This is a genomic window from Luteibacter sp. UNC138MFCol5.1 (genome assembly GCF_900110505.1).
Classification (GTDB): Bacteria; Pseudomonadota; Gammaproteobacteria; order Xanthomonadales; family Rhodanobacteraceae; genus Luteibacter.
In genome coordinates, this window is sequence record NZ_FODZ01000005.1 from 171,997 (window position 1) to 229,667 (window position 57,671).

Sequence of the window (57,671 nt, forward strand, 5' to 3'; positions counted from 1 at the left end):
CCACCAACGCCGTGGCGGTGGGTGCGGACACGCAGGTCACGGCCGCCGGCGGCGTCGCCGTCGGGCAAGGTGCCAGCGCCACCGCGCAGAACGCCGTCGCGCTCGGCCAGGGCGCGCGCGCAGACGAAGCGAACACGGTGTCGGTCGGCTCGGCGGGCAACGAGCGCCGCGTGACCAACGTGGCGGCCGGCACGCGTCCGACCGACGCGGCGAACACCGCGCAGGTCGACCAGGCGATCGTGACGGCCCAGCAGTACGCGGACCGCGGCGACCAGGCCACGCTGTCGAAAGCCAACGCCTATGCGGATGCGAAGCTCAGCGGCGTGGTCTCGTCCGAACGCTTCGACGCGTTCCGCGCGGACACCGACCGCCGCTTCCACGCGGTCGACCAGCGCCTCGACCGCGTCGGCGCGATGGGCTCCGCGATGGCCGGCATGGCCGGCGCGATCGCCGCCGCGGCGGGCACCGATCACCGCGTGAGCGCGGCGGTCGGCGGCTACCACGGCGAAGGCGCCGTGGCCGTGGGCTTCGCGCAGCGCATTCCGGGCAACGGTGCCGTGCTGCTCGGCGGCGCCCTCTCGCGCGGCGGCGAATCCACCGGCAGCGTCGGCGTCAGCTTCGGCTGGTGACCCCCTCCTCCTCGACACGCGGACCCAACCCATGACACTTCCCGCCGTCTTCCCGCGTCGCGCGCTCGTCGCGGCGTGCCTCCTCCTCGCCGCCCCCGCCTTCGCGGGCACCGCGGCCACCGCGCCCCTGCGTCCCGGCTCCCTCACGGACCGTTTCATCGTCACCTATAAGTCGCCCGTGCCTGCCGGTGCCGCGGCGAACACGGTCGATGCCGCCGTCGCGAAGACGGTGGCGGGGAACGCGCGTGTCGCGGCGCCAGTGCCGCGTTTCGTCCGCCGCCTCGCCGCGGGTGGCGAGCTCGTGAAGCTCTCGCGCAAGCTGGGTGCCGCCGACGCGGCGACGCTGATGCGCCAGATCGCCGCCGATCCGAACGTGCTGTCCGTGCGTCCGGACGTCCGGCGCCACGCGACCGGCGGCACGCCCGTGCGCCGGGCTGCCGTGGCAGCCCCGAACGATCCCAGCTACGCCGCGTACCAGTGGGATTATTTCGATCCGACGGGCGGCGTGCGCGCGCCCGAGGCATGGCAGGTATCGACGGGTCTTGGCGTCGTGGTGGCCGTGCTCGATACCGGCATCGTCGCCCATCCCGACATCGACCTGTCGCTGGCTGGCGACGGCTACGACTTCATCAGCGACGCCTTCGTGTCGGGCCGCGCATCCGACGGCCGCGTGCCGGGCGGCTGGGACACCGGCGACTGGACGTCGACCGAGCCCTATACCAGCGAGTGCGGCACGTCGGAAGACTCGAGCTGGCACGGCACGCATGTCGCCGGCACCATCGCCGAGAGCACCGACAACGGCGTCGGCCTCGCCGGCCTGGCGCACGACGCCACCGTGTTGCCGGTCCGCGTGCTCGGCCACTGCGGTGGCTACGATTCGGACATCGCCGATGCGGTCGTCTGGGCAGCGGGCGGCCATGTCGATGGCGTACCCGACAACGCGCACCCGGCGCAGGTCATCAACATGAGCCTCGGCGGCTACGGCGCCTGCTCGGACAGTCCGCTGGGCGACGCCATCGCTATCGCCCTCGCGCGCGGCGTGTCGGTCGTGGTGGCCGCGGGCAACGACACCGACGATGCGCTGAACTACGCGCCGGCCTCGTGTCCGGGCGTGATCACGGTCGGGGCCACCGGCATCACCGGCAAGGCGTCGTACTACTCCAACTTCGGCAAGGTGGTCACCGTCGCCGCGCCCGGCGGTGGTGTGTTCCAGGACGACGATCCGGCCTCGGGCCAGCTCGTCGACCAGGGCTTCGTCTGGTCGCTGAGCAACTTCGGCGCGACGACACCGACGACGCCCGCCTATGGCGGCCTGGCGGGTACCTCGCAGGCGACACCGCATGTCGCGGCGGCGGTCGCGATGGTGCAGTCGGGTCTCGTCGCGAGCGGACTCGATCCGCTCACGCCCGCGTCGCTGAAGAAACTCGTCGCCGCGTCGGCACGACCCTTCCCCGTCACGCAGCCCCATCCGCTGGGTACCGGCATCCTCGACATCGATGCCGCGCTGCGTCTCGCCGGCGCGGGACAGGCGCCCGATCCGTCGACGACGCCGCTGGTGAACGGCAGGACCGCTAGCGGCATCGCCGCGACGGCGGGCAGCGCGCCCGTGTTCCGCCTGACGATCCCCTACGGTTCGACCAACGCCAGCCTGCGCACGCTCGGCGGGAGCGGCACGGTGCGTCTCTACGTGAAGCGTGGCGCCGTGCCCGCGGCGGATGGCAGCGACGCGGATATCGTCGCCACGCGCGCCGGCACCGCCCAGGTGGCCGTGCTCCCGGCCGAAGCCGCCGGGATCTACTACGCGCGCCTCGTCGGCGCGCCTTCCTTCACCAACGTCTCGCTGCTCGGCGCGTTCGTCGCCGCGAAGCCCTGACCTCGATCACGGGAATTCCTCATGGCTCGCCACACGCTTGCTCCCCTCGTTCTCGGGCTATGCCTTGCCGCGTCGTCGCTCGCGGCAGCGGCGGCGACGACGGACACGAAGATCAACACCAGCACGCTCGATCCCGCACGACCGGTCGACCGCTTCATCGTCACGTACCGCGACGGCAGCGTCGAACGCCGAGGGGGCGCCGACGCGACCCGATCGGCACGCGCGGCGGCCGCGCGCTTCACGATGCAAGGCGCGAGGAGCACACTCTCCGCGGATTGGGTGCGCAAGGCGGGCGCCGGCAGCGACGTGTTGCGCACCTCGCGCAAGCTCGGCGTCGCCGACGCGACGGCCTTCATGCAGCAACTCGCGACCGATCCCGCGGTGGCGCACGTGGAACCCGATGCGATCCTGCACGCCGTGCGGGACACGCGCGCGCAGGGCGTACCCACCGACCCGTCATACGCGGCGCGCCAGTGGCATTACGCGGATGCACCCGGTGGCGTGAGCCTCCCGGACGCACTCGACTTCGCCGACGGCAGCGGCGTCGTGGTCGCGGTGATCGACACGGGCATCACCGCGCATCCCGACCTGGACACGTCGCTCGCCGATGCCGGATACGACTTCATCACCGACGCGCTGTTGTCGGGACGTGCGCAGAACGGTCGCGTCCCCGGCGGCTGGGATCCCGGCGACTGGACGAACGAGCCGATCTACAACTTCGCCTGCGGCGAAGACGCGCCGAGCAGCTGGCACGGCACGCACGTGGCCGGCACCGTCGCGGAGCTCACGGACAACGGCGTCGGCCTGGCCGGTATGGCCGGTCGCAGCCGCGTGCTGCCCATTCGCGTGCTCGGCCATTGCGGCGGCTCGACCTCCGACATCGCCGATGCCGTCGTCTGGGCGTCGGGCGGTCACGTCGACGGCGTGCCCGATAACGCGCATCCCGCGAGCGTCATCAACATGAGCCTGGGCGGCGGTGGCGTCTGCGGCCCGTCCGACGTGCTCGGCGCGGCGATCGCCGATGCGCTGACGCGCGGAACGACCGTGGTGGTGGCCGCCGGAAACAGCGGTGCCGATGCTTCGAAGTTCAGTCCGGCGAGCTGCCCCGGTGCGATCGTCGTCGGTGCCACCGGCATCACGGGCAAGCGCGCGTTCTACAGCAACTACGGCGGCACGGTATCGATGGCGGCGCCCGGTGGCGGCATCTACGTCAACGACGATCCGGCCACCGATACCGAGGCGTCGCCCGAAGGTTTCGTCTGGCAGGCGATCAACGGAGGAACGACCGTACCGGGCGACGCCATCTATGGCGGATACGCGGGCACGTCGCAGGCGACGCCGCACGTCGCCGGCGCGCTCGCGCTGATGCTTTCGGCATCGCGCCAGATGGGTCGCGCCGATCCGGCACCGGGCACGCTGCGCAGCATGCTGCTCGCGACGGTGAAGCCGTTCCCCGCGACGCCGGATCGCGCGGTCGGCGCCGGTATCCTCGACGCCGGCGCCGCCGTGCAGGCGGCCGTAATCGGTGGCGTACCGCTGCGCAGCGGCGGACTGCTCGCCGCGCAGGACGGCGTGTCGGGCGCCGGCGGCGTGTACTACATCGACGTGCCGGCCAATGCGCGCGCGCTCACCATCCGGACCTCGGGCGGCAGCGGCGAAGCCGACATCGCCGTCGCACGCGCGGCCGCACCCGCCGCGGACGGCACGGGCAGCCAATGGCGCGCCAGTCGCGCCGGCACCACGGATGCCGTCGTCATCGCCGCGCCGGCGGCGGGACGCTACTTCATCCGGCTGACCTCGCCATCGGCGTACCGCGGCGTGAGCGTCCTCGCCGCGTACACCGGCTCGTGAACGCCGGCCACGAGGACGCACGGATGCATGTGATCGAAGTGGTACTGGGATCGACCGCGAAGGAACTGAGCGAGGTCCGGTGCGATGGCACCGGCCTCCATTGGTTCGACGACCACGACGAGGCGCTCGCGTTCGCCGAGCGCTACGCGGCGACGCTCGAAGCCGACAGTGGCGTGCGGAGCTTCATCAGCGTCTGCGCCGCCGACGGCGTGTGGATATCGCTCGCGGCGCTACGCGCGCGCGAGCGGCTGCGCGCCACGTAGCGCCGCCTCGATCCGCCGGCGGCGTCACGCGACGGCTTCGTCGCCGGGGCGTAGCCACGGCGATGCGACGAACAGGGCGATGCCAGCCAGGATGATGGCCATGCCGGCCCACACCTGCGGCGCGAAGTGCTCATCGAGCACGATCCACGACGTGACGATGCCCGATACCGGAACCAGCAGCGACAGCGGTGCGACCGAGGTGGCGGGATAGGTCTTCATCAGGTTGTTCCACACCAGGTATCCGAACACCGTCGTGACGTACGCCTGGAAGGCGATCGAACCCGCCGCGCGCCAGGTCAACCCATCCGTCAGTGCGACGAAGGGCTGAACGCCGCCATGGACCCATGCCAACACGAAAAGGGCCGGCGCCGAGAACACGCTCGACCAGACGACGAAGGCGAGCATGTCCTCGGGGCGATGCATCTTCACGATGACGTTGCAGGCACTCCAGCTGATCGCCGCGAGCATCACCAGCGCGACACCCACGAGCGTCGACGACGATGGCGCGTGACCGATCACCAGCGCCATCCCGCAAAGCGCGAGCGACATGCCCCATACCTGCGGCATGCGGACGCGCTCCCGCAGGAGGAGCGCGCTCAGCAACACGGTGAAGAAGGCGCTGGATTGCAGCAACAGCGACGACAGGCCGGGCGACATGCCCCGCGACATCGCGAGATTGACGACCCACCACAGGCCCACGCCGAAGAGGACGCCGTACCCCGCCAGGGCGGCGAGCGGGACCTGTCGGGGACGCCGGACGAACAGCACGAGCGGAAACGCCGTGAACGTGAATCGCAGCGCGGTGAGGAGGAATGGATCGAGGTCGCGCAGTCCGGCTTCGATGACCGAGAAGTTGCTTCCCCAGATCACCGTGACGAGAACGCCGAGTGCGAGATGGCCGGGCTTCACGTCGATTGTCCGGAAACGCAGGAACGGTCACGCATGGAGAATCTCCGCTGAGGTCGAAGCGGACCCTAGCGGGACGCGATGCCGGCGGCTATGGAAGAAATCGTAAAAGCGCTCCGGGAATGCCGAAGCGCGTCCTGTGTCGCGTTTCGCGAGGAGCCGTCGCGGCCGGGTCCGCTCCCACAGTGCGGCCCGGCCGGGCCCCTCCCGCGAAGGCTTCCCGCATGGAGCCCCCGCGGGTGCGGCGCCTTATTCCGCGTCGTCCTCGAAGCGCAGGTGCTTCACGCTGCGGCCGTGGCGGCGGACCAGCTTGAGGGCTTCCACGCCGACCTTGATGTGGCGTTCGACGAAGTTCGCGGTGACCGAGGCATCGCTGGATTCGGTCTTCACGCCTTCGGGAATCATCGGCTGGTCGGAGACGAGCAGCAGCGCGCCGCACGGAATGTGGTTGGCGAAGCCGGCGGCGAAGATCGTCGCGGTCTCCATGTCGATCGCCATGCTGCGCGTGCGGCGCAGGTAGTCCTTGAAGCCGTCGTCGTGTTCCCACACGCGGCGGTTCGTCGTGTAGACGGTGCCGGTCCAGTAGTCGTGGCCGAGGTCGCGGATCATCGTCGAGACCGCGCGCTGGAGCTGGAAGGCCGGCAGTGCGGGCACCTCGGGGAGGAGATAGTCGTTGGACGTGCCCTCGCCGCGGATGGCGGCGATCGGCAGCACGAGGTCGCCGATGGCGTTCTTGCGCTTCAGGCCGCCGCACTTGCCCAGGAACAGCACGGCCTGCGGCTCGATGACGCTCAGCAGGTCCATGATCGTGGCGGCATTGGGACTGCCCATGCCGAAGTTGATCAGGGTGATGCCGTCGGCGGTGGCGTTCGGCATCGGCCGGTCCCGGCCCCTGACCTCCACGCCGTGCTCCTGGGCGAAGCGGTCGACGTAATGGCCGAAGTTGGTCAGCAGGATGTGCCGGCCGAAGTCCTCCAGCGGCGTGCCCGTGTACCGGGGCAGCCAGTTGGAGACGATCTCGTTCTTGGTTTTCATGTCGAATCCGGTTGCGCGTGCGCCGGCGGCTTTCGCCCTTCAGGTGCCGACGGCGCGGTTACCGGCGACGCCACGCCGGCGGAGTGCCAAATTCATTCGTGCAAGTGTAGCATCCGCCCAGCGGGGGCGAGCTGGAACGCGCAGGGCGGGCCGGGCACCCCGGGGTCCTTGCGACCTTCGACGGGGGGTGACCGATGCGAATCGGTGTGGCGATCGATGCGGCCTGCGACGTGCCGCATGAATTCATCGAGAAGCATGGCATCGCGGTCATGCCGATCACGGTCAAGGTGGACCAGCAGCGCTTCAAGGACGACCGCGATCCGGCGGAGATCCAGCGCTTCCGCGATCAGAAGCTCGGCAGCCGGAGTCATTCCGCGGAGACCGAGGCCAGTTCGGTCGAGGACGTGCAGAACCTGTTCCTGGGCCGCATGGTCAAGGAGTACGACTGCGTCATCTGCCTGACGATCATGGCCACGCGCAGCCCCATCCACGACAATGTGATCAAGGCGAGCTTCGCCATCCTGAAGAACTATCGCCCGGTGCGCGAGGCCGCCGGCATCGGCGGGCCGTTCCTGATGCGCGTCGTCGACACGCGGAACATCTTCGCCGGTGCCGCGTCGGCCGTCGTGGAAACCGTGCGCATGATCCAGGAGGGCCGGTCCCCGGCGGAGGTTCGCGAGCGTGCCGCGCACATCGCCGACTGCTCCTACGGGTACATGCTGCCGCGCGACCTGAATTACCTGCGCTCGCGCGCCCGCAGCAAGGGCGACCGCAGCGTGAGCTTCCTCAGTTCCATGCTCGGCACCGCGCTCGACATCAAGCCCATCCTGCGCGGCCATCGCGGCGAGACCGGCCCGGTGGGCAAGGTCCGCGGCTTCGAGCACGGCGCGCAGGTGTTGTTCGACTACGTGACCAAGCGCGTGCAGGCCGGCCTGCTCGTGCCGTCGCTCTCGCTCAGCTACGGCGGCGATCTCGACGAGATGCGCAACCTGCCTGGCTACACCTCCATGGTGCGGACGTGCGGCGAATCCGGCGTCGAGATCCTCGAAAGTCCGATGGGTATCACGGGCATGGTCAACGTCGGCGAAGGCGCGATGACGATCGGCTTCGCGTCCGAAGACCACGTGGCCGACTTCTAGGCCATGCACGGCGCACGCGTCCTGCTGGCGTTCGCTGCGCTCGCCGCCATCGGCCCGGTGGCAGCGCAGACGGTCTACAAGTGCCAGGCGGGCGGACAGACGATCTACCAGCAGGCGCCGTGCACGAAGGGGCAGCATCAGCAGACGATCGAGCTGCAACCGCCGTCGCCGTCCGGTGCGGTCGCACCGATGCCCGCGGCGCCCGTTCGTTCCGTGGTCGACGACGACGCGGCGCCGCCACCGGTGCCCGCGGCACCGCCACCGATTCTTTACGGGTGCGTCCGCGCCACCGATGGCAAGGCGTACACCTCGGCGAACGGACATCCCGAGCCGTACCTCGCCCCATTGGGCGTGCTCGGCGCGATCAGCCAGCCGCTCGCCGACACCTACGGAAGCCGCGATGCCGCCATCGCGTCGGCCCCGGAACTCAATCGCGGCAAGGGGAACGCAGCCGCCGTCGCGACGAGCAACTACGTCTGGGTGCAGGACCAGTGCAGACAGCTGAGTCCTGCGGAAGCGTGCCGCGCGCTGCGCGACGACGCCGATTCCAATCAGCGGGCCATCCGCAACGCCTTCAAGAGCGAGCGCGGCCCGCTCGAGGCGAAGGATGCGGCGCTGCGCGGCCAGCTGGCCGGTTGCGGCTAGTTCAGTTCGCCGACATCGCCGCGACCGCGAGCCCCGACACCACGCCCAGCGACGGATCGCCTTCGACCATCGGGATGCCCTCGAACGCCTCGCGCACCGCCGCCTTCACGATCGGCGATCGCGAGGTACCGCCGGTGAGGAAGACGCTGTCCGGCACGCTCGGCCATTCCTGGCGGACCTCGTCGAACAGCCGCTGCATGCGCTCGACGAAAGGCTCGACCGCTTCATGCATGTCGGCGCGCGCGATGACCACGCCGAGACCTTCCTCGAGGAAACCGAGGTCGGCATGCGTGTCGTCGGCGGAACTCAACGCGATCTTGCCGCGCTCGGCCGTCTGGTTCAGGCGCGTGGTCGCGCCCGGCTGCTGCAGCGCGCGCAGGCGCGACTGCCAGGGCTCGTCCACGAAACGGTAATCCTGGCGGCGGAACTCGCGCTGCTTCGGCAGGTTGTGCACGCTCGCGGCCTCGACGAAATGATGCACCGGCACGCGCGTGACGTTGTTGCCCAGCTGCGGCATGAAGCTGTGCATGCTGAGGTTTATGTCCAGGTCGGTACCGCCCTTGGCCAGGCCCCACGTGCGCACGATGCGCGGCAGGGCGTCGCCGCCCAGCTCGGCGAACGCGACGTCGGTGGTACCGCCGCCGATGTCCACGATCAGCGCTGTCTGCCGCGTCGACAGGCGCTTGTGGTAATGCATCGCCGCGGCGGCGGGCTCTTCTAGGAAGGTCACGCCGTCGAATCCCGCGACGGCCGCGGCCTCGCGGATGATGTCCACCGCCTGCTCCGATCCCTTCTCGCCCATCGAACTGCGGAAGTGCACCGGGCGTCCGATCACCGCCGTGCGCACCGGCTCGCCGAGCTGGCGACTGGCGGCGAGGCGGATGTGCTCGAGGATGTGCGTGGCGATGTGCACGATGACCTTGCGCACCTGCGGATCGAGACGGTAGCCGAGCATCGACTTGGGCGATTCAATGAGGTTGCCGTCGCCGTATTCCAGGTATGCCTCGACGGCCTCCTCGCCGAACAGCGCGTGCTGGAAGCTCTCGACGGTCGCGGTGGGCGATTCCGCGGCGCGGCGTTCCATCCACTGGCGGCGCACGGTGCGCAGCGCGTCGCGGCGAAGGTCGGCGTCGGAACGTTCGACGAAGGCGCGTCCCTGCTGCTGCGCCTCGGTCGCGAACTGCCGCTGCTGGGCACGCGCCGAGCGGATCTGTCCTTCGACCTGCGCTTCGAGTTCGGGCGTCAGCTGGAAGTCGTTCGGGTCGGGCACCACCTCGGGGAAGAACACCGCGGTGCGGAACTGCTTCGCCTCGCCGAAGTGGATGTGGGTCAGCGTCTCGCCGACGAAGGTCGCGGCGGCCGAGTAACTGGTGCCGAAATCGATGCCGATGGTCATGGGGTTCTCGGGGGTCGTGACGGGCGGGCGGCAGGCGCGGTGGCGCGCCGCGGGCTCCGGGGGACCGCGAAGTCTAACCCGTCAGAAGCCGTACCGCAGGAACCCGCCGTCCACGGCGACCACCTCGCCCGTCACGTAGCTCGAGGCGGGCAGGCACAGGAAGGCCACCGCGCCGGCGACCTCCTCCGGCTCGCCGATCCGGCCCATGGGCGTCCGGGAGAGCACTTCCTCGAGGTACTCGGCGTCGGCGAGCGCCGGCTCGCTGCGCTGGGTGCGGATGTACCAGGGCGCGACGGCGTTCACGCGGATGCCGTCCTCGGCCCATTCGCAGGCGAGATTGCGCGTCATCTGGTGCAGTGCCGCCTTCGTCATGCCGTAAGGCGACCCCGTGCGCACGTGCGTGATGCCGGAGACCGAGCCGACGTTCACGATCGCGGCGTTCGCGTGCTGGACGAGGTGCGGATACGCGGCGCGACTCATCTCGAAGGCGGAGAACACGTTGAGCTCGAACAGGTCGCGGTACTCGTCCCCGTCGTAGTCGAGCGTCGCCTTCGGCGTGTTGCCGCCGACGTTGTTGACGAGGATCGACAGGTTCATGCCGAGGTCGGCGACCCAGTCGAACACCGCGAGCCGGTCCTCGTGGTCGGACAGATCGGCCGCCATGCCGAGCACCTCGACATCGGGGCACTCGTCGGCGATCTCGTCGCGGACCTCCTGCAGCACGAGCTCGTCGCGGGCCACCAGCAGCACGTCGGCGCCGAGCGCGGCGAGTTCGCGCGCGCAGGCGAAGCCGATGCCCTTGCTGGCACCGGTGACGAGCGCCGTGCGGCCGTCGAGGCGCCAGCTGGCGAGGCGTGGATGCATGTCGGTTCTCCGGATGTGGCGACAGGGCGTAGCTTGCCACGACACTTCGGGTGGGAGCGCACCTGGGCGCGACAGTTTTTCGCGAAGAGCAACAGGCCCTGATGCTTTGTCGCAAAAACCCATCGCGCCCAGGTGCGCTCCCACAGGGCGCGCCGAGGGCTTGGTATGCTCGGGCGATGGACACGACCACGCCCCTGCTCTCCATCGATCGCGCCACGGTGCTGCGCGACGGCCGCGCGCTGCTCGATGCGCTCTCGCTCGACATCGCGCAGGGCCAGCACACCGCGATCCTCGGCCCGAACGGGTCGGGCAAGTCGACGCTCGTGAAACTCCTCGAACGCCGGGTCTACCCCGTCGTGCACGACGACCGCTCGCCCGTCGTGCGTGTCTTCGGGCGCGACCGCTGGAACGTCGCGGAGCTTCGCTCACTGCTCGGCGTGGTTTCGTCGGACCTGCGCCGTGAGTTCGAAGCCAGCAACGAGACGGCCGGGAACGCCGTGCTTTCCGGGTTCTTCGCATCGATGACGCTCGGCCTCGATCACCATGTCGACGACGCCATGCGCACGCGCGCGCGCGAGGCGCTCGAACGTGTCGGCGCCGCGCATCTGACGCAGCGCGACGTGTCGACCTTGTCGACCGGGGAGGCGCGCCGCGTGCTGATCGCGCGTGCGCTCGTGCACCGCCCCAGGGCGCTGTTGCTCGACGAGCCCTGCGCGGGACTCGATCCCGGCACGCGCCGCCGCTTCCTCGACCTGCTCGGGGAACTGGCGCGCGAGGGAACGACGTTGCTGCTCGTCACGCATCACGTCGAGGAGATCGTTCCCGCGATCGAACACGTGGTGATGCTCCGGGACGGGAAGCTTCTCCGGCAGGGCCCGAAACAGGAGCTGCTCGCCGACGAACACCTTTCCGGCCTGTTCGACTGGCACATGGAGGTGGAGCGCTCCGGCGACTTCTACGGCGCGCGGTTGCGCTGAGGCGAAGCCGGCGCGAGACTCGGAGCACTCCGGAGGAACACGCGATGATCCGATACGCCCCGCTGCTGGCTCTTCCGCTCGCCTGCGCGGCGTGCTCGAAGCCCCCGCAACCGCACGAGCCGCCGGCGCCGCAGGCGCGTCTCGAAACGCCGTGGGATTCGCTGGAAGCCCAGAAGAAGAAGGCGCAGGACGTCCAGAAGACCGTCGACGCGCAGGCGAAAGCGCAGGCCGCCGCGGCCGACGCGCAGGCGCAGTAGGGTCAATTGAACGAAAGCAGTTTCTTCCGGGAGGTGGGAGGCGGGAGATGGGAGGCGCGGGCGTGGCCGTCGACGTACGCCCGAGGGGACGGCAAGCTCGACACTACGACACGGCAACCACGACGCTGCCGGCACCCTGTGGCAACCGCCGGGAACGCGCCCCCAACTCCCATCTCCCGCCCCTGCCCTGCTCTTAGCGCGGCGAGCAGAAACAGTAGGCGTAGACGTGCGGCTTGCCTGCCTCGGCCGTGCGGAACAGCGCCCATTCCGGCGCGAGTTTCGGCAGGTCGGCGACCCACGACGGCAGGCGCAGGCCCCAGGACATCGCGACGCGCGCCTCTGGGCTGTCGCCGATGTTCGTCAGGAAACGCTCGAAGGCGCCCATCGGCTTTTCGGCGTAACGGACGCTGTAATCCTTGCCGAGACCCGCCTGCTCCGCCGCGTCGCGGATCGCGTCGTCGAGGCTGCCCATGCGGTCGACCAGTCCACGATCGAGCGCCTGCTGCCCGGTCCACACACGGCCCTGCGCCACGGCGTCGATCGCGGCGAAATCCTTGCCACGCGCCTTGGCGACGTTACCGACGAAGTCGCGGTAACCCTTGTCGATGATGCTCTGGATCAGCACGCCGACGTTGGGATCGAGCGGGCGCGTGATGTCGAACGCGCCGGCCAGCGGGCCGGTGCCGACACCGTCGCTCTTCACGCCGATCTTCGCCAGCGTGTCCGGCACGGTGAAGAACATGCCGAAGATGCCGATCGATCCCGTGATGGTGTTGGGCTCGGCATAGATGCGATTGGCGTTCATCGAGATCCAGTAACCGCCGCTCGCGGCCACGTCGCCCATCGAGACGACGACCGGAATGCCCGCCTCGCGCGTGCGCTCCACTTCGCGACGGATCTGCTCGGCCGCGTAGACCTCGCCGCCCGGCGAATTCACGCGCAGGACGAGCGCGCGCGTGCGGCGATCGTTGCGCACCGTGCGGATGAGCGCCGCCGTGGAGTCGCCGCCGATGGTGCCCTGCGACTGCTTGCCGCCCGTGATCTCGCCCTCGGCGACCACCACGGCGACGCCGTTGCCGGTCTGCAGCAGATCGATGTTCGAGAGGCCGCGGTCGGCGAGGTAGGCGGAGAGATCGACCTGGCGGAAGCCCTGGTCCTTCTTGCCCGCGGGGACGCCTTCCTTGCGCAGCATCTGCACGAACTGCTGCTCGGTGGCGATGCCGTCGACCAGTTTTTCTTCCTGCGCCAGCTCCGCGAGGCTGCCCTTCGCATCGCGCACGCGCGCAGCGAGCCCGTCGATGTCGGCGCGCAGTTGCGCGGCGTCGATCCGGCGCAGCTTCGAGACCTCGTCGATCCACGTCGTCCACAGGCCGCCGAGCCAGAACGCGTCGGCTTCCTTCGATTCGGGCGACGCATGGTCGAGGATGAAGGGTTCGGCCGCACTCTTGAACTTACCGACGCGGAACAGGTGCACCTGCACGCCAAGGCGCTCGAGCATGTCCTTGTAGAACAGGCGGTAGTTCGCGAGACCCGTGGCGAGGATGCCGCCCTGCGGGTCGATGTAGATCTTGTCCGCGTGCGCGGCAAGGTAGTACTGGCCCTGCTCCATGCTCGCGCCCCAGACGAGCACCGGCTTGCCGGCCTTGCGGAAGCGGTCGAGCGCCGCGCCGACCTCGCGCAGCGCAGCGAACCCGCCCGCCTGCAGCTTGTCCGGATTGAGCACGATGCGGCTGATGCGGTCGTCCTTCGCCGCGCTGTCGATCGCGCGGACGAGGTCGCGCACCTGCACCTGCTTCACGCCGTCGCCGGAAAGCCGGCCGGCGGCGCGCGAGAACGCGTCGGCGCTGTACTGCTCCACCAGCGCGCCTTCGGGCGCCAGCACGAGCACGGTGCGCTCGTCGACGGCGTTGCCACGGCCGCCGAGGAACAGCAGCAGGAGGAACACGCCGAGGATGCCGAAGAAGATCACGTTGATGATGACCAGCCGCGTGATGTTGATGCCCCGGCCCAGGCCACGCATGAAGCGTCCGAAGCCGTCGCGCCGCCGGGGTGGCGGCACGGGCTGGGGGCGACCCGGCAGGGGCGGCGGCACGGCGTCGTAATGGTCCGTCATCTAAGCGGTTTCCTCGAAGGTTGTGCGCAGCGTAACGCGTAACACCGTGCGTATCACGTGTGGAAAGGCACGGGCTCCGCCGTCTCGGGATCGCTGCGCCAGCGCCCGCGGACGCTGCTCCGCCAGAACCTTGCGAACAGCAGGATGGCGGCCATGCTGAGGCCGGCGATGAGGCCCATCCACATGCCCCGCGCACCCAGGTCGTGGACGAACGCGAGGTACCAGCCGATCGGCATGCCGACGCCCCAATAGGCGAACAGGGTGATGCCCATGGGCACCCGCGTGTCCTTCAGCCCGCGAAGGGCCCCGTTCGACGCCACCTGGATGCCGTCGGAGAACTGGAAGAAGCCCGCGAGGAGCAGCAGCTGCGATGCCGTGGCGATCACCGCGGCGTCGCTCGTGTAGAGCCGGGCGATGGCCGCCGGGAACAGCAGCATGACGCCCGACGACACGCACTGCGTGACCAGGACCAGGGCGATGCCGGACAGGCCGGCGTAGCGGACGCCCGCCACGTCGCGGCGGCCGGCCGCGTTGCCGACGCGGACCGTGATGGCCATCGACAGGCCCAGCGGAATCATGAAGGCGACCGACGCCACGTTCAGCGCCACGTGGTGGCTCGCCGTGACGGTCTCGCCGAGCCGGCCGATCAGCAACGCGACGGCCACGAACAGCCCCGCCTCCATCAGGAGCGTCACGGCCATGGGCAGACCGATGTGCAGGAGCTGGCCGATCTGGCGGCGATCGGGCGCGGCCATGCGCGAACGCAGGTTGAGGTCGCGGTAATTGCGGTGCTTCAGGACGTACGTGGCGAAGCCGATCATCTCCAGCCAGAGCACGAGCGCCGTGGCGATGCCGCTGCCGCGCGCGCCCATGACCGGGAAGCCCAGCTTGCCGTACATCAGCACGTAGCCCAGCGGCGCCAGCACCAGCAGTCCGCCGAAGCTGAAGTACATCGAGGGTCGTGGCATCGACAGGCCGTCGGAGAGGCCGCGCAGCGCGAAATACGTCGTCAGCGCCGGGGCCGCGAACGCGATCGCGTGGAGGAAGGCGGTCACGTCGGCGCGCATCGATTCGACGACGCCGAACAGGGCCATCAGCGGCGAAGCGTGCCAGACGCCGATGCCGAGCAGGATGCCCAGGCCCCAGGCGATGTAGAGGGCCTGGTGGAACACCGGCCCGACCTCGCCACGACGACCCGCGCCGTCCAGCTGCGCGACCGTGGGCGGCACCGCCATCATCGTGCCGATGCCGGTCACGATGGCGAGCACCCAGATGTTCGCGCCCGTGACCACGGCGGCCTGCGTGTGCGCACCCTGGTGGCCGGCGAGCACGGCGTCGACCACGTTGGTGCCGATGGCGGAGAGCTGGGCGACGATCATCGGCAGGGCCAGCCGTACGGTGGCGCCGATCTCACGCCGCGCGCGGGCGCGGTCGAGGGACATGGGAAGGATGACCAATGGGGCCCGCCATTGTAGCGGCTGCCGTGCCATCATCCGAACCCGAGAGGGGTCAATCGGGGACAACCAGGGGATGAACGAGCTCACGCCTTCGCCGGCTCTGCTCTGCGCGAACTGCGGCACGGCCCTGCAGGGCGAGTTCTGCCACGCATGCGGGCAGTCGATCCACAGTGTGCTCCGGCCTGTCTCGCACATGCTGGAAGACGCCGGGGACCTGTTCCTGCACATGGACGAGCGCATCGTCCATACGCTGCCGCCGCTGTACACGAAACCCGGGTTCCTCACCCTGGAGTACTTCTCGGGGCGGCGCATCCGCTATGTCGCGCCGTTCCGCCTGATGTTCGTGTTCTGCCTGCTCGCGTTCTTCTTCGTGCACCTCGCCTTCAGCGATGTCCGTTTCGGGGACGACGACGAGGCCGCCCCGCCGGACAGCGTCGGCGCGATCCACGCCGCGAAGACGCCGGAGGACGTGCGCCGTCTTTACGACGCGCAGATCGGCGAGCTGGACGCCGCCATCGCGAACCCCGACCTCCCCGCGGCGGCGAAGAAAGGCCTCGAACTCGGGCAGGACGTCGTCCGCGACGCCGCCAACCGCCGTCTCGCCGAGCTCAAGGCGGACCCGATTCCGGCACCCGTCGGACACGCCGCCCCGGCAAGGGCTGGCGACGAACGCAAATGGACCCACGAACCGACCGTCGTCGACATCGCCTGGCTACCCGACGTAGTGACCCGGCGGATCGCCGTGGGCATCGGTCATTTCAAGGCCAACATCGCCCGGCTCGGAGAGGGCGGCGAGGCGAAGGCCGAAGCCCTGAAGCGCATGGGCGAGGGGTTCTTCTCGGTGCTGCCGCAGACCATGCTGGTGATGATCCCGGTCTTCGCGCTGATCCTGAAGCTCTTCTACGCCTTCCGGCGCCGGCTCTACATGGAGCACATCATCGTGGCGCTGCACAGCCACGCGTTCCTGTTCCTCTCGCTGCTCCTCCTGATGGTGCTCGGCTTCGCCAAGGACGCGATCCGGCCGCATGCATGGCCCGCGGCCAGCCTCATCGGGCTGGTCCAGGGGATCATGTGGGTGTGGATGCCGGTGTATCTCCTGATCATGCAGAAACGGGTCTACCGTCAGGCATGGCCTATGACCATCCTTAAGTATTGGTTGATAGGCAGCGTCTATTTCTGGCTGCTCCTCTTCGCGGTGACGGTGGCCTTCTTCATCGGTGCGTCGCACTAGGATTTATTCCTACCGGCCGGACGGTTGTGCACAGGGCCGGCGCACCCTTCGCGTTTGTCAAGATCGGATGGACGTTTGATGAACGCTGGGCGGCACCGAAAGTCCAAGCGATTGATTTAGAAGTACATTTCAGCTTGGTTAAAATGTACCCAAGCTGACCCGAACGGCCCAACCATGCGGTCTGGAAGGGTCCCATCCGAGGCTCATCCACAGAGTTATCCACAGAGGTTGTGGATAACACGGAAAGCGTCCCGGGGGCGGGCACTTAGCTTTCATTCCTCTTTCGGGGGATGCCATTGAGAGGCAAACCCATGTGCCGCTGGTCAATCATTGACCAGCGAAATCGGCATATGCCATTAAACTAGGCCTCGCATGCTCACCCTCCGCGTCGCCCTTCCCGTACCCCTCCCCACGCTCTTCGACTACCTGCCCCCGGCGGTCGGCGAAGCGCGCGCGGGGTCGCGCGTGCGGGTTCCGTTCGGCAAGGGGGAGATGGTCGGCGTCGTGGTCGATCCAGCGGCCGAGGCGGCGGTCGGATCGAAGCGCCTGAAACAGGCCATCGAGGTCCTGGACCCCTATCCGCTGCTGGACGCAGAGCTGCTCGCCACGCTCGCCTGGGCCGCCGACTACTGGGCGGGCGCCCCGGGCGAGGCGGTGGCCAACGCGTTGCCCCGCGCGCTGCGCGAGCCGCGTGCGCTGCCGCCCACGGGCATCGAGGTGTGGGCACTCACGCAGCAGGGCCGCGCTGCCCTGGCGGCGGGCAGCCGGAAGGGCGGCTCGGCCGCCTTGCTGGCGGCGCTCCAGGACGGGCCACGCGCCGCCGACGATCTCGGCGTCGCCCTGCCCGACTGGCGCGCGGCCGCGCGCCGGCTGCTGGAAGCCGGTCTCGTCGAAAAACGGGAGGTCGAGGACGCGCCGCCGCCCGGCGGTGCCGCCCCGGGTCCGGCGCTGAGCGACGAGCAGACGGCGGCCGTGGCGGCCATCGGCGAGGTCTTCGACGGCTTCCAGCCCTGGCTGCTGGATGGCGTGACCGGCAGCGGCAAGACCGAGGTGTACCTCGCGCTGATCGAGCGGGCCCTGGCGGAGGGCAGGCAAACCCTGCTGCTGGTGCCCGAGATCGGCCTCGCCCCGCAGACCGTGCGTCGCCTGCGCGACCGTCTGGGCGTCGCGGTCGAGGTGCTGCATTCCAATCTCGCCGAGGGCGAGCGCGCCCGCGCGTGGCTGCGCGCGCGCAACGGCAGCGCCCGCGTCGTGCTCGGCACGCGGTCGGCGGTGTTCACGCCCTTGCCCCACGCGGGTCTCATCATCGTCGACGAGGAACACGACCCTTCCTACAAGCAACAGGAAGGCTTCCGTTACCACGCCCGCGATCTCGCGGTGGTCCGGGCCAGGTCGCTCGGCGTGCCCGTCGTGCTCGGCTCCGCGACGCCGTCGCTCGAGACGCTGGGCAACGTCGAGGCGGGCCGCTACCGGCGTGTGGTGCTGAAGGCGCGCCCCGGTGCGTCGCAGCCCACGCGCGTGCAGATCGTGGACATGCGCGCCCAACGCCTCGACCACGGCCTCTCGCCCACGCTGGTGCACGCCGTGGCCGCCTGCATCGAACGGGGCGAGCAGGCGCTGGTCTTCCGCAACCGGCGCGGCTACGCGCCGGTGCTGCTCTGCCACGACTGCGGATGGCACGCCGACTGCCCGCGCTGCGAACGTCCCATGACGCTGCACGCCGGCCGCCGACGGCTGGTCTGCCACCACTGCGACAACACGATGCACGTGCCGGCGGCCTGCCCGGCCTGCGGCTCGGCCAACCTCAGTCCGCAGGGACAGGGCACCGAGCGGCTCGAAGAGGCCCTGACGGAACGTTTCCCCGGTGTCGCCGTCGTCCGCATCGACCGCGAGACGACACGGCGCCGCGACGCCTTCGGCGAGATTCTCGACGGCCTGCGCGAGGACAAGCCGGCGATCCTGGTCGGGACTCAGATGCTCGCCAAGGGCCATGACCTGCCCAACCTGACCCTCGTGGCCATCGTCGGCGTGGATGAGGGCCTGCACAGCGTCGACTTCCGCGCCGGCGAACGCCTGGCCCAGCTCGTCGTCCAGGTCGCTGGACGCGCGGGGCGCTCGGCCAAGCCGGGCAGCGTGCTGCTGCAGACGCATCACCCCGACCACCCGATGCTGCACGCCCTGCTCCGTGGCGGTTATCCCGCGGTGGCCGCCGGCCTGCTCGAAGAGCGCCGGCTGCTCGAACTGCCGCCGTACGCCCATCAGGTGCTGCTGCGCGCCGACGCGCTGGGCCGGGCGGAGGTGGACGCGTTCCTGGCCGAAGCCCATGTCGCCATCGGCGCCCCGGGACCGCTGCGGATCGCCGGGCCCATGCCCGCGCCCATGCCCCTGCGCGCGGGTCGGCATCGCGGCCAGCTGCTCGTGGAGGCCGGCACGCGCGCGCAGCTCCACGGCTTCCTGCGGACGTGGCAGCAGGCGTTGGCCAGCCTGCCCTCGGCGCGGAAGGTCCGCTGGTCGCTCGACGTGGATCCGATCGATCTCTACTGAGCGGCGCGGTTGATTCCCGGGCGCCGTGCTCTCACGTTGTCATGATCGGCCGACCGATACCTTCGGATGCCTGTATCTGGCCCGCGATCGGCGCGACAATAGCCCCCTTATCAGGTAACGGAACAAGAACGTGACCAGCCAACTCGAACAGCTCAAAGAGATCACCACCGTCGTGGCCGACACCGGCGACTTCTCCGCCATGAAGAAGTACCAGCCGCAGGACGCGACGACCAATCCGTCGCTGCTGCTCAAGGCCGCCGGCATCGCCGAGTACGCGCATCTCGTCGACGAGGCTGTGGCATGGGCCGCCGAACAGAGCGACAGCCGCGAGCAGCAGCTGATCGACGCCGGCGACCGCCTCGCCGTCCTGTTCGGCCGCGAGATCCTGAAGATCGTGCCGGGCTACGTTTCGACCGAGGTCGACGCCCGCCTGTCGTTCGACACCGAGGCGTCCATCGCCAAGGCCAAGCGCCTGCTCGGCCTGTACAAGGACGTCGGTGTCGATCCGAAGCGCATCCTGATCAAGCTCGCGTCCACGTGGGAAGGCATCAAGGCCGCCGAGACGCTGCAGAAGGACGGCATCAACTGCAACATGACGCTGCTCTTCAGCTTCGAGCAGGCGGTGGCGTGCGCCGAGGCCGGCGCGTTCCTGATCTCGCCGTTCGTCGGCCGCATCTTCGACTGGTATGTCGCCAACACCGACAAGAAGACCTACGCGCCGGCGGAAGACCCGGGCGTGAAGTCGGTGCGTCGCATCTACGACTACTACAAGATGCACGGCTACAAGACGATCGTGATGGGCGCGAGCTTCCGCAACATCGGCCAGATCCAGGCCCTCGCCGGGTGCGATCGCCTGACGATCGCGCCGGAACTGCTCGAGCAGCTGAGCGAGACCAACGACAAGCTCGACGTCGCGCTGAAGGACACCGGGAAGAAGGAAGAGCCGCCGAAGGACAAGCTCACCGAAGCCAAGTTCCGCTGGGGCCACAACGAAGACGCCATGGCCACCGACAAGCTGGCCGAAGGCATCCGCAAGTTCGCCGTCGACCAGCGCAAGCTCGAAGCGCTGCTGGGCGAGAAGCTGAGCGCGGCGAAGGCCAGCGCGTAAGCGCTTCGCCATCGCTCGACGAGGAAGGGGCCGAAAGGCCCCTTCTTCGTGCCTGCCTACCGCCGGAGCTTGAACGCCAGCAACCGCTGGATCGTCTTGCCGTACGGCGGCCTCAGCATCGCGGTGACGTCGAGGCGCGACTGTCGGTAGACCGGGCGCGCGTGGCTGAACGTGCGGAAGCCATCGACACCGTGATACGCACCCATGCCCGACGGCCCCACGCCGCCGAACGGAAGATCGTCCATCGTCAGATGCATGATCGTGTCGTTGACGGTGACGCCACCCGCGACGATGTCGCCTAGCACGCGTGCCTGCTCCCGTGCGTCGTCGCCGAAGTAGTAGAGGCTCAGTGGGCGCGGGCGCGCGTTGACGTATGCCACGGCCTCGTCGATGCCGTCGTAGGGCAGCACCGGAAGGATCGGGCCGAATATCTCGTCGCGCATCACGTCCATCGTGTCGTTCGCACCCAGCACCGCGACGGGCGCCATGCGTCCGTCCGACGGTTCCGGCACGTCGTCGTGCAACGGCAGCACCTTGGCGCCCTTCGCGCGTGCGTCGTCGAGGTAACCGCGCAAGCGCGCACGGTGACGGTCGTTGACGATCGCCGTGTAATCGGGATTGCCGGACACTCGCGGGAACATCGCGCGCGTCGCATCCCGGCAGGCATCGACGAACGCGTCCACGCGATCGCTCGGCAGCAGCGCGTAATCCGGTGCCACGCACACCTGGCCCGCGTTGAGCGTCTTGCCGAACATGAGCCGCTTCGCCGCGAGCGTGAGGTCGGCGTCGCGCCCGACGATGGCCGGCGACTTGCCACCCAGTTCGAGGGTGACGGGCACGAGGTTCGCCGCCGCGGCGCGCATGACGTGCCTGGCGACCGATGTCGCGCCGGTGAACAGGAGATGGTCGAAAGGAAGCGCCGAGAACGCGGCGCCGACCTCGGCGTCGCCAGTGACCACCGCGAGCTCGGTCTCGTCGAACGCGGTGGCGATCATGCGCTGCATCAGCGCGGACGAGCGTGGTGTGAACTCCGATGGCTTGATCATCGCGCGGTTGCCCGCCGCGAGCACGCCGGCGAGCGGCGCGAACGTCAGGTTGAACGGGAAGTTCCACGGGGACATGATGCCGACCACACCCTTGGGCTGGTAGTCGATCCAGGCGCGGGCTCCGAGCAGTGCCAGCGCGGCCGGCGACACCTTGCGCGGCTCGCGGCGCATCCACCTCCGCACGTGGCGTTTCGCATGCTTGAGCGGTTCGATCGACGCCGCGACATCGGTGACGAGCGAGCCCTGCACGGAGCGGTGCCCGAAGTCGTCCCTCAGCGCGTCGGCGATGTCGTCCGCGTGATCGACGAGCAGTCCGATGGCGCGGTCGAGGCGATCGATCCGCACCTGTGCGGACGGCGACCCGTCGGCGAGCTGGGCGAGCTTCTGGCGGTCGAGGAGGGTGCGCATGCGCGCACGATAGCCGAAATGGCTATTCGACGGACAAGGCGCCCAGGGTCTGCAGGTGCCGCCGCAACACGGCGATGTCGGCGTCCGACCGCCAGCCGGTGTGCGTCGCGACGACTCTACCACCGCGCAGGAAGTAGAACGTCGGGGTGTCCCAGGAGCCGATGAACGGCCACTGGCTCTCCTTATATGCGTAGACCATCGGCATGCGCGGGTGCGTCGCGTTCCAGTCCCGAACGCTCTCGATATGCAGATTCCCTTCGACCGGCATCAGCCAGCGGCCGTGCCGTGACATCACATCCCGCAGACCGGGGTCGGCCTCGATGGATGCCATCGCATGCCGGGAGAAACTGCACAGCGGCGACGACACCACGACGACCTCGATGTCCCGAGCGCCTACCACGGCCGGCACTAGCGACGTTCCATCCGCATCGAGGACGAGCGCGCCACGCGCACTCATGGCACGCGCCACCTGCTCGTCAAGGGACGGAATCCGCGGACGTCGACTTGTCTTATGGTCGTTTTCGTAACGGCGAGCATCTTCCAGACGTCGCGCGGCGACAAGAAATTCAATGTATCGCATGCGATCTTCATCGCGCGTCGCTCCGCGTCGATCCAGATCGCCGAGTATCCGCGTCATGTCGTCGGCGATGTCGACCTCCGGATCATAGAACGCGATCATCGCCAGCACTCGAAGAAGCAGCCGGACGTCATCGGTCGCCAGCGATTCGACTTCCAGGCCGATCGACGGCGAAACCATCCGCCGATAGCGTTGCTCCATCCGGCGAGCACGCTCCTTCGAAGGGACGCCATATGAGTTCCGCCCGATGTCAAGGAGCTCCGCCACGTCCCGGCTCCCGAGCACGCCGTTTCCAGCCGGGCAGATCACGGGCAGCGCGAGAAGAATGCTCAGGATGGTCGGACGGATGCATCGCATCCGTCGACCAGGCTTGGTTCTACTCAAAGCAATTGCTTGTGCATATGTGATCGAATTCACGACGGCAGCTAGCACGGCTTGCGCACTTGTAGTTGCGATAATCCATCGGAAGGCGAACCGAACCTTGCTGGATAGCCCGATCCCTCGAAGTCGTCGATCGTGCCTCCGGGATGAGGCCAATATCATCCTGGACCCCGAACAAGGCAAGCACGTCGTATATCTGTTCAACGCTAAGCTCGGAACGAAGGTCGGAAATCGAAAACCCCGTGATGCCGCTGTCGTTGAACGTCAGGCTTTCGATAAACCGCTGCCTGCCGGAAGCGGATAATTTCGTAAGCGGATTTGCCTCGCTGGGATTAGAAGATTCGTAGGCGTAGAGATCAGCGAGGCTTTTAATCTTCGCACCCGAAAGCGATGCGCGTGCGTGCTCGAGCTGATACTCGACGACCTCGGGTCCCGGAAGGTCGGAGGGCAATGCTTTCCGTTCGTCCGAAGACGATGCCGCAGAAGCGGCTGTAGCACTTAATGCAAAACAGAACAGAATACGGTTGACTTTCATACGACCATCCATGTATCGAATCGAGCGGAACCTGCCCGCATGGCACATCCACGTCACGGGCTCCGATGCGCGTGACCGACCAAGATTACCGGGCGGATCACGTGGCACAAAGAAAGCTGCCGAAAAGGCATACCGGTTGATCAGACAGTCCGATCTATCGCTGACGGAATCGTCGCGCGATCAGGTGTTGTTCCAGCCGCCACCCAGCGCGCGGATCAGCTGGACGCTCGCGCGGAGCTGGCGCGTTTCGAGGTCGATCACGCTGCGTCGCGCGTCGAGCGCGGCCGTCTGCGCCTGCACCACGTCGAGATAACCCACGGCGCCCTGGCGATAGCGGTCGAGCGACAGATCGACGGAGCGCTGCGCCGCGTCGGCGGCGGCGCGCTGGTCGGTGAGCGCCGTGCCGAGATCGCGCAGCAGCGTGAGGTTGTCTTCCACCTGCGCGAACGCGTTGAGCACCACGGCACGATACTGCGCGCCGGCTTCGTCGGTCGCCGCCTTCGCGGCTTCGACGCCCGCCTTGCGACGGCCACCGTCGAAGACGTTGAGCAACAGACTCGGGCCGATCGCCCAGAAGCGGTTCGGCGCCGTCGCGATGTTGCCCCACTGCGAGCTCTGCCAGCCGCCCTGCCCGTCGAGCGTGAGCTGCGGGAAGAACGCGGAGCGGGCGATGCCGATGCGCGCGTTCGCCGCGGCGGTGCGGCGCTCGGCGGCGGCGATGTCCGGACGGCGCTGCAGGAGGGTCGACGGCACGTCGACCGGAAGGGTCGGCACCTCGACCTTCGCATCGTTCGTCGCGAGCTCGAAGCGTGACGCGGAATCGCCGACCAGCACCGCGATGGCGTGCAGCACGAGCGCGCGCTGCGCCTGCGCCTGCGTGAGCTGCGACTTCGCGTTGGACAGCTGCGTCTGCGCACGCGCGACGTCGAGGCCGGAAGCGATGCCGCCCTCGTGCCGCGACTGCGTCAGCTGCAACGCGCGCGTGAACGCGTCGATGCTTTCGTTGAGGACCTTGATCTGCCGATCGAAGCCGTTGAGCTGCAGGTAGCTGTCGGCCAGCTGCGCCTGCAGGCTGAGGCGGGCGGAGGCGAGGTCCGCCGCGGATGCCGCCTGTTCGGCGGTGCCGGCGGCGACGGTGTCGCGCACCCTGCCCCACAGGTCGACCTCGTAATCCAGCTGCGCACCGATGGTGTACGAGTCGTAGTACGTCGGCGACGTCGCGCCGCGCAGCGGTCGCGTGTCGGATTCCCTGTTGCGCGTCGCGTTCGCGTTCAGCCCGACCTGCGGATACAACCCGGCGCGGACCTGCTTCGTGAACGCTTCGGACTGCTGGTAATGGGCCAGCGCCGCGGCCAGCGTCGCGTTGTTCGCGACGAGACGCGTCTGCAGGTCGTCGAGGCGCGCGTCGCCGTAGAGCTTCCACCAGCCGTCGCGGTCGAGGTGATCGGCAGGCCTGGCCTCTGTCCACGGCGTCGTCGCGTTCGCGTACTGGTCCGTCACCGGCACCTCGGGCGCCTTGTACGTCGGCGCGAGCGAGCAGGCCGAGAGCCCGACGGAGATCAGGAGGGCGGCGATGCCGGAATCAAGCCTTGGCATGGTCGCCTTCCGCCTTCGGTGCGGCGATGCGCACGGTGTCGCCGTCGGCCAAGCCGTCCGGCGGGCTCTCGATCAGGCGGTCCCCGGCGGCGATGCCCGAGCCCAGCTGCACCGTCTTCCCGAAGTCGCGCGTGATCGTGACGTCCTTGAACTTCACCTTGTTCTGCGCGTCGACCACGGCGACGCGCAGGCCCTTTTCGTCGAAGACGAGCGCGCTGGCCGGGACGCGCAGCAGTGCGCCGTCGCTGGGCAGATCGAACGTCACGCTCGCGTAGCCACCCGGCAGGAGCTTGCCGTCGGCGTTATCCACCGAGACCTGCACGAGCGTCGTGCCGGACGCCGCGTTGATCGCGGACGACGTCGACTCGACGGTGCCGGTGAAGCTCTTACCCGGATACTCCGGAACGGCGAGCTTGACCGTGGCGCCCTGTCGGATCGACGGCGCGTAGTTCTGCGGCACGTTGACGTACATGCGCAGCTTGCGCACGTCGGAGACCACGAAGAGCTCCTGGCCGCCGCCGCCGGCGTTGATCAGCGCGCCGACGTCCGTCTCGCGCGCCGTGACCACGCCGTCGAACGGTGCGACGAGCTTCGCGAAGCCCTTGAGCGCCTGGATGCGCTCGAGGTTGGCCTGCGCGGCCTGGGCCAGCGCGTGCTTGGCGTCGTAGTCGCCGGTCTTCTCGTCGACTTCCTGCTTGGATACCGAATCGGAGTCGCGCATCGCCTGCCAGCGTTTCGCGGTGGTCGATGCGAGCGCTTCGTTGGCGCGCGCGCTGGCGAGATCGGCTTTCGCCTGCAGCAGCTGCTGGTCGAGGTCGGGCGTTTCGATTTCGGCGAGCAGATCGCCGGCCTTCACCTTCTGGCCTATGTCGGCCTTCCAGTACTTCAGGTAACCGCTCGTGCGCGCGAAGATGGGCGCGCGAGCGTAGGCCTGGAGACGACCCGGCAACTGGAGGTCGCCGTCGCCCTGCCCGCCATCCGGCTTGACGACGCTGACCGTCGGCACCGCCTGGTCGTTCGTCCATTCGCGCAGGCGACGCGAGTCGTTGGCGCGCGTGGCGACACCCGCGACCACGATGGCGAGCACGACGATCGCGGCGATGATGCCGGCCAGGCGCAGGCGGCGCGGCGGCGGGGTGTGCAGGGTTTCAGGCGACATGGACAGGCTCTCCGGAAGCGTTCGCCGGGGTGGGGGACGGGTGGCCGCGGCGGCCGTGGATGATGCTGAAGACGATGGGGACGAAGAACAGCGTCGCCGTCGTCGCGAAGATGAGGCCGCCGATCACCGCGCGGCCGAGGGGCGCGTTCTGCTCGCCACCTTCGCCCAGGCCGAGGGCCATCGGCGCCATGCCGATGATCATGGCCAGCGCGGTCATCAGGACCGGGCGGAAGCGGACGAAACCGCCCTCGAGGGCCGCCTGCACGGCGTCGCCGTGCTCGGCGAGCTTCTCGCGGCAGAAGCTGACCACGAGGATCGAGTTCGCCGTCGCGACGCCCATGCACATGATCGCGCCGGTGAGCGCCGGCACCGACAGCGTCGTGTGCGTGGCGAACAGGATCCACACGATGCCGGCGATCGCGGCGGGCAGCGCGGTAACGATCACGAACGGATCGCTCCACGACTGGAAGTTCACGACGATCAGCAGGTAGATCAGCACGATCGCGCCGAGCAGGCCGAAGATCAGGCCCGAGAACGCATTGTTCATCGTCTGCACCTGACCGAGCAGCGCGATGCTCGACGCCTTGGGCAGTTCCTTCTTGTGCGCGTCGAGGATCTTCTGGATGTCCGCGGCCACGGCGCCGAGATCGCGATCCTGCGTGGTCGCGAAGATCTCGACCATCGAGTTGATGTTGTACTGGCTGACCACGGCGTTGGTCGTCGTGCGGCTCACCGTCGCCAGGCCACCGAGGATCTGCGAGCCGGCCGTGCCGGAGCTCGGCGAGATGGGCACGTTTTCCAGATCGGGCAGGCTGTCGAGGCTGTACTGCGGGGTCTGCATCACGATCGGGTACGACACGCCGTTCTGCGGGTTGAGCCAGAACGTCGGCGCCACCTGGCTCGAACCGGCGAGATTGACGCCGAGGCTCGTGGTGACGTCGCGCTCGGTGATGCCCACCTGCTGCGCACGGCTGCGGTCGACGTCCACGTTGAAGCCGGGATTCGCCTGCGACTGCTGGATGCGCGCGTCGGCGACGCCCGGCACGCGGCGAATGTCGCGCAGGAGCGTGTTCGCGTAGGCGAAATTGGCGCCGATGTTCGGACCGCGGATCTGCAGGTCGATCGGCGCGGGCGAGCCGAAGTTCAGGATCTGGCTGATGATGTCCGCGGGCGGGAAGGAGAAGGTGGCGCCTGGGAACTGGCGCGGCAGCTTCTCGCGCAGCTCGCGCACGTAGTCGGCGGTCGGCGCATGGTCTTCGTTGAGCGCGATCTGGATGTCGCCGTCCCACGAGCCGATGGTGCCGGTGTTGTTGTACGTGGTGTTGATGCCCGAGGTCGACAGGCCGATGTTGTCCACGACGGTGCCGAGCTCGTCCTTCGGAATGATCTTGCGGACGGCGTCGGTGACTTCGGCGAACAGGCGGGCGCTCTCCTCCACGCGGGTGCCGATCGGCGCGCGGACGTGCATCAGGATCTGGCCCGAGTCCACCGACGGGAAGAAGTTGCGGCCGAGCATCGGCACCAGCAGGAACGAGAGCAGCACGAAGGCCATGAAGCCGATGGTGAACACCTTGCGGTGGTTCAGCGCCGTCTCGAGCAGCACGTGATAGCCGGCGCGCATCTTCTCGAAGCGCTTCTCGAACCCGCGCTGGAAGCGGACCAGCGGATTGCGCGACGGCGCGCCGTGCTCGCCATGCGGATCGTTGTGCGTGTGCGGCTTGAGCAGGTACTTGGACATCGTCGGCACGAGCGTGCGCGAGAGGATGAAGGACGCGATCATCGCGAACATCACGGCCTCGGCCATCGGCACGAAGAGGAAGCGCGCGACGCCTTCGAGGAAGAACATCGGCACGAACACGATGCAGATGCACAGCAGCGACACGAAGGCCGGCGTCACGATCTGCGCGGCGCCGTCCAGGATCGCCGTCTCGACGTCCTTGCCCTGCTCCAGGTGCCAGTTAATGTTCTCGATGGTCACCGTGGCGTCGTCGACGAGGATGCCCACCGCGAGCGCGAGGCCGCCGAGCGTCATGATGTTCATCGTCTCGCCGATCGCGGACAGCGCGGCGATGGAGCCGAGGATCGCCAGCGGAATCGACGTCGCGATGATGATCGTGGAGCGCCAGCTGCCGAGGAACAGCAGGATCATCAGGCTCGTCAGCGCGGCGGCGATCACGCCCTCGCGTGCCACGCCTTCGATGGCGCCGCTGACGAACAGCGACTGGTCGCCGATCGGGGCGATCTTGAGGTTCGGCGGCAGCGCGTCCTTCATGGCGGCCGCGCGGTCCTTGATGCCCTTGATGATCGCCAGCGTCGACGCCGAGCCGTTCTTCAGCACCGTCATCAGCACCGAGCGGTCGCCGTCGACGTGCACGATGTTGGTCTGCGGCGGCGAGCCGTCGCGAACGTGGGCGACGTCGCGGATGTACACGGTCGCGCCGTTGACCACCTTGATCGGCAGGTTGCCGAGCTCGTCGATGTCCGAGGGCGAGTTGTTCAGCTGCAGCGTGTATTCGTAGCGCCCGATCTTCTGCGTGCCGACGGGCGTGATGAGGTTCTGCGCCGCGAGCGCGTTGGCGACGTCCTGCGCGGAAAGACCGCGCGCCTGCAGGGCCGGCGGATCGATGTCGATCTGCACCTGGCGGGTCTTGCCGCCATACGGATAAGGGATCGCCGCGCCCGGCACGGAGACCAGCTGCGGGCGGATGATGTTCTGGCCGAGGTCGGCGAGGTTCTGCTCGGTAAGGCCCTGGCCCGACAGCGCCAGCTGGATGATCGGCACCGTCGACGCGCTGTAGTTGAGGATCAGCGGCGGCGTCGTTCCCTGCGGCAACTGGCGCAGCAGCGTCTGCGCCACCGCCGTCACCTGCGCGTTCGCCGTGCGGATGTCCACCGTGGGCTGGAAGAAGATCTTGACGATGCCGAAGCCCTGGATCGAGTTCGCCTCGATGTGCTCGACGTCGTTCACCGTGGTCGTGAGCACGCGCTCGAACGGCGACGACACACGACCGGCCATCTGGTCGGCCGGGAGGCCCGTGTACTGCCAGACCACCGCGATCACGGGAATCTTGATGTCGGGGAAGATGTCCGTCGGCGTGCGCAGCGCCGCCAGCGGTCCCACGATCAGGATCAGCAGGGCGAGAACGACGAAGGTATACGGCCGCGTGAGAGCGATCCGGACGATGCCAATCATGGGGGACGGATTCCGAGCGCGATGTTGCGTCGCGGCGAATTCTGCGCCCCTGCGCTTTTCCGGCGTAGTTAAGATTTATTTAGAAGGCCGCGATCAGGCGGCCGGGCAGCTCACCGAGAACACCGCGCCGCGCTCGTCGCCGCCGACCGACATGGAGTAGCCGTGCAGGCGCACGATGGCGCTGACGATCGCGAGTCCCAGGCCGCAGCCGGGCTTGGCGCGGGTCTCGTCGGCCCGGTAGAACCGGCGGAACACCGCTTCGCGTTCGTCGGGCGGGATGCCGGGGCCGGTGTCGGCTATGTCGACGCGCGCGCCGCCATTCGCATCGGTGGACGCGACGAGCCGCACCGCGCCGCCGTTCGGCGTGAACTTGATCGCGTTGCCGACCAGGTTGGCGAAGGCCTCGAACATCAGCTGCGGATCGCCGCGCAGCGGCGGAAGCTTGCCCACCGTCAGTTCGAAGGACTGCCCGCGATCCTCCGCGAGCGGGGCGTAGAACTCATGCACGTTCTGCAGCACGGCGCCAAGGTCCATCGAAGCGAAGCAGGCGCTGCGCTGGCGGTCTTCGAGCTCGGAAACGCGCAGCAGCGCGCGGAAGCGGCCGAGCACCGTGTCGATCTCGGCCACGCACGCTTCGAGCTGTTCGCCCTCGGGCCTGCCCTCGAACTGCTGCTGCAGGCGGTAGAGTCGCGTCCGCATGCGTGTCAGCGGCGTGCGCAGGTCGTGGGCGATGTTGTCCGTCACGCCTTTGACCTCGCCGAGCAGGCGCTCGATCTCCGTCAGCGTCGTGTTGACCGTGGCAGCGAGCAGATCCACCTCGTCGCCACTGCGACTGACCGGCAGGCGCACGCTGAGGTCGCCCTCGCGGATCGGCTCCATCGCCTGCTGGATCGCGCGGATGCGACGCGCCGGGCCACGTGCGATGAGCACGCCGCCGAGGAGGCCGGGAATCAGCGTGAGCGTCAGGCCCCAGAGCGCGCCACGACGGATGATGGCGCCGAGGCTGTCGATCGTGGTGCTCTCCTTCGCGACGACGAGGCGCTCGCCGCCGGGAAGCACGCGGGTGATGGCACGTGCGCGCGCGCCGTCGAGCTTGCGCCCGGGGCTGTCGAGCGTCGCGTTGACCGACTGCACGACGCCGTCTTCCGTGAGCTGCTTCGGCACCGACGCGATGTTGCCGGCCACGCGCCTGCCTTGCGCGTCGAACAGGCCGACCCACATGTAACCCTGGATGTCGATCTCGCTCGCCGCTTCCACCGTGGCCGGCAGCCGGTGCGTATCGGTGTTCTCCAGATAATGGATGCGGGCGACGAGCATCTGGTCGACGACGTTGCTCAGGTAGCGCGACGCCTCCCACTGCACGACACCCAGCAGCATCACGCACCAGATGGCGAACAGCGCGCCATAGATGATGATCAGGCGCGAGGTGGCGGAACGCCAGGCGTCAGTCAGCGGGCGCAAGGACATACCCCGAGCCGCGCACCGTGCGGATGAGCGGCGACTGGCCGGCCCCGTCGATCTTGCGACGGAGGCGGCCGATGTGGACGTCGATCACGTTGGTACCCGGATCGAAATGAAAACCCCAGACGTGCTCGAAGATCATCTGCCGCGTCACCACCTGGCCCGCGTTGCGCATCAGGAATTCGAGCAGGCGGAACTCGGTGGGCAGCAGCGTCAGGGGCTGGCCGTTGCGCACGGCGTCGTGGCGCACGAGGTCGAGCTCGAGGTCGGCGACGCGCAGGCGTGTTTCGTTCGCGGCCGGACGACGACGGCGCAGCAGCACCTCGGCGCGCGCGGCCAGTTCGTCGGGCGCGAACGGCTTGGTGAGGTAGTCGTCGCCGCCGGCGCGCAGGCCGCGCACGCGCTCGTCCACGTCGGACAGCGCGCTGATCATCAGCACCGGCGTGTCCACCGCGCGCTCGCGCAGCTCGGACACGACATCGATGCCGTCCATGCCGGGCAGCATGCGGTCGAGTGTGATGATGTCGAAGCCGTCCGCGAGCGCGCGCTGGAGGCCGTCGCGGCCGTTCGCGACCCACTCGGCGGTGAGACCATGCGCACCGAGCTCCGCGACGATGTCGCGGGCGGTCACTTCGTCGTCTTCGATGACCAGCGCCCTGGGCATCCGGCTGCACTCCACCTTCGGAACCAACGGAAAACGGCCCCGCGCGAAGCACGGGGCCGTCCGGATGTTACGCCAATCGCTCCGGTCAGGCGGCGATGGCGACGCGCATCTTCTTCATGGCGTTCGCCTCGATCTGGCGGATACGCTCGGCCGACACGCCGTATTCGTCCGCGAGATCCTGCAGCGTGGCCTTGTTCTCCTCGGCCAGCCAGCGACGCTGGATGATGTCGCGCGAGCGCTCGTCCAGGTTGCTCAGGGCCGACGACAGCGCGCCCATCTGGTTGTTGCTGGCGTCTTCCTCGGCGAGGTTGTCGTACGGATCGGCGCCTTCGTCGACCAGGAAGGCGGCCGGGGCCGGCTTCTCGCCGTCGTCCGCGTCCGTCGGCGCCTCGAAGCCGATGTCACGGCCCGAAAGACGCGATTCCATCTCGCGCACGGTGGCTTCCGGCACGCCCAGGTCGTTGGCGACCACGCGAACCTCTTCGGCGTTCATCCAGCCCAGGCGCTTCTTACTCTTGCGCAGGTTGAAGAACAGCTTGCGCTGCGCCTTGGTGGTGGCGACCTTCACGATGCGCCAGTTGCGCAGGATGAACTCGTGCATTTCGGCACGGATCCAGTGGACCGCGAAGCTGACCAGGCGCACGCCCTGGTCCGGATCGAAACGCTTCACCGCCTTCATGAGGCCGATGTTGCCTTCCTGGATCAGGTCCGAGAGCTGCAGGCCGTAGCCGTTGTAGCCGCGCGCGACGTGGACCACGAAACGCAGGTGGGACATCACGAGCTGCTTGGCGGCGTCGAGATCGGCGTCGTCGTGGAAGCGGCGCGCCAGCGACTGCTCCTCGTCAAGGCTGAGCACCGGGATGCGATGGACGGCCGAGATATAGGAATCCAGACTGCCAACGACGCTCGGTAGCCCGTAGTTACGGGTGGCGAGGGCTTGGGACATGTGTGGAACCTCCTGAAAGTCTGTATGCAGATTAGCAGTCCCGGAATGAGAGTGCTAAGCCAGCCCGAAGTTCATCGGTTAACTGTACGCCATAGTACAGAAATACCGGGCAGGTGTCCAGAGGGAGGTTCGGGGCATTCAGGGGAGAGACGGCAAGCCCAGCCCGGGAACCGGAGAGGCTCCCAGCCAGGTGGCTGTTCCACATAGGAATATGGGTCTCCGCCGGACCAATTAAAGGGCGGCGATTTCCGGGCGCGGCGGCAGCGACCAGTCGATCGGCTGCTCGCCGCGGGCTTCCAGCCAGGCGTTGGCCTGCGCGAAGTGACCGCAGCCGAGGAAACCGCGGTGGGCCGAGAGAGGCGACGGATGCACGCTGCGGAGGATCAGGTGGCGCTTGCCGTCGATCAGCTGGCCCTTCTTCTGGGCGTGGCTGCCCCAGAGCATGAAGACCAGGCCGTCCCGCCCGCGGTTGAGCGCGTCGACGGCGGCGTCGGTGAAACCTTCCCAGCCCCTGCCCTGATGCGAACCCGCCTGCCCGGCCTCGACGGTCAGCACCGCGTTGAGCAGGAGCACGCCACGGTCGGCCCATGGCGTCAGGCAGCCATGGTCCGGACGCGGGATGCCGAGGCAGGCCTCGATCTCCTTGAACATGTTCTGCAGCGAGGGCGGCACGCGCACGCCGGGCCGCACCGAGAAGCTCAGCCCATGCGCCTGTCCCGGGCCGTGGTACGGGTCCTGGCCGAGGATGACCACGCGGACCGCCTCGAACGGCGTGTGCGCGAAGGCATTGAAGATCTCGGGGCCAGGCGGATAGATCTCCTTGCCGCGGGCCTTTTCCTCACGAAGGAACGCCGACAGCGCCAGCATGTCGGGACGGTCGAGGTAATCGCCGATCCGCGCCTTCCAGCTCGGCTCGAGCTTCACGCGGTCGTTCAATGTTCGACCCGGTCGCGGAGATGCAGGGCGACGCGCAGCTGGAAGAGCAGCTTGGTGATGAGCAGCTTTTCTTCCACCGGCTTCTCGACGAGGTCGTTGGCGCCGGCGCGCAGCAGCGCCGCCTGGTTCGCCGGGTTCTCGTCGCCGGTCATGATCAGCGTGGGCAGCTGGCCCTTGCCGTAGCCGAAGTCGTTGCGGATACGCTCGACGAGATCACCGCCGGTGAGCTCGCCCTTGAGGCTGACGTCGGTGAGCACGACGTCGGCGCCGACGTCACCCCGATCCCTGGCGGCGCGCAGGTGTTCGAGCGCGTCTTCGGCGCTGATGACGTGGTGCACGGTCAGGCCGTACTTCTCCATCATGCGCCGGGTGGCCAGCGCGACGACGCGGCTGTCTTCCACGTAAAGCACTTCACCTTCGGCGCCGCCCTCGGGGCGCACGTAGCCGCGGATGAACTCCGCGAGCGCGCCGAAGCCGAGCGACTTGTCGAAGTAGTCGGTGACGAACTCGCCGAGTTCGCGCCGGTGCAGGCGCGCCTCGACGTCGCCGGACACCACAACGATGGGCATGTAGATCTGCGGCGTGGCCTCGCGTACGAAACGGGCGAGTTCCAGACCGTCCATGTCGGGCAGGCGCAGGGCGACGGTCACGAAATCGAAGACGCCCCGCTGCAGTTCGGTCTGCGCTTCCGCGCCGGTGGCCGCACCGACGATTTCCACGCCGGGCACCTCGGCCGCGACGACGCGCGCGATCAGCTGCCGGACGACCTTGGAGCCGTCGACGAGCAGGATGCGTGGCGTGGCGCCGGCGACACCCGAACCGATGTGAGATCCCACCCTAAGTTCCCCTTCCCTCTCAGCCCGCCGCGGCGCGGCGGATCTGCCTCGCACTGACGAGACGCGCGCCGAGCCACCCCAGCACGGCAGACGCGAAGGGTACCGAAAGCAGCAGCCACGCGGGGAGTGCGCCGAAGCTCACGCTCCCGTCGTACGCCGCGGCGAGCCGCCCGACCGGTCCGGCCATCGCCAGTTCGAGCACGACGGCCAGGGCGACGGCGAGCACGCCGGCGAGGAAGCCGAGCCAGATGCCGGCATACAGGTAAGGCCTGCGCACGAACGGCCGGCTCGCGCCGATGAGCAGCAGCACGCCGATCTCGGCGCTGCGGCTCTGGATGTCCACGCGGATGGTGTTCCCGACGACCAGCAACGCGGCCACGCCCAGCAGCAACGCGAGCAATCCGACGGCGCGTCCACCGACGCCGACGAGGGCGTCGAGGCGCTGCCGCCACGCGCCGGTCTCCTGGACCATGTCGACGCCTGGCGTCGCCTTCATCGCCTCGACCAGCCGGTTGACGTCGTCCGCCGATAGCCCGGCCTTCGGCTGCACCGAGAGCACGTACGGCAAGGGGTTGGCGTCGAGCGACTGCAAGGCGCCGGAGAAACCCTGCACTTCCGCCAGTTCGTCGAGGCCATCCTTCGGCGTCCGCACGACGATGTCGGCGACCTCGGGGCGTCCGCGCAGAGCGGAGGCCGCCGTCTCGGCCACGCCCGCGTTCTGCCCGGGCTTCAGGAACGCGCTGATCGACTGGTTGCGGCCGAGGGCGTCGCCCATGCGTTGGACGTTGTCGAGCAGCAGATAGAACGTCAGCGGAAGGGCGAGCGCCACGCCCATCACCGCGATGGTGAGCAGCGTGCCGAGCGGTCGCGCGCCGAGGCGGCGCAGACTGATCGACATGCTCCACGCGTGGTGTTCGCGCCAGGCGCCGACCTTGCGCGGCCCGCTGCGGCGGGTCGCTTCGGTCTCGGGTGTCTTGCGTGCGTCGCGGGCGGCGTTCATACGACCTCCGTCGCGGGCACGTCGGCGACGAGCTTGCCGTGGTCGAGGACCACGACGCGCTTCTTCATGCGCTTGATCAGCATGAGGTCGTGGCTGGCGACCAGCACCGCGGTGCCCACGGCCTGGAATTCGGCGAAGAGCGACATGATTTCCATGGCCAGCTGGGGGTCGAGGTTGCCCGTGGGCTCGTCGGCGATGAGCACGGCCGGCTTGGCGACGATGGCGCGCGCGATGCCGACGCGCTGCTGCTCGCCCGTGGACAGGGCCTCGGGCAGCTGCTTCTCGTAACTGAGCAGGCCGACCTTCTCGAGGGCGGCGCGGACGCGACGGCCACGATCGGCCGGCGACACGCCACCGATGATGAGCGGCAGTTCGACGTTGGCGAAGACGGTACGGTCCAGCAGCAGGCGGTGGTCCTGGAAGACCATCCCGAGCTTGCGGCGGATCTTCGGGATGTCGCCGGGGCGAACGGTGTTGAGCTTCTGGCCGTCGAGGGTGACGACGCCGTTGGTGGGGCGCTCGATCATGGCCAGCAGCTTCAGGAGCGTGCTCTTGCCCGCGCCGGAATGACCGGTGACGAATGCCATCTCGCCCGCGCCGACCTGGAACGACACATCGGTAAGGGCCTGGTGGCCGCCCTCGTATCGTTTGCTCACCAGATCGAAACCGATCACCGCATCACCCGTTGGCTGTTAAGCCTCAGAGGATAAGGGATGTGGAACGGGCCCGGTAGGAGCGCGCCTCGCGCGCGACATCTTTTCGCGAAGAGCTGCACGGCCTGTTGCGCACGGCCCCAAAAGCCGTCGCGCGCAGGGCGCGCTCCTACCGGGGCGCCCGGGTCAGCGGCCGCCGAAGAGGCGGCCGATGCGACGGAGCAGGCCGACCTTTTCCGGCGCCTTCGGCGCGGCCGGCGCCGGGGTGGCGGCCGGACGCGCGGCCGTCACCTGGCGGGACGGACGGCGGTTCGGGTTGGCGGGGCCGTCGGCCTTGCGCGGCGCGGACGGCTGGCTCTCGCCTGCCGTGACGACGGTGCCGGCGGTGTTTTCGGCGTCTTCGCGCGCACCGCGGCCACGGCCGCCCCGACGACGGCGACGCTTCTTCGTCGCGGACGCGTCGGCCATCGCTTCCGCGGCGGCCGGCAGGCCGGCGACGGTTTCGGCGACGACGACCGTCTTCACCGGCACCTCGGTCGGCGACGGAGCGGCGGCGCCCTCTTCGCGCGGCGGACGCGGGCGGCGCTCGCGGCTGCCCGACCGTTCGCCGGAACGCGGACCGCGACCGTCGCGGCCACCCCGACCACCGCGGGCACCCTTCTCCGGCGGCGCGCCGCGGGTCGGGATGTGGCCGTCGTTGTCGTTCGGATCGTCCACCTCGTCCTGCACGCCGTCGGCGCGCGGTCGCGGCGCCGGCATGACGAGCATGCGGGCCTCGATCGACGCGGTGGGGATCTTCTGGTTGATGTAGGTCTCGATGTCCGGCAGGCCCATCGCGTAGAGATCGCACGCGAAGCTGATCGCGTCGCCCTCCGCGCCGAGGCGCGCCGTGCGGCCGATGCGGTGGACGTAGTCCTCGGCATCCTGCGGCAGGTCGTAGTTGAAGACGTGGCTGACGGCCGGGATGTGCAGGCCGCGCGCCGCGACGTCGGTCGCCACGAGGAGGTCGATCTGGCCGGCCTGGAAGCGCTGCAGGAGCTTCTGGCGCTTCACCTGCGGCACGTCGCCCGAGATGGCGCCGACACGGAAGTTGTGGCGCTTCAGGCGATCGGTGATGCGCTCGGCGGCCGCCTTCGTGTTGACGAAGATGATGCTGCGCTCCGCCTTCGTTTCCTCCAGCAGGTTGAACAGCAGCGGCATCTTCTCTTCCTTGGACGGGAAGTAGACGATCTGGCGCACGCGGTCGGCGGTGACGTTCTCGGTTTCCACCACCAGCTTCTCGGCCTCGTGCATGTGCTCGTAGGCGAGTTCGAGCACGCGGTGGCTGAGCGTGGCCGAGAACAGCAGGACCTGGCGCTTCTCGCGCGCGGGAAGGCGGCGGAAGATGAAGCGGACGTCCTTGATGAAGCCGAGGTCGAACATGCGGTCGGCTTCGTCGATGACCATGACCTCGACGCTGCCGAAGCCGAAGACGTCCTGCTTGTAGTAGTCGAGCAGGCGGCCCGGCGTGGCGATGATGATGTCGCAGCCGTCGCGCAGCTGCTGGCGCTGCTTGTCGTAGTCGACGCCGCCGTAGATCAGCGCGCTGCGCAGACCGGTGGCCTTGCCGATGGTCTGGAAGTCCTTCTCGATCTGGATGGCGAGTTCGCGCGTCGGGGCGATGACCAGCGCGCGCGGGTCGGAATCCTTGCGGTCCGGGTGGGCCGGATTCTTCAGCAGCCGGTCGACGAGCGCGACGAGAAAGGCGAACGTCTTGCCGGTGCCGGTCTGGGCTTGGCCGGCGACGTCGCGGCCGGTCAGGGCGATCGGGAGGGTGAGGGCCTGGATCGGCGTGCAGCGGGTGATGCCGGCGGCGGCGAGACCCTGCTGGAGCAGCGGATGCAGGTCGAGGTTTTCGTAGAAGACGTCGGTGAGTACGGTTTCGGACATGGAATGGAAGGCCTGGAAGCTCGCGCCGCGCGTGCGCGGCGCCGTCCCGGCGGCAAAGCGTGCACCACGGGACGGGGATGGTCCGGCCGGCGTCACGGGAGAGTCGGGAAGGGCCGGTTGCCAGTCCGGCGGCCTGTCGACGCGCCCGGCGCGCGAAGGCCGGAGGCGGGTGGCGGCCGCCTGGAGGGTTCCCGCTGGCATAGGTGAACCGGCTGCGTGAACCGGTTTACCTATGTCAACGGAAACCATCCGTCGGCGACCTTGAATCGCTTGAATCGCGCCCCTAGTTCGGGTGGAATGAGGGCCACCGGCCGCAATGGCCAAGACCTTCGGTTCCGGTTGGACCCGCGACATGGGGCTCCTAAGTGTAGCCGATGCCAGCGTCACGGTCGTCAACCCCCTTCCCGCCCCTCTATTGGAGACCACGGTGAGCGACAAGATCACCCATACGAGCGATGCCGCCTTCTCGAAGGACGTCCTTGAATCCGACACCCCCGTCCTGCTCGATTTCTGGGCCGAATGGTGCGGCCCCTGCAAGTCCATCGCTCCCGCGCTCGAGCAGCTCGCCGGCGAGTACGAAGGCAAGGTCAAGATCGTCAAGATCAACATCGACGAGAACCAGAAGACCCCGAGCCAGTACGGCATCCGCGGCATCCCGACGCTGATGGTGTTCAAGGACGGCAAGGTCGCCGGTACCCAGGTCGGCGCCGTCAACAAGGGCGCCCTCGCCCAGTTCATCGACAAGTCCATCTGACGTAACACCCCGCTCCACCTTTCGCCGCCGCGTGAGGCGCTTTACGACGCGCCTCACGCGATGCTAGGCTCTAGGAGTTCGCCGGGACACCGCTTGTCCCCCCTGTCGCGAACCCTCTCCCTTCTTTCTTCCAACGGCGCCCCGTGAGGTTTGCCCGTGTCCGATATCGAAACCAAAGACTCCATCGACGCCAAGGGCGCCGGCGACCAGCCTGCGACCGAGCCGCGTCCGCGTACCCGCCGCAAGGCGGCCGCCCCTGAGGCGCCCGCGGTCGAGACGAGCGCTCCGGCGCCGGCTCCCGCCAAGGCCGTGCCGGCTCCGGCTCCGGCGCCCGCCCCGCAGGCGGAGCTGCAGCTCGGCAACGCGCCGGCCGAGCCGCGTCCGGCGCCGCCGCAGGGCGAGTCCCGTGACGGCGGCTCGTCGCAGCCCCAGGGCAATGGGCAGCCGCAGGGCCAGCAGGCCCGCGGCGACAACCCCAACCAGCACCAGAACAATCGCAACGACCGCAACGAGCGCGAAGGCCGCGGTCGCCGCCGTCGCAACGAGCGCAACCAGCAGCGCCAGGGTGGCGGTGGCGGTGGCGGTGGCGGTGGCGGCGGTGGCAACGGCAACGGCAACTACCAGAATCCGCGCAACAACAACGGCTATCCGGTCGACGACGACGAGAACGCCGACGCCGGCAGCAACGATCGCCTGATCAACCTGACGGAACTGAAGCGCAAGAACGCGATCCAGTTGCTCGAGTTCGCCGAATCGCTCGGCGTGCGCGAGGGCGTCGCGCGCCAGCGCAAGCAGGACGTCGTCTTCAACATCCTCAAGGCCCACGCCCGCTCGGGCGGCGGCATCTGGGCGGAAGGCGTGCTCGAGATCCTGCAGGACGGCTTCGGCTTCCTGCGCTCGGCCGACGAGTCCTACCTGGCCGGCCCGGACGACATCTACGTCTCGCCCAGCCAGATTCGCCGCTTCAACCTGCGCACCGGCGACTACATCACCGGACGCGTCCGCCATCCGAAGGAAGGCGAGCGCTACTTCGCGATGCTCAAGGTCGACGACATCAACGGCGATCCGCCGGAGGCGTCGAAGAACAAGCTGCTATTCGAGAACCTCACCCCGCTGTTCCCGCGCAAGGCCTTCAAGCTCGAGCGTGGCAACGGTTCGACCGAGGACATCACGGGCCGCATCCTCGACCTGGTCGCCCCGATCGGTCGCGGCCAGCGCGGCCTCATCGTCTCCCAGCCGAAGTCCGGTAAGACGATGATGCTGCAGAACGTCGCGCAGGCCATCCAGTACAACCATCCCGACGTCCACCTGATCATGCTGCTGATCGACGAGCGTCCGGAGGAAGTCACCGAGATCGCCCGCACCGTCCGCGCCGAAGTGATCAGCTCCACCTTCGACGAGCCGGCCGTCCGCCACGTGCAGGTCGCCGAGATGGTGATCGAGCGCGCCAAGCGCCTGGTCGAACACAAGAAGGACGTCGTGATCCTGCTCGACTCCATCACCCGCCTGGCCCGCGCCTACAACACGGTGGTGCCGAGCTCCGGCAAGGTGCTCACCGGCGGTGTCGACGCCAACGCCCTGCAGCGTCCGAAGCGCTTCTTCGGCGCGGCGCGCAACGTCGAGGAAGGCGGCAGCCTGACGATCATCGCCACGGCGCTGACCGACACCGGCTCGAAGATGGACGAGGTGATCTACGAGGAGTTCAAGGGCACGGGCAACATGGAAGTGCACCTGTCCCGCCGCATCTCCGAGAAGCGCGTCTACCCGGCGATCGACATCAACCGCTCGGGCACCCGCCGCGAAGACCTCCTGATCGATCCGGACCTGCTCGCCAAGATCTGGATCCTGCGCAAGCTCCTCCACCCGATGGACGAACTGGCCGCCATGGAGTTCATGCTCGACAAGATGAAGAACACGAAGTCGAACGACGAGTTCTTCAATTCGATGAAGCGCTAGGCCTCGCGCCTGCCGGATCGTCGGACATGACGAAAGGCCGCCTCGATGGGGCGGCCTTTTATTTTTCGGAGCGGGGGGCCGGGGGATGGGAAGTGGGGGCGACATAGCCGGCGGGCGCACGAGGCGATGCACAACTCCGCGCTGGCGACGCCGCAGCCGAACGCTTCACGTACCCTCGAGCGCACGCCGGGATCGCGCCCCCGATTCCCTGCTCCCCACTCCGCTTTTGCTACCCTCCCCCGACCTTTTGCTTGCCCCATCGCGCCCCCATGTGGGCGGCACCGGTCAGCCGATCAGCCAAGGAAAGTGACGTGTCCATACCCAGCGCCGCCAAGAGCACGCCCATCGGCGACCGCAACGATCTGGTCGAGTACCTCGCCAAGGGTGAGAAGCCGCAGGCGGAGTGGCGCATCGGCACCGAGCACGAGAAGTTCGGGTTCTATACCGACGACCTGACGCCGCCGCCGTTCGAAGGCGAGCGGCCGGGCATCCGCGCGATCCTCGAAGGCCTGGCGGAGCGGTACCACTGGAATATCGCGCGCGAGGGCGAAACGCCGGTCGCGCTGACCAAGGACAACGCGAACATCACGCTCGAACCGGCAGGCCAGCTGGAGTTGTCCGGCGCCCCGCTGAAGACGATCCACGAGACCTGCGACGAGGTCACCAACCACCTGAAGGAAGTGCGCTCGGTTGCCGAGGAATTCGGCATCGGTTTCCTCGGCATGGGCTTCCAGCCGAAGTGGCGGCGCGACCAGATGCCGTGGATGCCGAAGGGTCGCTACAAGATCATGCGGGAGTACATGCCCAAGGTGGGTTCGCTCGGGCTCGACATGATGACGCGCACGTGCACCGTGCAGGTCAACCTCGATTTCGCGAGCGAGGCCGACATGGTAAAGAAGTTCCGCGTCGCCCTCGCGCTACAGCCGATCGCCACCGCCCTGTTCGCCAATTCACCCTTCACCGAAGGCAAGCCGAACGGCTACAAGTCGTTCCGGTCGCACGTGTGGACCGACACCGACGCCGACCGTACCGGCATGCTCGACTTCGTCTTCGAGGATGGCTTCGGCTACGAACGCTACGTCGATTACATCCTCGATGTGCCGATGTACTTCAGCTACCGGGACGGCAAGTACGTCGACCTTTCCGGCCAGGACTTCAAGAAGTTCATGCGCGGCGAGCTCGCGGCGTTGCCGGGGGTGAAGGCGGACATGAAGGACTGGGCCGACCATCTCACGACGGCCTTCCCCGAAGTGCGCCTGAAGCAGTACCTCGAGATGCGCGGCGCGGACACCAGCACGTGGGGCTCGCTCTGCGCGCTGCCCGCGTACTGGGTCGGCCTGCTGTACGACGACGTGGCGCTCGACGCCGCGTGGGACCTCGTCAAGGATTTCAGCAAGGCGGAGCGCCATGCGCTTCGCGACGGCGTGCCGAAGCATGCGCTCGACCTTCCCTTCCGCGCCCACCACGTGCGCGAGCTCGCGCTGGAGTCGCTGAAGATCGCGGACCATGGCCTGAAGCGTCGCAACCAGCGCGGCAATCGCGGCATCGACGAGTCGATCTACCTCGAACCGCTGCTCGAGATCGCGCTTTCGGGCAAGACGCAGGCGGACGTGAAGCTCGAGAAGTTCCACGGCGAGTGGAACGGTAGCGTGGACCCGGTGTTCCGCGAATACGCGTACTGAGCGCGGGGATCCGGCGGAGACAAGCGCACCGCGCATCGCGCCCAGGTGCGCTCCAACCATAAGCCGGGAACGGCGGACATAAAAAAACCTCCCCGTCGCCGGGGAGGTTTTCTTTCGCCAGGTATCGTTCTATCAGAACGCGTACTTGGCCGAGACGCTGAGCAGATTGCCCTTGTCGTCGTTCTCGCCGACGATGCGGTCGTTCGTGCCGCTGTTCACGCCGCCGATGTGCGCCTTGTTCACGAAGATGTGGGCGTAGCCGGCGTTGAGCTCGAAGCGCTCCGTGGCCTTGTAGCCGACACCGAAGGCCAGCCACTTGCGGGTGGAGTCCGGCACGCGCGGCGAACGGGTGTCGTCGTAGGTCGGGGTGCTGTCGACGGCGATACCGCCACGCAGCGTCAGCTTGTCGCTGAGGTAGTACTCACCGCCGGCCGACACGAACCAGCTGTTGCGCCAGCCGTACTTCTCGCTGGTCGGCGGCTGGTTCGGGTTGGAGTAGTTGACCGTCAGGTTCTCGAACGCATCCCACTTCGTCCACGACAGGTCGAAGCCGAGGCCGAACTTCTCGTCCTGGTGCCAGAAGCTGGCGGTGGCGATCGCCGGCGTGGTGAAGCCCGCGCGGCCGTCGGTGTGGGTGAACGGCGGCTGGCCGCGGCCCAGCAGGGCGGCGACGGTCGGGTTCGACAGCACGGCCGTCACGTTGGTCGGCATGGTGAAGTTACCCGTGCCTTCCAGGTTGTGCTTGATCTTGCTGCGGTAGCTGAGCGCGAGACGATCGTTCGGGGTTAGCTTCCACAGGCCACCGACCTGCCAGCCGTAGGCCCAGTCGTCACCCTTGATCTTGGCGTAGCCGTCGCTGCCCGGCGGAACGACCGCCGCGTACTGGGCGGCGAGGGCGCGAGCGACGGCCGGCGACAGCTGGCCGGCGGCCGCAGCGCGCTGGATCAGACCCAGGCCGACGGTGTTGTAGTTGATGGCGCTGGTCAGCTCGGCGCTGGTCTTCTGCGCGATGGCGCTGACACCGAAGGTGAAGGTGTCGGTGACGTCGAACGAGGCGGACAGCGTGGCGTCGAACGACTTGAAGTCGGACTTGATGCCGTTGTAGCGGCCCTTCCAGTCGGAGTCGTATTCGGTCTTGAAGCCGAACGGCGCGGTCAGGCCGAGACCGAAGTGCCAGCGATCGGCGACCTGCGTGGCGAAGTACAGCGCCGGAACCGGGATCGTGGTGCCGGCGTCGCCGCCGTTGCCACCGCTGATCGGACGGCCCTGCGCGTCGGTCGCGGTGCCGTGGAACTTGGTGCTGAAGTTGATGCCCGTCACGTCGGCCTGGAACACGTTGCCCTTCAGGAGGGTCATGGCGGCCGGGTTGTTGACGATGGCCGAGGCGTCGTCGCCAGCGGCGGCGGAGCCCGCGAACGCGCGGCCGAGGGCCTTGGCGCTGTTTTCCTTGAGCTGGAACGCGCTGGCGTGGGCGGCCTGCGGAGCGACCAGCGCGCCGGCGATGGCCAGCGAAAGGGCGGCGGCGGCCAGCGGACGGGTCGAAAGGTTCAGCTTCTGCATGCGGACGGGCTCCTGCTTCCTGTTTTGCTCTGGGGCGACTGGATCACGCGAAAAAACGCAAAAATTTCTTGTTTTCATACGCGCGTTTAACAATCTGGCAGCGAACTCTGGCGGACTTGACGCTGTTTTTGCAAGTGCGGATGCAACAAAGATGAAACGACCGGGACGCCCGTCACGCATTTCCCTGCGCCTTTTGCTACCTTGTCCCATTGGCCCCCAGCGAGACCTGCCGTCATGCACTGCTTCGTCTACGCCAGCCAGCGAAAGCCCGACTCCTACCTGTGGCTTGCCGAACGCGACGGCTTCCAGGCCGTTCCCGAGCCCCTCGCCCTGCTTTTGGGCGAGCTGCGCTTCGTGCTCGAGGTCGAACTGACGCCCCAGCGCAAGCTGCCGAACGAGGACAGCGAACGCGTGATGGCGAATCTCGCGGCGCAGGGCTGGCACTTGCAGAGTCCGCCGAACGAGACGCTCAGCGTGTGCAACCAGCCGAACCACAATCGTGAGATCGATCCCGACCTAGTCCTGGTAAGGAACTGATCCGGCCAAAAACGCACGGAATCGCGGCGTGCAGCGCGAGTTAACGCGACGTTACCGCGTAGGCGTGACGTGCTCCGTATACTCGCGCGCATGGCCAATCCCAAACGTCGTCGACCATCGCTGATCAAGGCACTGCCCTGGTTCCTCCCCGCCCTCGCCGCCGTCGCGTGCGCGGGTCTCACCGCATCGCCGCTCGCCCTCATTCCGCTGCTGCTCGCGAACGCCCTGGCCATGGGCGCGGTGTGCCACGCGATCGGTTTCGATCCGGAGCCGAGCTACGTGCGTACGGTGCTGCGCCGCGGATCGGCGCACCTGGTGATGTTCACCGCCTACGCGTTCGTGGTCTTCGTGCTCGTCGCCTGGCCGCTGCTGAAGCTGACGCAGGCGCCGAGCCTCGGCGCGGCGCTGCTGCTGGCCGCGACCCTGGTCGTGGCGTTCACGGCACTGTGGCGCGTTTGGCCCGCGTTCGGCCTGGTGTTCCTCTGGGACGACGCTTATCCGGAGGAAAGCGGCGACGGATCGTGGATCTTCACCGCGATCGCCCGCTCGATCTCGTTCGGCCGCCATCTCTCGGCGGAAGAGCGCTTCTTCTCCCATTTCCTTCCCGCGGCGCTCGGCCTGCTCGTGCTCGCGTTCTGCGCGGTCGCGCTGTCCGGTCTGTACGGCGTGCTTCCGGCCGAACTGCGCATCGCCGCGCTGGGCCTCTATGCGCTCGTGCTGCTGCCGCTCGGCTGCATGGTCATCGCCAACCGCACGCTGCGCGCCCTGCTCAGCGATCGTCGCGGACACGTCCGGTCCGCGCGCGCCGAGCCGCGCCGCGAGCCCGCGATGGCGCCCGTCGAGCCGCCGCGCGCACCCATCCCCGTGCTGAGCACCGAGGAGGCCCAGCCAGGCGTGCGCGATCGCGCCCTTCGTGCCGCGTTGCGCGAAGGCGACATCGCGCGCGCCGTCGCACTGGTCGAGGCCGGCGCGGCACCCGATGGCGATGCCGAGCCCGGCGAGCGCGACCAGCGCCCCGTCCTCACCCTCGCCGCGCTGTCGCCGGACACGCGCCTGCTGCGCGCGCTGATCGCCAAGGGCGCTCGCGTGGACCGCGTGCACGGCGGCATGACCGCGCTGCTCGCGGCATGCCGCGACAGCTGGCACGGCCGACCGGAAGCCGTGCTCACGTTGCTCACCAATGGCGCCAACGCCGCCGCGACCGACGCCCATGGCAACACGGCGCTGCACGGCGCGGTGCTCAGCGCCGAGCCGACCGTCGCGGCGATGCTGCTCGACGCCGGCGCGCCGGTGGACGCCGTCAACGCGGCGGGCGACACGCCGCTCGTTATCGCCTGCCGCGCCGCGAACTGGACGCTCGCCCGCTTCCTGCTCGAACACGGCGCGAAGCCGGCGCCGGTGGGTGGCGAACCGGCGCTCGTCGCGGCGGCCGGCATTCCCGACGACGACAGCGAAGGCGTGAAGGTCCTGCTTCGTTACAAGGCGCCGGTCAACGCGACCGACGCGCACGGCCGCACGGCGCTGATCGCCGCCGCGGCGGAGGGACACGAACAGATCGCGCGCGCGTTGCTACAGGCGCACGCCAATCCCAACCTCGCCGACCGCCACGGCACGACCGCCCTGATGGAAGCGGCTCGCGCGGGCGCGCAAGGCATCGTGCAGGCGCTGGCCGATGCCCACGCCGACGCATCTCCCCGCGACGGCCACGGACGCGACGCGCTGACGCTCGCGTGCCAGTCGCCACGCGCGCAGGCCGCCACGGTGCGCGCGCTGCTCACGCTCGGTGCGCAGCCGAAGGAAACCGGTGCCGACGGACGCAGCGCCCTCGATCATGCGGCCGCCGCGGGACGCTGGGACTTCGTCGCGCTGCTCGATCCCGACACGCCGCTGCCCACCTCGCTGAGTGAATCCGTGGTGCCCGAAGCGGGCGCCGACTCCCCGGCGCATCTTTACGACGCGCTGCGCTTCGGCCACTGGGCGGTCGCGTCGACGTTCGCCACGAAGGTTCGCGAATGGCCAGCCGAACAGCTTGCCGCGCTCTATCTCGAGCTGGCCGGTACCGGCCTGCACATGGCGCGCGCGTGGCTGCTCGATCATGGTCTTTCCGCCGATGCGCGCCTGGCGCCGCCCGCCGAAGACGAAGGCGTCCTCGGCCGGCGCCTCTTCGACGCGCTGCTGCCGCAACTGCCGCAATCGGCCGAAGCGCTCCTGCAGCTGATGCAAGCGGGCGCGTCGCCGGCGGGCGCCGGGCTGCTGGGTCAGGCCGTCTGCCGCCTCGACGGTGTCGACGAGCGCCTGACGCTGGCGATGCTCGACGCCGGCGCGGACCCGTTCGGCGCCGACGCGCGCGGTCGCACGCCCATGCACATGGCGGCCGCGACCGGCCGCGTCGCGTTGCTCGACGCGTTGCTGGCCCGCGGCATGGATCCGAACGTCCGCGACCTCGGCGGCCGCACGCCGCTGCACGCGGCGCTGGAACATGGCGGCGACAACCTCCCGCTCGTCCGCGCGCTCGTCTCCCACGGTGCCGACCCCGAAGCCGCGGACGTCAATGGCGAGACGCCATATGGCCTCGGTATCGGCCACGGCGACGTGGAGCGCTGGCTCAGCTGGGCCACGTGGCCGCTGCCGCGTCGCGCGCTGCGCGCCGCCGACCTGCCCGCGGCGGCCGCCGCGGGCGACATGGCGGCCGTGGATCGCCTCCTCGAACTGGGTTTCGACGTCGAAACCCGCGACGCGCAGGGCGCGACGGCCCTGCTCCGCGCCGCCGGCGCGGGCCAGCGCGACGTGGCCGAACACCTGCTCGCGGCCGGCGCCGATCCGTCGGCGGCCGCGGCCTCCGGGGTCACGCCGCTCGCGGCCGCCGTCAACGCACGCCGGGAATCGGTGGTCGAGCTGCTGCTCTCGCGAGGCGTCGCCGCCGACCAGCGGCTGCCGGGTAACGCCACCGCGCTCATGATCGCCGCCACGCTCGGCTATCCCGAGATCGCCGAGATGCTGCTCGCCGCCGGCGCCGATGCGGCGGCGGAGGATGCGCACGGGCATACGTCGTTGCATGCCGCCGCGCAGTACTGCTTCGGCAGCAGCGACAGCCTGCGCGCACGCCGCCTGCTGGACACCGTGATCCGCAAGGGCGCCGATGTGAACAAGGCCGACAAGGACGGCGTCACGCCGTTGCTGATCCTGCTTGGCGCGCATATGCGCCCGGGCAGCCACGCGGACGCGACCCATCTCGGCGCGCTGGTGCCCGTGCTGCTCGATGCTGGCGCCGCCATGGAACACGCCGACCATCGCGGCGTCAGCGCGCTGCACGCGTGCGCGATGCACGCTTTGCTGCCGCCGGCCCGCGTGCTCCTCCAGCGCGGCGCGAACCGCAACGCGGCGGATGCGTTCGGCCGCACGGCCGGCGACGTCGCGCGGCACCTCGGCTACGTCGACATCGCTCACGAACTCGGCACGCGCGTCGGCGCGATCCCGAGCGTGAGGCAGACCCTCAGGCAGCCGGCCCAGCCGGACTGATCTATTTCTCGCCGTCGCGGACGCGCTCTTCCACGGCGTCCGCCTCGAAGAGCTGCTGCAGGTCGTGCAGCGCTTCCTTGCTCGTCTGCACGAGCGCGGTCTCGTCGTCGTAAACGAGGTACTGCGCGCGCAGCACCTGATCGTCGTGCTTGCGGAAACGCTCGATGCGACTCGCGGCGACGTCCGCCGGCATGTCCAGCGATTCGAGCACGTGCCGCGTCATCTCCAGGCTGGAGTAGAACGTTTCGCGTACGGGGTCCTCGACGCCGATGTCCATCAGGCGGAACGCATGCTGACGATTGCGTGCGCGGGCGACGATCTTCAGGTGCGGGTACTGGCGACGCACCAGGCGGGCGGTGCGCAGGTTCGCTTCCGGATCGTCGGTGGCGATGACGAAGACTTCGGCCTTGTCCGCCTGCGCCGCGCGCAGCATTTCGGGCCGGCCGGGGTCGCCGAAGAACAGTGACGTACCGCCGAAGCGACGCGACGTCTCGACCTGTTCGACAGAGCTCTCCAGCGCCACGAACTGGATGCCCTGCGCGCGCAGCACGCGGGCGACGATCTGCCCCATGCGGCCGAAGCCCGCGATGATGACGCGCGGCGTATCGGCCTCGATCGCGTCGAATTCGCGGTCCGGCTTGCGCACGCGGTCGTGCACCAGGCGCGACGCTAGCAGCACGAGCAGCGGCGTCAGCGCCATCGACAGCGAGATGGCCATCACCATCAGGCCGCGCTGGCTGCCGTTGATCAGCTGGTTCTGCTGCGCGAGGTTGAGCAGCACGAAGGCGAATTCGCCGCCGCATGCGAGCACCGCGGCGAGCCTCACCGAATCGCCCATGGTCAACGCGCCGACCACCCGGCCCAAGGGCAGGATCAGCACGGCCTTCACCGCGAGCAGGAGCGCGACCATGCCGAGCACGAGCAGCGGCTTGGCCACCAGCATGCCGAGATCCACGGACATGCCCACGCTGACGAAGAACAGGCCGAGCAGAAGACCCTTGAAGGGTTCGATATTGGATTCGAGCTCGTGGCGATATTCCGAATCCGCCAGCAGCAGACCGGCAAGGAACGCGCCGAGCGTCGTGGAGATGCCGGCCAGTTCCATCAGCCACGCCGTGCCCATCACCACGAGCAGCGCGGTCGCGGTGAAGACTTCCGTGCTCTTGGCACGCGCGACGAATCGGAAGACGTGGCGCAGCAGCAGCCGGCCACCGACGATCACCGCGAAGATGGTGCCGACGACGCGGAGGACGCTGAACAGATCGGGGGCATGCGCGTCGCGCGCGATGGCGCCCCCGAGAAGGGGCACGGCGGCGATCAGGGGAATGGCCGCGAGGTCCTGGAACAGCAGGATCGCGAAGGCCTGGCGTCCATAGACGGTGCCCGCCTCCTTGCGCTCGGCGAGGATCTGCAGACCGAACGCCGTCGAGGACAACGCCAGGCTGCCGCCGACGATGACGGCCGCCTTCCACGTGAGGCCGAACAGGAAGTAGCCGATGGCGCCCAGCGCCAGCGCGCAGGTCAGCACCTGGAGACTGCCGCTGCCGAATACCGCACGCCGCATCACCCACAGGCGTGACGGCGAGAGTTCGAGGCCGATGACGAACAGCATCAGCACGACACCGAAATCGGAGATCGTCGCGACGCCCTCGGTATCGCTCACCAGGCCGAGCACTGACGGGCCGATGACCACGCCCGCGAGCAGGTAGCCGAGGACGGCGCCGAGGCGGAAGCGCTTGGTCAGCGGAACCGCGATGACGGTCGCCAGAAGAAAGACGACTGCCGTCTCCAGAAAATGATGCCCATCCATCCTGCGACTCCCACCAATGTCGTCCGCGATTATGTCACGCGTGCGCGGATGGGATTTGCAGAATCCGGGACTTGCGTCAGCCCTTCAGCCAGCGCGCGACGTCGATCGCGAAATAGGTGAGGATCGCATCGGCACCGGCGCGCTTCATCGCGAGCAGCGATTCCATCACCACGGCCTTCTCGTCGACCCATCCGTTCTGCGCCGCCGCCTTGATCATCGCGTACTCGCCGCTGACCTGGTAGACGAACGTCGGCGCACCGAAGGTGTCCTTCACGCGGCGGACGATGTCGAGGTACGGCAGGCCCGGCTTCACCATGACGACGTCGGCGCCCTCCTGGAGGTCGAGCTCGACCTCGCGCAGGGCCTCGTCGCTGTTGCCGACGTCCATCTGGTAGGTGTGCTTGTTGCCCTTGCCCAGGTTGGCCGAGGATCCGACGGCGTCGCGGAACGGGCCGTAGAAGCTCGAGGCGTACTTCGCCGAGTACGCCAGGATGCGCGTGTGGATGTAGCCGGCGTCTTCGAGCGCCTCGCGGATGGCGCCGATGCGGCCGTCCATCATGTCGGACGGCGCGATGAAGTCCATGCCGGCCTCCGCCTGCGCGAGCGACATCCGGATGAGCGCCTCGACCGTAGGCTCGTTCATCACGTAGCCATCGGCGTCGATGAGACCGTCCTGCCCATGCGTCGTGTACGGATCGAGCGCCACGTCGCCGATGAGGCCGAGCTCCGGAAAGCGCGCCTTCAGCTCGCGCGTGGCGCGCTGGAACAGCGCATCCGGATTCCAGGCCTCGGCGGCGTCCTCGGACTTGGCCGACGCGTCCACGGACGGGAACAGCGCGAGCGCGGGGATGCCGAGCGCGACGCATTCCTCGCCGAGCTTCACGAGTTCGTCGATCGACAGGCGATCCACGCCCGGCATCGACGGCACCGGCTGGCGGACGCCCTGGCCCTCGACCACGAAGGCCACCATGATGAGGTCGCTGGCGGTGAGCACGTTCTCGCGCATCAGCGCGCGGGAGAAGGCGTCGCGACGCATGCGGCGCATGCGAACGGCGGGAAAGGTCATGGGACGAACCTGTTCGTTGGCGATCCGCCCATTTTACGCCTCCTCGCCCTCCTTCCGGGGGGCAAAGCGTCGCAGGGGCGGCGACCGTGGTTCCCGGCGCTCAGCCGATGCGGGCGGTGGTTTCCGGATCGAAGAAATGCAGGCGTTCGGGCAGGAAACCCAGCGCGACATCGGTTCCCGGCTGCACCGTGGAGTGCGGCGGAACGCGCGCGACCAGCTCGTCGTCGCCCTGGCGCATGTTCAGGAACACCTCGTTGCCCACGGGCTCGACGACTTCCACGTGCGCGCGCAGGCGCTCCGCGACGCCCTCGTGATCGCCCACGGTGAGGAGGTCCTCGGGACGGATGCCGACGATGACCGGCTTGTCCACGTAGGCCGCGAGCGCGGCGACATCCGAACCGAGCGCGATCGCCCCATCACGCGTTTCCAGCACGAGTCCGTCGGCGCGGCGCAGCGTGCCGTGGAACAGGTTCATCGCCGGACTGCCGAGGAAGCCGGCCACGAAGAGGTTCGCCGGCTTGTTGTAGAGGTTCATCGGCGTATCGAGCTGCTGGATCACGCCACCGTTGAGCACCACGATGCGCTGACCGAGCGTCATCGCCTCGATCTGGTCGTGCGTGACGTAGACCATCGTCGCGCCAAGGCGTCGATGAATACGCGCGATCTCGACGCGCGTGGACAGACGCAGCTTCGCGTCGAGGTTCGACAACGGCTCGTCGAGCAGGAACACGGCGGGATCGCGCACGAGCGCGCGACCGAGCGCCACGCGCTGGCGCTGCCCGCCGGAGAGCGCGGCCGGTCGATGGTCGAGGCGTTCGTCGAGGCCGAGCATCCCGGACGCGCCGTCGACACGACGGTCGATCTCCTCCTTCGCCACGCCGCGGAGGCGCAGGCCGAAGCCAAGGTTCTCGCGCACGGTCATGTGCGGATACAGCGCGTAGTTCTGGAAGACCATCGCGATGTCGCGGTCCTTCGGCGCGACGTCGTTCACCACGCGGTCGCCGATGGTCATCGTGCCCCCGCTGATGGACTCCAGGCCGGCGATCATGCGCAGCAGGGTCGTCTTGCCGCAGCCCGACGGGCCGACGAGTACGAGGAGTTCGCCGTCGGCGATCTCGAAGCTGGCCTCCTTCAGCGCCACGTGACCGTTCGGGTAGACCTTGCGTACTTTGTCGAGGCGAACCGCTGCCATCACTTTCTCCGGTGGGCGCCGCGGGCGGCAGGTCGAGCCTGCCAATGGTCCGGGCAATGGAGTATTCTGCCGACGTAATCGTTTACGTCAAAGTGCCGGCAGGGAAGGCCGTTCAAGGAGAACCACGCTCGTAGCTAAGCGCGGGGACAGCCTTCACTAGACGCCAGCCCCCATGCGAGGCACCCTTGCGTGCTTCCGTGACACGACAGGTTCTCCAACATGGCCAACGTTAGCGCTCCGGCGCCGACCCTGCTCGCCGACCTCGGCGGCACCAATGTGCGCTTCGGCATCGCGCATCCGGAAGAAGATCAACCGCTTATCGAATCCAGCGTCAGGAAGTACCACGTCAAGGACTACGCCTCCATGGCGGACGCCGCGAAGCAGTACTTCAAGGAAACCGGCCACGAGGCGACCCGCGCGATCATCGCCGCCGCCGGCCGTATCGACAACGGTGAGACCGTCAAGGTCACGAACAATCCGTGGGCCATCTCGGCGCATACGCTGGCGGGCGAACTCGGCCTCGAGTGGGTCCACCTCGTCAACGACTTCGCCGCGCAGTCGATGGCCGTGATGCTGATGAGCCCGGACAAGGCCCTGCGCGACGGCCATCGCGAGCTCGAGCGGATCGGCGAGCCGGCCGTTCCCGTGATCGGCGCCAAGGACGAGCAGACGTTCGTCGTCGTGGGTCCGGGCACGGGCCTGGGCGTCGGCGGCCTGCTGATCCGCGGCGACAAGGTCAGCGTGCTGCAGACCGAAGGCGGCCATGCCGGCTTCGCGGCACACAGCGCCGAGGACATCGAGATCCTCAAGGTGCTGAACCTCCGCTACGGCCGCGTCTCCAACGAGCGCCTGATCAGTGGCCAGGGCCTGGTGAACCTCTACACCGCGATCTGCGAGATCGCCGGCCAGAAGCCCGATGAGACGATCACGCCGGAAGATGTCACCAAGCGTGCGACGGAAGGCACCTGCCCGATGTGCGCGCGGGCCGTGCAAGCCCTCGCCGGCATCTTCGGCAGCGTGGCGGGCGATCTGGTCCTCACGCTCGGCGCATGGGACGGTGTGTATCTCACCGGCGGCATGACACCGATCCTGCTCCCGTGGATCCAGAAGCATTTCCGCGAGCGTTTCGAAGCCAAGGGCCGCTTCCGCGACACGATGGAAAAGGTGCCGACGCAGGCGATCATGAATCCCGAGCCGGGCCTCATCGGCGGCGCCGCGCTCGCCATCGTCGAAGCCGGCGGCACGCCGCTGCATCGCTGAGCCTCGCTTCGTGCTGAAACGAAACGCCCGGCTCCCGCCGGGCGTTTCGTTTTGCCAGCTTCCTCGACGTCAGTCTGGACTGAACGAGACGCTCCGAAGGCATCCGGGTGCGCCGTCCGCGAAGCTGAACACCACGCTTCCGCGATCGACGTTCGCTGACCAGACCACTCGCTTCGACGCGTCGGGCATGTCCGGCCTCGGCGTGTCCCGAAGTTCGAGCCCTGGGTAGTGAGTCAGGACTTCACCTCGGGAAACGCAACGCCCGCCGATGTCGATGACCGCCACCGCCAGCCGTCCATCCCTGCGCTGTCGCAACTCGGAACGCGTGACGGTGGTCGAGGGCGAAAAGGGACCAGCACCGCTTTCGGATCGATCGTCGTCGCTCGATGACAGAGAGCTTCCGGGCCAAACGCCGCGCAGCGCTTCCTCGCCCTCCGCCAGCCGGCTCGCGATGTCGTTCACCCGCTGCCAGAAAACGGGATCCTGATCGCCAGCGTCGCCGGATGCGGGAAGGCCGTGGTTGGCGTCGTACGGCGTGAACAAGGCCAGCAGAAAGGCGCCAGCCACTCTTGCGATCATCGATGACTCCTTACATGTCCAGCTTGCGTGGCGAAACATCGGCGCTGCTTGTCGCCGTCGCATTTGAGAACCATCCGCAATCTGCCGAAGCCCATGCTTGAGTTCGGCCTGATTCGCGCGTGGGCGAGGCTAGAACTCCGATGCTACGTTTCCCGCGGAACGACGGAGGCGATTCTGATCCTGGCGATCATGGACCCCGAGCCAGGCCTCATCGGCGGCGCAGGGCTCGCCATCGTCGAAGCCAGCGGCACGCGGCTGCATACGCTTCGTGCGCTGATATGAAACGCCCGGCTCCTGCCAGGCGTTTTGTTGGTGCCTCCCTAGAGGGATCAGGCCGGCGGCGACGCACCCGGCACCAGCGTCACCCGCCCGACGCACTTCGGATTGACGTAGGAGAATCCGAAGGCGATCTCCCCGTCGGGCCCGAAGATCGACCACGTACCATATGCGTCCGGCGAACCGTTGTGTGGCGAGCCGGTCACGATCGCCGAAGGGTAACGCGCGCGGACGGTGTCGAGGCTGATGCACGGGGCCGAGAGCTGCATGTTCGCAACGACGACGTGCGACGGATCTGTTCGTCTCACCCTGATCTCGGAGGCCCGCACGTCGATGCCCGGCACGAGCGGCGCGCCACCGCCGACATAGCTGACGGTATTGCTGCGCATTTCCCGTGCGGGCGCCCGAATCGGCCAATGCTCCTGCAAGGCTTCGGCCCCGTCAGCGGCATCGTGGGCCAGCGCCTCGATGCGCTGAAAAAACGGCTCGTTGTCGAACGCCGTCTCCGAAGACCCTGCCGCTCCCTGGCCGAACGCGCACAAAGGCAGACAGAAGGCGCCGATAGCGACGCACGAGATGCGATTCTTTCGCACGTGTTTCTCCTGGTAAAGAACGATACGCGGCGGCCGCTTGAGCACCGCGTGCCGATCATTCCTGTCGAGCACGCCTACGTCTTGAGAATGAGATATGACCTAGCGCACCCGTCGCAAAAGTGCGATGGAGATCACAGTTGCTGGTTCTTTTGACGCCGAGCGCGAGACGCTGCCCGACGAGCGCCCGCGCGACGAATCTCCGAGGTTTCTCACCCGTGGGCGCGAATGACGCGGCGCGCGGCGATACCGTCGCACGCGAACGGCCGGTTGGCGCGGTCAGGTGCTTGCTAGATCAGGCCGCGTGCAGGTGCACGCCGAGCGCGCGCATCACGCGCATGACGGTGGCGAACTCGGGGTTGCCGTCCGTCGCCAGCGCCCTGTAGAGGCCTTCGCGCGAGATGCCGCTGGCGCGTGCGACGTGCGTCATGCCGCGCGCGCGCGCGATGTCGCCAAGCGCGGCGCGTACGAGGCTGCCATCGCCTGGGTCGTCGGCGAGACAGGCGTTGAGGTAGCGCGTCTGGTCGGCCTCGGTCCGGAGGTGGTCGGCGGCATCCCAGCGTGTGAATCGTTCTTTCATGCACCGTGGTCCCATGCTGCGGCGATGGCGATCGCCCGTTCGATGTCGGCGCGCTGACTGCTCTTGTCGCCGCCTGTCAGAAGGATGACCAGCGCCGACGCGCGCACGATGTAGTAGAGGCGATATCCGGGACCGCAGGCGATGCGCATCTCGCGGACACCCGATCCGACGTGCTTGACGTCGCCCGGATGACCCAACGACATACGACGCAACCTCGCCTGTATGCGCGCAGTCGCGTCCGCATCGCGAAGCCGCGAAAACCAGCGCCGGAATGTCTCGCTCTGGACGATCTCATACATGGATCGACCGTAACCCATAAGTTACGCTCGTGACCTATGGATTACAAGCCTCGCGCCGTGGTCCGACGCAATCGCCGGCGCAATCGCCGGCGGTGCGACCTACGTCGAGGGAGCGAGCAGCGCGTCGAGGTCGCTTTCGTCGAAGCTGAGGCGCTCGCGACTGCCACCGCCTTCGAGGACCGCGTCGGCGAGTTCCGCCTTGCGGGCCTTCAGCTCTTCGATGCGCTCTTCCACCGTTCCCGCCGTGATGAGGCGATAGACGAAGACCGGCTTGTCCTGGCCGATGCGATGCGCGCGATCGCTCGCCTGCGCTTCGGCCGCCGGGTTCCACCACGGGTCGTAGTGGATGACGGTGTCGGCGCTGGTGAGGTTGAGTCCGACGCCGCCGGCCTTGAGCGACAGCAGGAACAGCGGTACCTCGCCGTCCTGGAAGCGCTGCACGGGCTCGGCGCGATCGCGTGTCTCGCCGGTGAGCGTGACGTACGCGATGCGGCGACGATCGAGTTCGTGCGCGATGAGCTTGAGCATCTCGGTGAACTGGCTGAAGAGCAACACGCGACGCCCTTCGGCGAGCAGCGCGGGCAGCATGTCCATCAGCAGCTCGAACTTCGCGGATTCGCGGACGCCACGCGCGGCTTCGAGCTTCACGAGGCGCGGATCGCAGCAGACCTGGCGGAGCTTCAGCAGCGCGTCGAGCACCACGATGCCGCTGTGCGCGATACCGCGCTGCGCGATCACCTCGCGCAGCTCTTCCGCCAGCGACAGGCGCAGGCTTTCGTACAGATCGCGCTGCTTCGGCTCCATGACGACGCGACGCGTGATTTCCGTCTTCGCCGGCAGTTCCGATGCCACCTGCGCCTTCGTGCGGCGCAGGATGAAGGGCGCGATGCGGCGATTGAGCCGATCCTGGCAGTCGATGTCCTGGTGCTTCTCGATCGGCACGCGATAGTGGCGACGGAACGCCCCCTCGTCGCCGAGCAGGCCCGGCACCGCGAGGTCGATCTGCGACCACAGCTCGCCCAGGTGGTTTTCCAGCGGCGTGCCGGTGAGGCACAGGCAACGCTGCACCTTCAGCGCGAGCAGCGCGCGGCGCGCCTGCGTGCGCGGGTTCTTCACCTGTTGCGCCTCGTCGAGCACGACGAGCGAGAAGGCGTGCTTCTTCAGCGTCTCGACGTCGCGTGGAAGAAGTGCGTACGTGGTCAGGATCACGTCGTGTTCGGCAATGCGCGCGAACGTCTCGGCGCGTTGCGGACCATGCAGCGCCAGCAACGTGAGTTCCGGCGCGAAGCGCGCGACCTCCGAAATCCAGTTCGGCACGAGGCTCGTCGGCACCACGACGAGCGCCGGCGACGACAGGTTGCCGCTCTCCTTCAGCGCGACCAGGTGCGTGATGAGCTGCAGGGTCTTGCCCAGGCCCATGTCGTCGGCGAGCACACCGCCGGTGCCCGCTTCGGCGAGCGCGTTCATCCAGCGCAGGCCATCGCGCTGGTAACCGCGCAGCTCGGCACGGATGCCGGCCGGCACGGCGTCGCTCGCGCGCTCGGCCGCCTCGCGCAGGCGGCGCGTGAAGCCGCGCAGTCGCTCCGGCGCTTCGAACGACCCGCCGCTCGGCAGGGCCTGCACGAGTTCCTCCAGACGCCCCGCCTGCACGCGCGGAAGGTGAAGCTGCTGGCGCGGCTTCTCGAGGTATTCGGCCAGCGGCGCGAGGAGGCCGCGCAATTCCTTCAGCCGCACCGGCACGCGGCGACGATCGTCGACCGGGGCATACCAGACGGAGTCTTCCGCCTCGCCCGGGAGCGGGCTCAGGCTGAGCTGATGCTCGGCCAGGGCCTGCGCCACGGCCGGCAGCAGGTTGACCCGCTTGCCTTCGACTTCGATGCCGATCTCGAGATCGAAGGCGCGATCGGCATCGTCCTCGTCGGCCTGTCCGTACCAGCGCACCGGGCCTTCGAGGACTTCGAACGGGAAGCTGCGGTCGTACTCGAGCAGGAAACCGTCCGCTTCGAGCCGCGGACGCAGGGCGAGCCATCGCGCCGGCGTGTTCACTTCCAGCGCGCCGGCATAGCCCTTGCCCGGAAAGAGCCAGGCGTCCTCGGGCAGCGTGTCCGCCATGTCCCAGGGCAGACCCTCGGTGTCGACGGCAGGATTCAGCCCGGCGGACTCGAGGCTTTCCATGGTCGCGAGTTCTTCGGCCCGGCGACGGCAGATCTCGAGGAGCGTTCCGTTGCGCACGCGGCGCACCAGCGGCTCGCCGCCACGTCCGGGCAGGCGCTCGCCGGCGTAATCGAAAGCGAGCCGGCCGTATGCGAGCGGCGGCGTTCCGGCGGCCAGGCGGGCGTGGCGCGTCAGCGCATGAAGTACGAGCACGGGCCGTGGCGAGACTTCCGCGCGACGCATCGCGCC

The 57,671-nt window shown here is 68.4% G+C and carries 47 protein-coding genes (2 of these 47 only partly in view); 18 read left to right on the forward strand and 29 right to left on the reverse strand.

Annotated elements, in window-relative coordinates:
- The 4 genes in view from BMY69_RS14965 to BMY69_RS14980 are tightly spaced (at most 31 nt apart) and all read left to right on the forward strand, a layout consistent with a single transcriptional unit that may run on beyond the window.
- Nucleotides 1-629, forward strand: the 3' end of a protein-coding gene (locus BMY69_RS14965; protein ID WP_090179704.1) for a YadA-like family protein. 1,786 nt of this gene lie to the left of the window's left edge; the window shows 629 of its 2,415 coding nt (coding positions 1,787-2,415); its start codon lies beyond the left edge, outside the window; the stop codon is at nt 627-629.
- Nucleotides 630-660: 31 nt separating this feature from the next.
- Entirely contained in the window at nt 661-2,502 is a 1,842-nt protein-coding gene (locus BMY69_RS14970; RefSeq protein WP_090179706.1) for a S8 family serine peptidase, read from the forward strand.
- 21 nt (nt 2,503-2,523) lie between these two features.
- Nucleotides 2,524-4,353 carry a S8 family serine peptidase gene (locus BMY69_RS14975; protein ID WP_090179709.1) on the forward strand — a complete coding sequence of 610 codons (1,830 nt, stop codon included), beginning with the start codon at nt 2,524-2,526 and terminating at the stop codon, nt 4,351-4,353.
- Nucleotides 4,354-4,376: 23 nt separating this feature from the next.
- Entirely contained in the window at nt 4,377-4,616 is a 240-nt protein-coding gene (locus BMY69_RS14980; protein WP_090057466.1) for a hypothetical protein, read from the forward strand.
- 24 nt (nt 4,617-4,640) lie between these two features.
- Here the strand turns inward: BMY69_RS14980 and BMY69_RS14985 are convergent, their stop codons facing one another.
- Both BMY69_RS14985 and BMY69_RS14990 read right to left on the reverse strand, forming a co-directional pair.
- Complete coding sequence (locus BMY69_RS14985; protein WP_090179712.1) at nt 4,641-5,525, reverse strand: EamA family transporter; 885 nt, start codon at nt 5,523-5,525, stop codon at nt 4,641-4,643.
- A 246-nt stretch (nt 5,526-5,771) separates the two neighbouring features.
- Nucleotides 5,772-6,557 (reverse strand): AMP nucleosidase, encoded by a 786-nt coding sequence (locus tag BMY69_RS14990; RefSeq protein ID WP_090057469.1) that lies wholly within the window; start codon nt 6,555-6,557, stop codon nt 5,772-5,774.
- A gap of 194 nt (nt 6,558-6,751) precedes the next feature.
- On the opposite strand from BMY69_RS14990, the gene BMY69_RS14995 reads away from it, so the two are divergent.
- Nucleotides 6,752-7,696: a DegV family protein gene (locus BMY69_RS14995; RefSeq protein ID WP_175472883.1), complete on the forward strand. Its 945-nt coding sequence runs from the start codon at nt 6,752-6,754 to the stop codon at nt 7,694-7,696.
- Between the two features lie 3 nt (nt 7,697-7,699).
- Nucleotides 7,700-8,341: a DUF4124 domain-containing protein gene (locus BMY69_RS15000; RefSeq protein WP_090179715.1), complete on the forward strand. Its 642-nt coding sequence runs from the start codon at nt 7,700-7,702 to the stop codon at nt 8,339-8,341.
- 1 nt (nt 8,342) lies between these two features.
- Here the strand turns inward: BMY69_RS15000 and BMY69_RS15005 are convergent, their stop codons facing one another.
- Nucleotides 8,343-9,737 carry an Hsp70 family protein gene (locus BMY69_RS15005; RefSeq protein ID WP_090057472.1) on the reverse strand — a complete coding sequence of 465 codons (1,395 nt, stop codon included), beginning with the start codon at nt 9,735-9,737 and terminating at the stop codon, nt 8,343-8,345.
- A gap of 81 nt (nt 9,738-9,818) precedes the next feature.
- Nucleotides 9,819-10,601 (reverse strand): SDR family oxidoreductase, encoded by a 783-nt coding sequence (locus BMY69_RS15010; RefSeq protein ID WP_090179717.1) that lies wholly within the window; start codon nt 10,599-10,601, stop codon nt 9,819-9,821.
- A gap of 176 nt (nt 10,602-10,777) precedes the next feature.
- On the opposite strand from BMY69_RS15010, the gene BMY69_RS15015 reads away from it, so the two are divergent.
- Together BMY69_RS15015 and BMY69_RS15020 are read left to right on the forward strand one after the other, a co-directional pair.
- The gene (locus tag BMY69_RS15015; protein WP_177191194.1) at nt 10,778-11,578 is read left to right on the forward strand and encodes an ABC transporter ATP-binding protein; all 801 of its coding nucleotides are present in this window, start codon (nt 10,778-10,780) and stop codon (nt 11,576-11,578) included.
- Between the two features lie 44 nt (nt 11,579-11,622).
- Complete coding sequence (locus BMY69_RS15020) at nt 11,623-11,835, forward strand: hypothetical protein (RefSeq protein WP_177191195.1); 213 nt, start codon at nt 11,623-11,625, stop codon at nt 11,833-11,835.
- Between the two features lie 193 nt (nt 11,836-12,028).
- On the opposite strand, the gene sppA is transcribed toward BMY69_RS15020, so the two are convergent.
- The gene (gene sppA, locus BMY69_RS15025) at nt 12,029-13,948 is read right to left on the reverse strand and encodes a signal peptide peptidase SppA (protein ID WP_090179719.1); all 1,920 of its coding nucleotides are present in this window, start codon (nt 13,946-13,948) and stop codon (nt 12,029-12,031) included.
- A 53-nt stretch (nt 13,949-14,001) separates the two neighbouring features.
- A complete protein-coding gene (locus BMY69_RS15030; RefSeq protein ID WP_090180021.1) occupies nt 14,002-15,390 on the reverse strand; it encodes an MATE family efflux transporter in 1,389 nt (462 codons plus the stop codon).
- 88 nt (nt 15,391-15,478) lie between these two features.
- Here BMY69_RS15030 and BMY69_RS15035 point away from each other — a divergent pair, with 88 nt between their 5' ends.
- From BMY69_RS15035 to tal, 3 genes are all read left to right on the forward strand, one after another.
- Nucleotides 15,479-16,636 carry a DUF3667 domain-containing protein gene (locus BMY69_RS15035; protein WP_090179722.1) on the forward strand — a complete coding sequence of 386 codons (1,158 nt, stop codon included), beginning with the start codon at nt 15,479-15,481 and terminating at the stop codon, nt 16,634-16,636.
- Between the two features lie 372 nt (nt 16,637-17,008).
- Entirely contained in the window at nt 17,009-19,180 is a 2,172-nt protein-coding gene (locus BMY69_RS15040) for a primosomal protein N' (protein WP_090179724.1), read from the forward strand.
- Nucleotides 19,181-19,310: 130 nt separating this feature from the next.
- Nucleotides 19,311-20,288 (forward strand): transaldolase, encoded by a 978-nt coding sequence (tal, locus tag BMY69_RS15045; protein ID WP_090179727.1) that lies wholly within the window; start codon nt 19,311-19,313, stop codon nt 20,286-20,288.
- A 56-nt stretch (nt 20,289-20,344) separates the two neighbouring features.
- Here tal and BMY69_RS15050 read toward each other — a convergent pair whose 3' ends face one another.
- The 14 genes from BMY69_RS15050 to BMY69_RS15115 form a co-directional block, all read right to left on the reverse strand.
- The gene (locus BMY69_RS15050) at nt 20,345-21,742 is read right to left on the reverse strand and encodes a coniferyl aldehyde dehydrogenase (protein ID WP_090179729.1); all 1,398 of its coding nucleotides are present in this window, start codon (nt 21,740-21,742) and stop codon (nt 20,345-20,347) included.
- A gap of 22 nt (nt 21,743-21,764) precedes the next feature.
- Nucleotides 21,765-22,520, reverse strand: coding sequence for a hypothetical protein (locus BMY69_RS19400; protein ID WP_143070488.1), 756 nt, complete (start codon nt 22,518-22,520; stop codon nt 21,765-21,767).
- Nucleotides 22,521-22,695: 175 nt separating this feature from the next.
- Complete coding sequence (locus BMY69_RS19405; protein WP_143070489.1) at nt 22,696-23,235, reverse strand: hypothetical protein; 540 nt, start codon at nt 23,233-23,235, stop codon at nt 22,696-22,698.
- Nucleotides 23,236-23,415: 180 nt separating this feature from the next.
- Nucleotides 23,416-24,831: an efflux transporter outer membrane subunit gene (locus BMY69_RS15065; RefSeq protein WP_090057485.1), complete on the reverse strand. Its 1,416-nt coding sequence runs from the start codon at nt 24,829-24,831 to the stop codon at nt 23,416-23,418.
- Nucleotides 24,818-25,990: an efflux RND transporter periplasmic adaptor subunit gene (locus BMY69_RS15070; RefSeq protein WP_090179738.1), complete on the reverse strand. Its 1,173-nt coding sequence runs from the start codon at nt 25,988-25,990 to the stop codon at nt 24,818-24,820. Before BMY69_RS15070 ends, BMY69_RS15065 begins: the two co-directional genes overlap by 14 nt.
- Nucleotides 25,980-29,183 carry an efflux RND transporter permease subunit gene (locus BMY69_RS15075; protein WP_090057490.1) on the reverse strand — a complete coding sequence of 1,068 codons (3,204 nt, stop codon included), beginning with the start codon at nt 29,181-29,183 and terminating at the stop codon, nt 25,980-25,982. Before BMY69_RS15075 ends, BMY69_RS15070 begins: the two co-directional genes overlap by 11 nt.
- Before the next feature lie 93 nt (nt 29,184-29,276).
- A complete protein-coding gene (locus BMY69_RS15080; protein ID WP_090057492.1) occupies nt 29,277-30,650 on the reverse strand; it encodes a sensor histidine kinase in 1,374 nt (457 codons plus the stop codon).
- Nucleotides 30,628-31,308, reverse strand: coding sequence for a response regulator transcription factor (locus BMY69_RS15085; protein WP_090057494.1), 681 nt, complete (start codon nt 31,306-31,308; stop codon nt 30,628-30,630). Before BMY69_RS15085 ends, BMY69_RS15080 begins: the two co-directional genes overlap by 23 nt.
- A gap of 85 nt (nt 31,309-31,393) precedes the next feature.
- Nucleotides 31,394-32,254: an RNA polymerase sigma factor RpoH gene (rpoH, locus tag BMY69_RS15090; protein WP_090179741.1), complete on the reverse strand. Its 861-nt coding sequence runs from the start codon at nt 32,252-32,254 to the stop codon at nt 31,394-31,396.
- Nucleotides 32,255-32,485: 231 nt separating this feature from the next.
- On the reverse strand, nt 32,486-33,190 hold the full coding sequence (gene ung, locus BMY69_RS15095) for a uracil-DNA glycosylase (RefSeq protein ID WP_090179743.1): 705 nt from the start codon (nt 33,188-33,190) through the stop codon (nt 32,486-32,488).
- Nucleotides 33,187-34,026 (reverse strand): response regulator, encoded by an 840-nt coding sequence (locus BMY69_RS15100; protein ID WP_254779388.1) that lies wholly within the window; start codon nt 34,024-34,026, stop codon nt 33,187-33,189. The genes ung and BMY69_RS15100 overlap by 4 nt, the downstream gene beginning before the upstream one ends.
- 19 nt (nt 34,027-34,045) lie before the next feature.
- Nucleotides 34,046-35,026, reverse strand: coding sequence for a permease-like cell division protein FtsX (gene ftsX / locus BMY69_RS15105; RefSeq protein ID WP_090179745.1), 981 nt, complete (start codon nt 35,024-35,026; stop codon nt 34,046-34,048).
- Entirely contained in the window at nt 35,023-35,700 is a 678-nt protein-coding gene (ftsE, locus tag BMY69_RS15110) for a cell division ATP-binding protein FtsE (protein ID WP_090057503.1), read from the reverse strand. Before ftsE ends, ftsX begins: the two co-directional genes overlap by 4 nt.
- 165 nt (nt 35,701-35,865) lie before the next feature.
- Complete coding sequence (locus tag BMY69_RS15115) at nt 35,866-37,608, reverse strand: DEAD/DEAH box helicase (protein ID WP_090179748.1); 1,743 nt, start codon at nt 37,606-37,608, stop codon at nt 35,866-35,868.
- Between the two features lie 427 nt (nt 37,609-38,035).
- On the opposite strand from BMY69_RS15115, the gene trxA reads away from it, so the two are divergent.
- The 3 genes from trxA (at nt 38,036) to BMY69_RS15130 (ending at nt 42,000) form a co-directional block, all read left to right on the forward strand.
- The gene (gene trxA, locus BMY69_RS15120; RefSeq protein ID WP_090179751.1) at nt 38,036-38,362 is read left to right on the forward strand and encodes a thioredoxin TrxA; all 327 of its coding nucleotides are present in this window, start codon (nt 38,036-38,038) and stop codon (nt 38,360-38,362) included.
- A gap of 156 nt (nt 38,363-38,518) precedes the next feature.
- The gene (rho, locus tag BMY69_RS15125) at nt 38,519-40,318 is read left to right on the forward strand and encodes a transcription termination factor Rho (protein WP_090179753.1); all 1,800 of its coding nucleotides are present in this window, start codon (nt 38,519-38,521) and stop codon (nt 40,316-40,318) included.
- A 311-nt stretch (nt 40,319-40,629) separates the two neighbouring features.
- A complete protein-coding gene (locus BMY69_RS15130) occupies nt 40,630-42,000 on the forward strand; it encodes a glutamate--cysteine ligase (RefSeq protein ID WP_090179755.1) in 1,371 nt (456 codons plus the stop codon).
- Between the two features lie 132 nt (nt 42,001-42,132).
- On the opposite strand, the gene BMY69_RS15135 is transcribed toward BMY69_RS15130, so the two are convergent.
- Nucleotides 42,133-43,560 (reverse strand): OmpP1/FadL family transporter, encoded by a 1,428-nt coding sequence (locus BMY69_RS15135; RefSeq protein ID WP_090057516.1) that lies wholly within the window; start codon nt 43,558-43,560, stop codon nt 42,133-42,135.
- Between the two features lie 234 nt (nt 43,561-43,794).
- On the opposite strand from BMY69_RS15135, the gene BMY69_RS15140 reads away from it, so the two are divergent.
- Nucleotides 43,795-44,097 (forward strand): YcgL domain-containing protein, encoded by a 303-nt coding sequence (locus BMY69_RS15140; RefSeq protein ID WP_090057518.1) that lies wholly within the window; start codon nt 43,795-43,797, stop codon nt 44,095-44,097.
- Between the two features lie 90 nt (nt 44,098-44,187).
- Nucleotides 44,188-47,616, forward strand: coding sequence for an ankyrin repeat domain-containing protein (locus BMY69_RS15145; protein ID WP_090179757.1), 3,429 nt, complete (start codon nt 44,188-44,190; stop codon nt 47,614-47,616).
- 1 nt (nt 47,617) lies between these two features.
- Here the strand turns inward: BMY69_RS15145 and BMY69_RS15150 are convergent, their stop codons facing one another.
- From BMY69_RS15150 to ugpC, 3 genes are all read right to left on the reverse strand, one after another.
- Nucleotides 47,618-49,426, reverse strand: coding sequence for a monovalent cation:proton antiporter-2 (CPA2) family protein (locus BMY69_RS15150; protein ID WP_090057523.1), 1,809 nt, complete (start codon nt 49,424-49,426; stop codon nt 47,618-47,620).
- 76 nt (nt 49,427-49,502) lie between these two features.
- On the reverse strand, nt 49,503-50,492 hold the full coding sequence (gene hemB / locus BMY69_RS15155; protein ID WP_090179759.1) for a porphobilinogen synthase: 990 nt from the start codon (nt 50,490-50,492) through the stop codon (nt 49,503-49,505).
- Between the two features lie 100 nt (nt 50,493-50,592).
- Nucleotides 50,593-51,684 (reverse strand): ABC transporter ATP-binding protein, encoded by a 1,092-nt coding sequence (ugpC, locus tag BMY69_RS15160; RefSeq protein ID WP_090057528.1) that lies wholly within the window; start codon nt 51,682-51,684, stop codon nt 50,593-50,595.
- 219 nt (nt 51,685-51,903) lie between these two features.
- Between ugpC and glk the strand changes: the two genes are divergently transcribed.
- Nucleotides 51,904-52,944 carry a glucokinase gene (gene glk, locus BMY69_RS15165; RefSeq protein ID WP_090179762.1) on the forward strand — a complete coding sequence of 347 codons (1,041 nt, stop codon included), beginning with the start codon at nt 51,904-51,906 and terminating at the stop codon, nt 52,942-52,944.
- Between the two features lie 69 nt (nt 52,945-53,013).
- Here glk and BMY69_RS15170 read toward each other — a convergent pair whose 3' ends face one another.
- Complete coding sequence (locus BMY69_RS15170; RefSeq protein ID WP_090179765.1) at nt 53,014-53,523, reverse strand: hypothetical protein; 510 nt, start codon at nt 53,521-53,523, stop codon at nt 53,014-53,016.
- A gap of 93 nt (nt 53,524-53,616) precedes the next feature.
- Here BMY69_RS15170 and BMY69_RS15175 point away from each other — a divergent pair, with 93 nt between their 5' ends.
- Nucleotides 53,617-53,805 (forward strand): hypothetical protein, encoded by a 189-nt coding sequence (locus tag BMY69_RS15175; protein ID WP_090179768.1) that lies wholly within the window; start codon nt 53,617-53,619, stop codon nt 53,803-53,805.
- Nucleotides 53,806-53,852: 47 nt separating this feature from the next.
- Here the strand turns inward: BMY69_RS15175 and BMY69_RS15180 are convergent, their stop codons facing one another.
- The 4 genes from BMY69_RS15180 to BMY69_RS15195 form a co-directional block, all read right to left on the reverse strand.
- Nucleotides 53,853-54,464, reverse strand: a complete 612-nt coding sequence (locus BMY69_RS15180; RefSeq protein ID WP_143070490.1) for a hypothetical protein — start codon at nt 54,462-54,464, stop codon at nt 53,853-53,855.
- 220 nt (nt 54,465-54,684) lie between these two features.
- Complete coding sequence (locus tag BMY69_RS15185) at nt 54,685-54,969, reverse strand: addiction module antidote protein (RefSeq protein ID WP_090057539.1); 285 nt, start codon at nt 54,967-54,969, stop codon at nt 54,685-54,687.
- The gene (locus BMY69_RS15190; protein WP_090057542.1) at nt 54,966-55,268 is read right to left on the reverse strand and encodes a type II toxin-antitoxin system RelE/ParE family toxin; all 303 of its coding nucleotides are present in this window, start codon (nt 55,266-55,268) and stop codon (nt 54,966-54,968) included. Before BMY69_RS15190 ends, BMY69_RS15185 begins: the two co-directional genes overlap by 4 nt.
- A gap of 99 nt (nt 55,269-55,367) precedes the next feature.
- A protein-coding gene (locus BMY69_RS15195) for a DEAD/DEAH box helicase (RefSeq protein ID WP_090057545.1) crosses the window boundary here: on the reverse strand, nt 55,368-57,671 show its 3' portion. The gene runs 708 nt beyond the window's last position; only the last 2,304 of its 3,012 coding nucleotides appear in the window; its start codon lies beyond the right edge, outside the window — the gene reads right to left on this strand; its stop codon occupies nt 55,368-55,370.

Coding starts and splice junctions, on each gene's coding strand:
- BMY69_RS19400 (WP_143070488.1), bottom strand. CDS start 22,520: ATGGAGCAACGCTATCGGCGGATGGTTTCGCCGTCGATCGGCCTGGAA.
- BMY69_RS15170 (WP_090179765.1), bottom strand. CDS start 53,523: ATGATCGCAAGAGTGGCTGGCGCCTTTCTGCTGGCCTTGTTCACGCCG.
- BMY69_RS14970 (WP_090179706.1), top strand. CDS start 661: ATGACACTTCCCGCCGTCTTCCCGCGTCGCGCGCTCGTCGCGGCGTGC.
- BMY69_RS14975 (WP_090179709.1), top strand. CDS start 2,524: ATGGCTCGCCACACGCTTGCTCCCCTCGTTCTCGGGCTATGCCTTGCC.
- BMY69_RS15175 (WP_090179768.1), top strand. CDS start 53,617: ATGCTTGAGTTCGGCCTGATTCGCGCGTGGGCGAGGCTAGAACTCCGA.
- BMY69_RS15015 (WP_177191194.1), top strand. CDS start 10,778: ATGGACACGACCACGCCCCTGCTCTCCATCGATCGCGCCACGGTGCTG.
- BMY69_RS15030 (WP_090180021.1), bottom strand. CDS start 15,390: ATGTCCCTCGACCGCGCCCGCGCGCGGCGTGAGATCGGCGCCACCGTA.
- BMY69_RS15115 (WP_090179748.1), bottom strand. CDS start 37,608: ATGTCCGAAACCGTACTCACCGACGTCTTCTACGAAAACCTCGACCTG.
- BMY69_RS15070 (WP_090179738.1), bottom strand. CDS start 25,990: ATGTCGCCTGAAACCCTGCACACCCCGCCGCCGCGCCGCCTGCGCCTG.
- BMY69_RS19405 (WP_143070489.1), bottom strand. CDS start 23,235: ATGAAAGTCAACCGTATTCTGTTCTGTTTTGCATTAAGTGCTACAGCC.
- BMY69_RS15185 (WP_090057539.1), bottom strand. CDS start 54,969: ATGAAAGAACGATTCACACGCTGGGATGCCGCCGACCACCTCCGGACC.
- BMY69_RS15150 (WP_090057523.1), bottom strand. CDS start 49,426: ATGGATGGGCATCATTTTCTGGAGACGGCAGTCGTCTTTCTTCTGGCG.
- rpoH (WP_090179741.1), bottom strand. CDS start 32,254: ATGTCCCAAGCCCTCGCCACCCGTAACTACGGGCTACCGAGCGTCGTT.
- BMY69_RS14980 (WP_090057466.1), top strand. CDS start 4,377: ATGCATGTGATCGAAGTGGTACTGGGATCGACCGCGAAGGAACTGAGC.
- BMY69_RS15040 (WP_090179724.1), top strand. CDS start 17,009: ATGCTCACCCTCCGCGTCGCCCTTCCCGTACCCCTCCCCACGCTCTTC.
- BMY69_RS15010 (WP_090179717.1), bottom strand. CDS start 10,601: ATGCATCCACGCCTCGCCAGCTGGCGCCTCGACGGCCGCACGGCGCTC.
- glk (WP_090179762.1), top strand. CDS start 51,904: ATGGCCAACGTTAGCGCTCCGGCGCCGACCCTGCTCGCCGACCTCGGC.
- BMY69_RS14990 (WP_090057469.1), bottom strand. CDS start 6,557: ATGAAAACCAAGAACGAGATCGTCTCCAACTGGCTGCCCCGGTACACG.
- BMY69_RS15035 (WP_090179722.1), top strand. CDS start 15,479: ATGAACGAGCTCACGCCTTCGCCGGCTCTGCTCTGCGCGAACTGCGGC.
- BMY69_RS14995 (WP_175472883.1), top strand. CDS start 6,752: ATGCGAATCGGTGTGGCGATCGATGCGGCCTGCGACGTGCCGCATGAA.
- BMY69_RS15000 (WP_090179715.1), top strand. CDS start 7,700: ATGCACGGCGCACGCGTCCTGCTGGCGTTCGCTGCGCTCGCCGCCATC.
- BMY69_RS15080 (WP_090057492.1), bottom strand. CDS start 30,650: ATGTCCTTGCGCCCGCTGACTGACGCCTGGCGTTCCGCCACCTCGCGC.
- sppA (WP_090179719.1), bottom strand. CDS start 13,948: ATGACGGACCATTACGACGCCGTGCCGCCGCCCCTGCCGGGTCGCCCC.
- BMY69_RS15145 (WP_090179757.1), top strand. CDS start 44,188: ATGGCCAATCCCAAACGTCGTCGACCATCGCTGATCAAGGCACTGCCC.
- ugpC (WP_090057528.1), bottom strand. CDS start 51,684: ATGGCAGCGGTTCGCCTCGACAAAGTACGCAAGGTCTACCCGAACGGT.
- ftsX (WP_090179745.1), bottom strand. CDS start 35,026: ATGAACGCCGCCCGCGACGCACGCAAGACACCCGAGACCGAAGCGACC.
- BMY69_RS15085 (WP_090057494.1), bottom strand. CDS start 31,308: ATGCCCAGGGCGCTGGTCATCGAAGACGACGAAGTGACCGCCCGCGAC.
- BMY69_RS15135 (WP_090057516.1), bottom strand. CDS start 43,560: ATGCAGAAGCTGAACCTTTCGACCCGTCCGCTGGCCGCCGCCGCCCTT.
- hemB (WP_090179759.1), bottom strand. CDS start 50,492: ATGACCTTTCCCGCCGTTCGCATGCGCCGCATGCGTCGCGACGCCTTC.
- BMY69_RS15050 (WP_090179729.1), bottom strand. CDS start 21,742: ATGCGCACCCTCCTCGACCGCCAGAAGCTCGCCCAGCTCGCCGACGGG.
- BMY69_RS15140 (WP_090057518.1), top strand. CDS start 43,795: ATGCACTGCTTCGTCTACGCCAGCCAGCGAAAGCCCGACTCCTACCTG.
- BMY69_RS15190 (WP_090057542.1), bottom strand. CDS start 55,268: ATGTATGAGATCGTCCAGAGCGAGACATTCCGGCGCTGGTTTTCGCGG.
- BMY69_RS15075 (WP_090057490.1), bottom strand. CDS start 29,183: ATGATTGGCATCGTCCGGATCGCTCTCACGCGGCCGTATACCTTCGTC.
- BMY69_RS15020 (WP_177191195.1), top strand. CDS start 11,623: ATGATCCGATACGCCCCGCTGCTGGCTCTTCCGCTCGCCTGCGCGGCG.
- BMY69_RS15065 (WP_090057485.1), bottom strand. CDS start 24,831: ATGCCAAGGCTTGATTCCGGCATCGCCGCCCTCCTGATCTCCGTCGGG.
- BMY69_RS15005 (WP_090057472.1), bottom strand. CDS start 9,737: ATGACCATCGGCATCGATTTCGGCACCAGTTACTCGGCCGCCGCGACC.